General features: G+C 63.6%; 48 protein-coding genes and 4 pseudogenes (1 of these 52 running past the window's edge). 18 read left to right on the top strand and 34 right to left on the bottom strand.

What is annotated here, in order from left to right; all coding sequences use genetic code 11:
• Positions 1-821: the 3' portion of a type I pantothenate kinase gene (coaA, locus tag AC5J09_RS12285; protein ID WP_018098649.1), read on the top strand. 175 nt of this gene lie to the left of the window's left edge; 821 of the gene's 996 nt are visible here — the last part of the coding sequence; the start codon falls outside the window, past its left edge; it ends in the stop codon at positions 819-821.
• 51 nt (positions 822-872) lie between these two features.
• On the opposite strand, the gene AC5J09_RS12280 is transcribed toward coaA, so the two are convergent.
• The 4 genes from AC5J09_RS12280 to AC5J09_RS12265 form a co-directional block, all read right to left on the bottom strand.
• Positions 873-1,484 (bottom strand): alpha-ketoglutarate-dependent dioxygenase AlkB, encoded by a 612-nt coding sequence (locus AC5J09_RS12280; protein ID WP_100672598.1) that lies wholly within the window; start codon positions 1,482-1,484, stop codon positions 873-875.
• Positions 1,485-1,597: 113 nt separating this feature from the next.
• A complete protein-coding gene (gene lysM / locus AC5J09_RS12275) occupies positions 1,598-2,071 on the bottom strand; it encodes a peptidoglycan-binding protein LysM (protein ID WP_018098651.1) in 474 nt (157 codons plus the stop codon).
• A 143-nt stretch (positions 2,072-2,214) separates the two neighbouring features.
• Positions 2,215-2,649 carry an alternative ribosome rescue aminoacyl-tRNA hydrolase ArfB gene (gene arfB / locus AC5J09_RS12270; RefSeq protein ID WP_100672599.1) on the bottom strand — a complete coding sequence of 145 codons (435 nt, stop codon included), beginning with the start codon at positions 2,647-2,649 and terminating at the stop codon, positions 2,215-2,217.
• A 104-nt stretch (positions 2,650-2,753) separates the two neighbouring features.
• Positions 2,754-4,364 (bottom strand): phosphoenolpyruvate carboxykinase, encoded by a 1,611-nt coding sequence (locus AC5J09_RS12265; RefSeq protein ID WP_494297703.1) that lies wholly within the window; start codon positions 4,362-4,364, stop codon positions 2,754-2,756.
• A 341-nt stretch (positions 4,365-4,705) separates the two neighbouring features.
• Here AC5J09_RS12265 and chvI point away from each other — a divergent pair, with 341 nt between their 5' ends.
• The 12 genes from chvI to trxA all read left to right on the top strand — a co-directional run bounded on the left by chvI (position 4,706) and on the right by trxA (position 22,437).
• A complete protein-coding gene (chvI, locus tag AC5J09_RS12260; protein ID WP_018098654.1) occupies positions 4,706-5,428 on the top strand; it encodes a two-component system response regulator ChvI in 723 nt (240 codons plus the stop codon).
• 223 nt (positions 5,429-5,651) lie between these two features.
• Positions 5,652-7,385 carry a two-component system sensor histidine kinase ChvG gene (gene chvG / locus AC5J09_RS12255; RefSeq protein WP_275598149.1) on the top strand — a complete coding sequence of 578 codons (1,734 nt, stop codon included), beginning with the start codon at positions 5,652-5,654 and terminating at the stop codon, positions 7,383-7,385.
• Positions 7,382-7,840: an HPr kinase/phosphorylase gene (locus AC5J09_RS12250; protein WP_494297702.1), complete on the top strand. Its 459-nt coding sequence runs from the start codon at positions 7,382-7,384 to the stop codon at positions 7,838-7,840. The genes chvG and AC5J09_RS12250 overlap by 4 nt, the downstream gene beginning before the upstream one ends.
• 156 nt (positions 7,841-7,996) lie before the next feature.
• Positions 7,997-8,398, top strand: a complete 402-nt coding sequence (locus tag AC5J09_RS12245) for a PTS sugar transporter subunit IIA (RefSeq protein WP_018098657.1) — start codon at positions 7,997-7,999, stop codon at positions 8,396-8,398.
• Positions 8,395-8,688: an HPr family phosphocarrier protein gene (locus AC5J09_RS12240; RefSeq protein ID WP_018098658.1), complete on the top strand. Its 294-nt coding sequence runs from the start codon at positions 8,395-8,397 to the stop codon at positions 8,686-8,688. The genes AC5J09_RS12245 and AC5J09_RS12240 overlap by 4 nt, the downstream gene beginning before the upstream one ends.
• Before the next feature lie 156 nt (positions 8,689-8,844).
• A complete protein-coding gene (gene ahcY, locus AC5J09_RS12235) occupies positions 8,845-10,245 on the top strand; it encodes an adenosylhomocysteinase (protein ID WP_100672601.1) in 1,401 nt (466 codons plus the stop codon).
• Positions 10,246-10,549: 304 nt separating this feature from the next.
• Positions 10,550-13,030 carry a sensor histidine kinase gene (locus AC5J09_RS12230; RefSeq protein WP_494297701.1) on the top strand — a complete coding sequence of 827 codons (2,481 nt, stop codon included), beginning with the start codon at positions 10,550-10,552 and terminating at the stop codon, positions 13,028-13,030.
• Between the two features lie 9 nt (positions 13,031-13,039).
• Entirely contained in the window at positions 13,040-14,554 is a 1,515-nt protein-coding gene (tsaE, locus tag AC5J09_RS12225) for a tRNA (adenosine(37)-N6)-threonylcarbamoyltransferase complex ATPase subunit type 1 TsaE (protein ID WP_494297700.1), read from the top strand.
• 6 nt (positions 14,555-14,560) lie between these two features.
• Positions 14,561-15,292 (top strand): nucleotidyltransferase family protein, encoded by a 732-nt coding sequence (locus AC5J09_RS12220; RefSeq protein WP_494297699.1) that lies wholly within the window; start codon positions 14,561-14,563, stop codon positions 15,290-15,292.
• A gap of 1 nt (position 15,293) precedes the next feature.
• Positions 15,294-18,473, top strand: coding sequence for a double-strand break repair protein AddB (gene addB / locus AC5J09_RS12215; RefSeq protein ID WP_494297698.1), 3,180 nt, complete (start codon positions 15,294-15,296; stop codon positions 18,471-18,473).
• Entirely contained in the window at positions 18,463-22,032 is a 3,570-nt protein-coding gene (gene addA / locus AC5J09_RS12210) for a double-strand break repair helicase AddA (RefSeq protein WP_494297697.1), read from the top strand. The genes addB and addA overlap by 11 nt, the downstream gene beginning before the upstream one ends.
• Before the next feature lie 81 nt (positions 22,033-22,113).
• Entirely contained in the window at positions 22,114-22,437 is a 324-nt protein-coding gene (trxA, locus tag AC5J09_RS12205; protein ID WP_018098665.1) for a thioredoxin, read from the top strand.
• Positions 22,438-22,510: 73 nt separating this feature from the next.
• Here the strand turns inward: trxA and AC5J09_RS12200 are convergent, their stop codons facing one another.
• The 14 genes from AC5J09_RS12200 to AC5J09_RS12135 form a co-directional block, all read right to left on the bottom strand.
• Positions 22,511-23,854, bottom strand: coding sequence for a bifunctional folylpolyglutamate synthase/dihydrofolate synthase (locus tag AC5J09_RS12200; RefSeq protein ID WP_494297696.1), 1,344 nt, complete (start codon positions 23,852-23,854; stop codon positions 22,511-22,513).
• 15 nt (positions 23,855-23,869) lie between these two features.
• Positions 23,870-24,784, bottom strand: coding sequence for an acetyl-CoA carboxylase, carboxyltransferase subunit beta (gene accD, locus AC5J09_RS12195; RefSeq protein ID WP_018098667.1), 915 nt, complete (start codon positions 24,782-24,784; stop codon positions 23,870-23,872).
• Positions 24,785-24,837: 53 nt separating this feature from the next.
• Positions 24,838-25,677, bottom strand: coding sequence for a tryptophan synthase subunit alpha (gene trpA, locus AC5J09_RS12190; protein WP_018098668.1), 840 nt, complete (start codon positions 25,675-25,677; stop codon positions 24,838-24,840).
• A gap of 5 nt (positions 25,678-25,682) precedes the next feature.
• On the bottom strand, positions 25,683-26,903 hold the full coding sequence (gene trpB / locus AC5J09_RS12185; RefSeq protein WP_003536446.1) for a tryptophan synthase subunit beta: 1,221 nt from the start codon (positions 26,901-26,903) through the stop codon (positions 25,683-25,685).
• A 24-nt stretch (positions 26,904-26,927) separates the two neighbouring features.
• Positions 26,928-27,575: a phosphoribosylanthranilate isomerase gene (locus tag AC5J09_RS12180; RefSeq protein ID WP_275597085.1), complete on the bottom strand. Its 648-nt coding sequence runs from the start codon at positions 27,573-27,575 to the stop codon at positions 26,928-26,930.
• Positions 27,576-27,812: 237 nt separating this feature from the next.
• Positions 27,813-28,568 (bottom strand): M48 family metallopeptidase, encoded by a 756-nt coding sequence (locus AC5J09_RS12175; RefSeq protein ID WP_275597086.1) that lies wholly within the window; start codon positions 28,566-28,568, stop codon positions 27,813-27,815.
• 88 nt (positions 28,569-28,656) lie between these two features.
• Entirely contained in the window at positions 28,657-29,082 is a 426-nt protein-coding gene (locus tag AC5J09_RS12170; RefSeq protein WP_026169010.1) for a DUF2852 domain-containing protein, read from the bottom strand.
• 149 nt (positions 29,083-29,231) lie between these two features.
• Positions 29,232-30,506, bottom strand: coding sequence for a polyhydroxyalkanoate depolymerase (gene phaZ, locus AC5J09_RS12165; protein ID WP_494297695.1), 1,275 nt, complete (start codon positions 30,504-30,506; stop codon positions 29,232-29,234).
• A 264-nt stretch (positions 30,507-30,770) separates the two neighbouring features.
• Positions 30,771-31,787, bottom strand: a complete 1,017-nt coding sequence (locus AC5J09_RS12160) for a zinc-binding alcohol dehydrogenase family protein (RefSeq protein WP_494297694.1) — start codon at positions 31,785-31,787, stop codon at positions 30,771-30,773.
• A gap of 46 nt (positions 31,788-31,833) precedes the next feature.
• Positions 31,834-32,808: an ABC transporter permease gene (locus AC5J09_RS12155; RefSeq protein ID WP_029958994.1), complete on the bottom strand. Its 975-nt coding sequence runs from the start codon at positions 32,806-32,808 to the stop codon at positions 31,834-31,836.
• 33 nt (positions 32,809-32,841) lie between these two features.
• A complete protein-coding gene (locus AC5J09_RS12150; RefSeq protein ID WP_494297693.1) occupies positions 32,842-34,395 on the bottom strand; it encodes a sugar ABC transporter ATP-binding protein in 1,554 nt (517 codons plus the stop codon).
• 112 nt (positions 34,396-34,507) lie between these two features.
• Positions 34,508-35,497 carry an ABC transporter substrate-binding protein gene (locus AC5J09_RS12145; protein WP_018098677.1) on the bottom strand — a complete coding sequence of 330 codons (990 nt, stop codon included), beginning with the start codon at positions 35,495-35,497 and terminating at the stop codon, positions 34,508-34,510.
• Between the two features lie 106 nt (positions 35,498-35,603).
• Positions 35,604-36,623: an aldo/keto reductase gene (locus AC5J09_RS12140; RefSeq protein ID WP_494297692.1), complete on the bottom strand. Its 1,020-nt coding sequence runs from the start codon at positions 36,621-36,623 to the stop codon at positions 35,604-35,606.
• Between the two features lie 60 nt (positions 36,624-36,683).
• On the bottom strand, positions 36,684-38,219 hold the full coding sequence (locus AC5J09_RS12135; RefSeq protein WP_275597090.1) for a UxaA family hydrolase: 1,536 nt from the start codon (positions 38,217-38,219) through the stop codon (positions 36,684-36,686).
• Positions 38,220-38,356: 137 nt separating this feature from the next.
• Between AC5J09_RS12135 and AC5J09_RS12130 the strand changes: the two genes are divergently transcribed.
• A complete protein-coding gene (locus AC5J09_RS12130; protein ID WP_494297691.1) occupies positions 38,357-39,235 on the top strand; it encodes a GntR family transcriptional regulator in 879 nt (292 codons plus the stop codon).
• Between the two features lie 88 nt (positions 39,236-39,323).
• On the opposite strand, the gene AC5J09_RS12125 is transcribed toward AC5J09_RS12130, so the two are convergent.
• The 3 genes from AC5J09_RS12125 to gabD all read right to left on the bottom strand — a co-directional run bounded on the left by AC5J09_RS12125 (position 39,324) and on the right by gabD (position 43,167).
• Positions 39,324-40,496: an IS481 family transposase gene (locus AC5J09_RS12125; protein ID WP_494297690.1), complete on the bottom strand. Its 1,173-nt coding sequence runs from the start codon at positions 40,494-40,496 to the stop codon at positions 39,324-39,326.
• Between the two features lie 282 nt (positions 40,497-40,778).
• On the bottom strand, positions 40,779-41,579 hold the full coding sequence (gene hpaI / locus AC5J09_RS12120) for a 4-hydroxy-2-oxoheptanedioate aldolase (RefSeq protein WP_324762571.1): 801 nt from the start codon (positions 41,577-41,579) through the stop codon (positions 40,779-40,781).
• Between the two features lie 133 nt (positions 41,580-41,712).
• A complete protein-coding gene (gene gabD, locus AC5J09_RS12115; RefSeq protein WP_494297689.1) occupies positions 41,713-43,167 on the bottom strand; it encodes an NADP-dependent succinate-semialdehyde dehydrogenase in 1,455 nt (484 codons plus the stop codon).
• Positions 43,168-43,332: 165 nt separating this feature from the next.
• Here gabD and AC5J09_RS12110 point away from each other — a divergent pair, with 165 nt between their 5' ends.
• Complete coding sequence (locus tag AC5J09_RS12110) at positions 43,333-43,929, top strand: nitroreductase family protein (protein WP_494297688.1); 597 nt, start codon at positions 43,333-43,335, stop codon at positions 43,927-43,929.
• Between the two features lie 97 nt (positions 43,930-44,026).
• Here AC5J09_RS12110 and gyrB read toward each other — a convergent pair whose 3' ends face one another.
• The 5 genes from gyrB to AC5J09_RS12085 all read right to left on the bottom strand — a co-directional run bounded on the left by gyrB (position 44,027) and on the right by AC5J09_RS12085 (position 49,367).
• Positions 44,027-46,462: a DNA topoisomerase (ATP-hydrolyzing) subunit B gene (gene gyrB, locus AC5J09_RS12105; RefSeq protein ID WP_324762569.1), complete on the bottom strand. Its 2,436-nt coding sequence runs from the start codon at positions 46,460-46,462 to the stop codon at positions 44,027-44,029.
• Positions 46,463-46,596: 134 nt separating this feature from the next.
• Positions 46,597-46,974: a helix-turn-helix domain-containing protein gene (locus tag AC5J09_RS12100; protein WP_003531717.1), complete on the bottom strand. Its 378-nt coding sequence runs from the start codon at positions 46,972-46,974 to the stop codon at positions 46,597-46,599.
• A complete protein-coding gene (locus tag AC5J09_RS12095) occupies positions 46,971-47,537 on the bottom strand; it encodes a Smr/MutS family protein (RefSeq protein WP_494297687.1) in 567 nt (188 codons plus the stop codon). Before AC5J09_RS12095 ends, AC5J09_RS12100 begins: the two co-directional genes overlap by 4 nt.
• Positions 47,530-48,648 (bottom strand): murein transglycosylase A, encoded by a 1,119-nt coding sequence (mltA, locus tag AC5J09_RS12090; RefSeq protein ID WP_494297686.1) that lies wholly within the window; start codon positions 48,646-48,648, stop codon positions 47,530-47,532. The genes AC5J09_RS12095 and mltA overlap by 8 nt, the downstream gene beginning before the upstream one ends.
• A 17-nt stretch (positions 48,649-48,665) precedes the next feature.
• Positions 48,666-49,367 carry a Tim44/TimA family putative adaptor protein gene (locus AC5J09_RS12085; RefSeq protein WP_018098687.1) on the bottom strand — a complete coding sequence of 234 codons (702 nt, stop codon included), beginning with the start codon at positions 49,365-49,367 and terminating at the stop codon, positions 48,666-48,668.
• 134 nt (positions 49,368-49,501) lie between these two features.
• On the opposite strand from AC5J09_RS12085, the gene AC5J09_RS12080 reads away from it, so the two are divergent.
• Together AC5J09_RS12080 and secB are read left to right on the top strand one after the other, a co-directional pair.
• Positions 49,502-50,068 (top strand): FxsA family protein, encoded by a 567-nt coding sequence (locus AC5J09_RS12080; RefSeq protein WP_494297685.1) that lies wholly within the window; start codon positions 49,502-49,504, stop codon positions 50,066-50,068.
• Positions 50,069-50,234: 166 nt separating this feature from the next.
• Positions 50,235-50,744, top strand: coding sequence for a protein-export chaperone SecB (gene secB / locus AC5J09_RS12075; protein ID WP_026169012.1), 510 nt, complete (start codon positions 50,235-50,237; stop codon positions 50,742-50,744).
• A gap of 169 nt (positions 50,745-50,913) precedes the next feature.
• Here the strand turns inward: secB and dnaQ are convergent, their stop codons facing one another.
• The 5 genes and pseudogenes from dnaQ to AC5J09_RS12050 form a co-directional block, all read right to left on the bottom strand.
• Positions 50,914-51,642 carry a DNA polymerase III subunit epsilon gene (gene dnaQ, locus AC5J09_RS12070; RefSeq protein ID WP_440853269.1) on the bottom strand — a complete coding sequence of 243 codons (729 nt, stop codon included), beginning with the start codon at positions 51,640-51,642 and terminating at the stop codon, positions 50,914-50,916.
• A gap of 216 nt (positions 51,643-51,858) precedes the next feature.
• Entirely contained in the window at positions 51,859-52,443 is a 585-nt protein-coding gene (gene coaE, locus AC5J09_RS12065; protein WP_100672626.1) for a dephospho-CoA kinase, read from the bottom strand.
• Positions 52,440-53,300, bottom strand: a complete 861-nt coding sequence (locus AC5J09_RS12060) for a shikimate dehydrogenase (RefSeq protein WP_494297684.1) — start codon at positions 53,298-53,300, stop codon at positions 52,440-52,442. The genes coaE and AC5J09_RS12060 overlap by 4 nt, the downstream gene beginning before the upstream one ends.
• Positions 53,293-53,892: a Maf-like protein gene (locus tag AC5J09_RS12055; RefSeq protein WP_127710497.1), complete on the bottom strand. Its 600-nt coding sequence runs from the start codon at positions 53,890-53,892 to the stop codon at positions 53,293-53,295. Before AC5J09_RS12055 ends, AC5J09_RS12060 begins: the two co-directional genes overlap by 8 nt.
• A 48-nt stretch (positions 53,893-53,940) precedes the next feature.
• Positions 53,941-54,258: pseudogene (locus tag AC5J09_RS12050) on the bottom strand (kinase/pyrophosphorylase); the annotation flags it as partial.
• A gap of 540 nt (positions 54,259-54,798) precedes the next feature.
• Between AC5J09_RS12050 and AC5J09_RS12045 the strand changes: the two are divergent.
• Positions 54,799-55,188: pseudogene (locus AC5J09_RS12045) on the top strand (carboxypeptidase-like regulatory domain-containing protein); the annotation flags it as partial.
• Between the two features lie 72 nt (positions 55,189-55,260).
• On the opposite strand, the pseudogene AC5J09_RS12040 reads toward AC5J09_RS12045, so the two are convergent.
• The 3 genes and pseudogenes from AC5J09_RS12040 to AC5J09_RS12030 form a co-directional block, all read right to left on the bottom strand.
• Positions 55,261-55,536: pseudogene (locus AC5J09_RS12040) on the bottom strand (DEAD/DEAH box helicase); the annotation flags it as partial.
• A 188-nt stretch (positions 55,537-55,724) separates the two neighbouring features.
• The gene (locus tag AC5J09_RS12035) at positions 55,725-56,183 is read right to left on the bottom strand and encodes a hypothetical protein (protein WP_494297683.1); all 459 of its coding nucleotides are present in this window, start codon (positions 56,181-56,183) and stop codon (positions 55,725-55,727) included.
• A 326-nt stretch (positions 56,184-56,509) separates the two neighbouring features.
• Positions 56,510-57,665: pseudogene (locus tag AC5J09_RS12030) on the bottom strand (IS481 family transposase).
• Positions 57,666-57,671: the final 6 nt, after the last annotated feature.

Below are 57,671 nucleotides of genomic sequence, written 5' to 3'. Positions count from 1 at the left end.
TCGATCTCGACGAGGTGCGACGGATCTATCTCTCGCTCTCACGGCTCCTCTCCGCCCATGTGGAGGCGTCGCAGATCCTCTTCCGGCAGCGCACCCGCTTCCTGAGCATGTCGAACGAGACGAAGACGCCCTTCGTCATCGGTGTCGCCGGCTCGGTCGCCGTCGGCAAGTCGACGACGGCACGCATCCTTGCGGAGCTTCTCGCGCGCTGGCCCTCGAGCCCGAAGGTCGACCTCGTCACCACCGACGGCTTCCTTTATCCGAATGCGGTTCTCCAGCGGGAAAACCTGATGGATCGCAAGGGATTTCCCGAGAGCTACGATATCGGCGCGCTGCTCAGATTCCTCTCGGCGATCAAGGCGGGTCGGCCGAACGTCAAGGCTCCTACCTATTCGCACCTGACCTATGACGTGATCCCCGACCAGTTCCAGGTGATCGACCGGCCGGACATCCTCATTTTCGAGGGGATAAACGTGCTGCAGTCGCGCGATCTGCCGGCCGACGGCAAGATCGTGCCGATGGTCTCGGATTTCTTCGACTTTTCGATCTATATCGATGCCGAGGAGAGCCTGATCCACAGCTGGTACGTGAACCGCTTCATGCGACTGCGCGAAACCGCGTTCCAGAACCCGCAATCCTTCTTCCATCGCTATGCGACGATCAGCGAGGATGCGGCGCGTGCAATCGCCGAGGGCCTCTGGCACAATATCAATCTGAAGAACCTGCATCAGAACATTCTGCCGACGCGGCCGCGCGCCGATCTCATCCTGCAGAAGGGCCCCAACCACCTGACGCAGACGGTGGCGCTCAGGAAGCTTTGAGGGGAACCGCGCCGCCTGCGGGAAAGGAACCGCTTCGGACGGGGCGAAGCTTCAAGGATTGACCCTTCGCAGCGTCAGATTGAGCCGGCCGCCGCTCCTCAGGAGCGTCGACGTGTTCGGATAGATGCGGTCGACGCCGTGGAAGGCGAGCCGTCCTTCGCCGCCGAGCACGACGACGTCGCCGCTTTCGAGCCTGAACGACACGGTCTGTCCGCCGCGTGTGCGGCCGCCGACGCGGAAAAGGCAGTCGTCGCCGAGCGAGATCGAAACGACGGCAGTCTCGAGATCGCGCTCGTCCCGGTCCTGGTGGAGCCCCATGCGCGCCTCTGCCGAGTAGAAATTCACCAGACAGGCCTCGGGGGACTTGTCGCTTCCGGCCACGGCATTCCAGATGTCCTGCAGCATGTGTGGAATCGGCGGCCATGGCTTGCCGGTGACCGGATGCGTCGCCTGGTAGCGGTAGCCGCGCTCGCGGTCGGTGACCCAGCCGAGCGCGCCGCAATTGGTCATGCGCACGGACAGGGGTTTGCCGGTCTTCGGCATCGCGGGCGCGAAGAGCGGAGCCTCCGCGACGACGGCGCGGACGGCCTCGACCAGTTCCTGCTGGCGCGAACGGTCGAGAAAACCGGGAATGTGTCTCACCCCTTTCGGCAGCACAAGCATTGGCGGCATCCTGTCATACGGCATCGATCGAATCCTCCCGTCAGCAGATCCGGCGGGAGATGACAGGTACATAGCGCTCACCGGGGTCGGGATCGACCCGAAACAGCCTTCGTTCAGCCGGCATCCAGATCGGGGATGCGCAGCACCTGGCCCGGATAGATCTTGTCGGGATGGGTGAGCATGGGCTTGTTCGCTTCGAAGATCGCCGTGTGCTTGGCGCCCTTGCCTTTGCCGTAATGGGCCTCGGCGATCTTCCAGAGATTGTCGCCCTTCTTCACGGTGTAGAAGACCGGGGCCTTCGCCTCGGCCGGCGCGGCGGCGCCGTCGGCGACCTTGAGCTCGGATGCCTCGACCTTGGATATGCCGAGCGTATTGCCGACCGCCACGACCGCCTTCTCGAAGGTGGACTGGTCCTTGACGACACCCTTCAGCACGACCTTGTCGTCCACGACGTCGACCTTGACGTCCTTGGTGCCGAGATCATGGGACGCGAGCTCCTTTTCGACGCTTGCCGCATCGGGCGGCGTGTCGTCGCCGCCGATTCCGAGCTTCTTTCCCGCATTCTTGATAAAATCGAACAAACCCATGCTTGTCTCCTCTCTCGCGCGGCTGGAGCCTGCACATGTCGTCTTCCCCACGACCGCCGTACGGCTTGGCGACATGCGTCAGCGGATAAGAGAGTGCGGTTGCGGGCAAAAGACAAGGGCGCGGGCGCAACTTTCGGGCGCGGTCAGTCGCCGCCGGGGCGGCCGCGCAGCTTCTTGATTTCGGAACGGCCGGATTTCTCCTTCAGCCGGCGTTCGATCGATCCGCGCGTCGGCTTCGTCTTCCTGCGCGGCGGGGGCGGTGGTTCCGCCGCCTTCAGGATCAGCTCCTTCAGCCGCTCGCGGGCGTCCTCGCGGTTGCGTTCCTGACTGCGGAAGCGATTGGCTTCGATCATAAGGACGCCCTCCTTCGAGGCGCGCCGTCCGGCGAGCTTCAAGGCGTTGGCCTTGACGCGCTCCGGCAGGGACGGCGAAGCCTGCACGTCGAAGAAGAGCTGGACGGCCGTCGAGACCTTGTTGACGTTCTGTCCGCCCGGTCCGCCGGCCAGCACGAATTGCTCCGTGAGCTCCCATCCGGCGATCACGATGTTTTCGTTGATGTAAAGCGGTTCGCTTGCCATGGATCTTCCTCGGCCGTTTCTATCGCATGCTTGAAAACCGGCCGCAAATGCAAAACCCGGCCGTAGGCAGCCGGGTTTCACGTGAATCATGGCAAAAGACCGGATTATTCGGCGGCCACCCTCGCGCCCGGGGCTGCGTCGCGCACGCTGCCGTCGACGTGGCGCTCGAACTTGGCGAAGTTGGCGATGAACATGTCGACGAGTCGCCGTGCCTGGGCGTCATAAGCCACACCATCCGCCCAGGTCGAGCGCGGGTCGAGAATGCCGGCCTCGACCCCCGGTACCGACACCGGCACCGCGAACCCGAAATTCGCATCCGTGCGGAACGAGGCGCTGTTCAGCGAGCCGTCGAGAGCCGCCGAAAGAAGCGCGCGCGTCACCTTGATCGGCATGCGGCTTCCCGTGCCGAAGGCGCCGCCGGTCCAGCCGGTGTTGACGAGCCAGCAGGTGACGCCGTTCCTGGCGATGAGGTCCTTGAGAAGATTGCCGTATTCGGACGGATGGCGCGGCATGAAGGGAGCGCCGAAGCAGGTCGAGAAAGTCGCCTCCGGCTCCGTCACGCCCTTTTCGGTACCGGCGACCTTGGCGGTGTAGCCGGAGAGGAAGTGATACATGGCCTGTTCCGGCGTCAGCTTGGCGATCGGCGGCAAAACCCCGAAGGCGTCCGCCGTCAGCATGATGATCGTGCGCGGCTGCGGCGCCGTGCCGGTCTTGCTGGCGTTCGGAATGAAGTGCAGCGGATAGGCGCAGCGGGTGTTCTCCGTCAGCGAACCGTCGTCGAAGTCAGGAAGGCGCCGCTCGTCGAGGACGACGTTCTCCATCACCGTACCGAAGCGGCGCGTCGTCGCAAAGATCTCGGGCTCTGCCGCTTCCGACAGGCGGATCGCCTTGGCATAGCAGCCGCCCTCGAAATTGAAGACGCCCTTTTCGCTCCAGCCGTGCTCGTCGTCACCGATCAGCGTGCGGTTCGGATCGGCGGAGAGCGTCGTCTTGCCGGTACCCGAGAGGCCGAAGAAGATCGCCGTGTCACCGGCGGGCCCGACATTGGCCGAGCAGTGCATCGGCATCACCGACTTCTTGGGCAGCAGGTAATTGAGGACGGTGAAAACCGACTTCTTCATCTCGCCCGCATAGGACGTGCCGCCGATCAGCACCAGGCCGGCGGTCAGGTCGCAGGCGATGACCGTCTCGCTGCGGCAGCCGTGGCGTGCGGGATCGGCCTTGAAGCTCGGCAGGTCGATAATCGTCAGCTTCGGCTGAAAAGACGGAAGCGCCTCGCGCTCCGGGCGGATCAGCAGATTGCGGATGAACAGCGAGTGCCAGGCGAACTCGGTGACGACGCGCGTCGGCAGCGCGTTCTCCGGGTCGGCACCGCCGACGAGGTCCTGGACGTAGAGCGACATGCCTTTGGCATGCGCGAGCATGTCCTGACGAAGGAGCTCGAAATGCTCCGGCGAAATCGCGCTGTTGTTGTCCCACCAGATCTGGTCGGCGGTGTTGGCGTCGCGCACGACATACTTGTCTTTGGGCGAGCGGCCCGTGTGCTGGCCGGTGCGGGCGCAAAGCGCTCCATGGACCGTCAGTTCGGCTTCACCGCGGGCCAGGGCTTCTTCGTAAAGCTGCGGCGCCTCGAAGTTGTAGCGGACGACCGAGAGGTCGGAAAATCCGATCGTTTCCAGTCCGATAGAGGGATTGCGGCTCCCGAGCTCATCCATGGTCAAGCTTCCTTCGTGGTTGGCCATTGGCGTTGAATTTCGTCGGAACATACCGGCAAGGCCGATCCAAGACAAGATAGTCAATTCTAAAACAATAATGAATTCAGTATATTAATCGATTTAAAGAAAAATATGCATTTTTTAATCGGTTGAATTGCAGCTTCCGGAAACCCAACAGCAAGGCCGGTTGCGGGGGAGCCGGATCAGGTGCTTTTGCACTTCGCCACAATTTGTTCCACCTTTATACTCAATTAACGCGGCCGTGACTCGCGGTTGCCGCGATTCTTGCAACGCATCTCGAAGCGTCTCGGCAACCGGGCCTCGAAACGGAGTAGAATAAGATGCAGACCATCGCGCTTGTCGATGACGACCGCAACATCCTGACGTCCGTGTCCATCGCGCTGGAAGCCGAGGGCTACAAGGTCGAAACCTATACGGACGGCGCATCGGCGCTGGAGGGTCTGCTGGCGCGTCCGCCGCAGCTCGCTATCTTCGACATCAAGATGCCCCGCATGGACGGCATGGAGCTGTTGCGGCGGCTGAGACAGAAGTCCGACCTGCCCGTCATCTTCCTCACGTCGAAGGACGAGGAGATCGACGAGCTCTTCGGTCTGAAGATGGGCGCCGACGACTTCATCACCAAGCCCTTCTCACAGCGCCTCCTGGTGGAGCGCGTCAAGGCGATCCTGCGTCGCGCGGCCAACCGGGAGGCTGCGGCCGGAGGCGCCGGTCCGGTGAAGAATGCCGACACGCCTTCCCGTTCGCTCGAACGGGGCCAGCTCGTCATGGACCAGGAGCGGCATACCTGCACCTGGAAGAACGAATCCGTCACGCTGACGGTCACGGAGTTCCTGATCCTGCACGCACTGGCGCAGCGACCCGGCGTGGTGAAGAGCCGCGACGCGCTGATGGATGCCGCCTATGACGAACAGGTCTATGTCGACGATCGCACGATCGACAGCCACATCAAGCGGCTTCGCAAGAAGTTCAAGATGGTCGACAACGACTTCGACATGATCGAGACGCTCTACGGCGTCGGCTATCGTTTCCGCGAAACGGCCTGAGGGAGCGAGCCGGCGGATTGCGGATCACTCGTGGCCGGAGCGCTGCCGCCCGTACCTCCCTTGCTAGCGCTTGCGCAGCAGCGCCGGCTGGCGTAGGGCATCGCGGGAACGGGCGAATGCGACAGGCGACGCGGGCAGAAGCGAAGGTCGCGTCGCGGGAGCGGGAGACTTGGTAGAAGTCTTGCAGGGCGATATCGAAGAAGCGGAAGGACGGGCATCGACGCTGCGCGGGCAGCGGCGATGGGCGCATCCCTTTACGCTGATCCGGCGCCTGTTCGGCAATGCGGTCTTCTCGAGCCTCACGCGGCGCATCGTCTTCTTCAACCTGGTCGCGCTCGTGGTCCTCGTCGGCGGGATCATGTATCTCAACCAGTTCCGGGAAGGTCTGATCGACGCCCGGGTGGAGAGCCTTCTGACGCAGGGCGAGATCATCGCCGGCGCCATCTCGGCCTCCGCCTCGGTGGACACCAATTCGATCACCATCGATCCGGAAAAGCTGCTCGAATTGCAGGCCGGCGAAAGCATCACGCCGCTGCCGAGCGACGAAGACCTCGAATTCCCGATCATTCAGGAACGCGTGGCGCCGGTCTTGAGAAGACTGATCTCGCCGACGCGCACGCGCGCTCGCCTCTTCGATGCCGATGCCGACCTGCTGCTCGATTCGCGCCACCTCTATAGCGGCGGACAGGTGCTTCGTTTCGACCTGCCGCCGGTCGATCCGGAAAGTCCGAGCCTCGCCGACGAGTTCGGCACCTGGTTCAACCGGCTGCTGCAGCCGGGCGACCTGCCGCTCTACAAGGAGCCGCCCGGCGGCAACGGCTCGATCTATCCGGAGGTGATGAACGCCCTGACCGGCGTGCGCGGCGCCGTGGTGCGCGTGACCGAGAAGGGCGAGCTGATCGTTTCGGTTGCCGTTCCGGTACAGCGCTTCCGCGCGGTCCTCGGCGTGCTCCTCCTCTCCACCCAGGCCGGCGACATCGACAAGATCGTCCATGCAGAACGGCTGGCGATCATCCGCGTTTTCGGCGTGGCGGCGCTGGTCAACGTCATCCTCTCGCTGCTTCTCTCGTCGACGATCGCCAACCCGCTGCGGCGGCTTTCGGCCGCGGCCATCCGCGTGCGCCGCGGCGGCGCCAAGGAACGGGAGGAGATCCCCGACTTCTCATCCCGCCAGGACGAGATCGGCAATCTTTCCGTGGCGCTCCGGGAAATGACGACGGCGCTCTACGACCGCATCGCGGCGATCGAGAACTTCGCCGCCGATGTGAGCCATGAACTCAAGAATCCGCTGACGTCGCTCCGCAGCGCGGTCGAAACCTTGCCGCTCGCGCGCAACGAGGAATCGAAGAAGCGGCTGATGGACGTCATCCAGCACGACGTGCGACGGCTCGACCGGCTGATCAGCGATATCTCCGACGCCTCGCGCCTGGATGCGGAGCTTGCACGCGCCGACGCGAAGAAGGTCGACCTCGAAAAGCTGCTCGGCGACCTCGTCGAAATTTCACGCCAGATCCGGGGCAGCAAGAAACCGGTGCTGCTCGACTTCGTCGTCGACCGTAAGGACAACCCGCGCGCAAGCTTCATCGTCAGCGGCTACGAACTGCGCATCGGTCAGATCATCACGAACCTGATCGAAAACGCCCGCTCCTTCGTCTCCGAGCAGAACGGCCGCATCGTCGTCCGGCTGACCCGGTCGCGATCGCGCTGCATCGTCTATGTCGAAGACAACGGCCCGGGCATCCAGGCGGAGGACATCGACCGTATCTTCGAGCGCTTCTACACCGACCGGCCGGAGGGCGAGGACTTCGGCCAGAACTCGGGGCTCGGCCTTTCGATTTCGCGCCAGATCGCCGAGGCGCATGGCGGAACGCTCAGAGCCGAGAACATCACCGGCAAGGACGGCCACATCGGCGGCGCCCGCTTCGTTCTCTCGCTGCCCGCCGAGCCGCACCCGTGAATGCGCCCTTCATCAATATCCACGGAACCGCGATCGTTCTCGACACGACCGGGCTGCTGATCACAGGGCCGTCCGGCTCGGGCAAGTCGGCGCTCGCGCTTTCCTGCCTCTCGCAAGTGAGACGCCGGGGCCGCTTCGCCGCGCTCGTCGCGGACGACCGCGTGGATCTGACGCTCGAGAACGGGCGCATCGTCGCGCGCTGCCCTGCCGCCATTCGCGGGCTCCTCGAAATCCGCGGATCCGGAATTGCGGAAGTCGGTACCGTCTCCGCCTGTGTTCTCGATTGGGCGATCACGCCGGTCAGGGCACCCTTCCAGCCGCGTCTGCCGCCGGAGGAGGAGGAGCTGGAGCTCGGGATGGGGCGAAATCTGCCGCTGTTGCGCCTCCCCGTCGAGGGGCCGCTGTCGCCGGTCGATGCGCTCGCCGCCCTTCTGCCCGAAAATGTAGGACTTTAGCCTTATCGAAAGGCAGTGCGGCTGCTTTTTCGGCATTTTTGGCTTGCACTTCGCCTTTTCCTTGCCAAGATGGCGCCCCCAACAGGTGGACGAAATTGCTGCATTGCGATATCTGGCCATCAACGAGTTGCATATGCAGTTGGAGCAAAGATACCCATGATCGGACTTGTGCTTGTCACTCATGGCAAGCTGGCGGATGAGTTTCGGCATGCTTTGGAGCATGTCGTCGGTCCGCAAAAAGCTATCGAGACCGTCTGCATAGGCCCCGAGGACGACATGGATCAGCGGCGTCAGGATATCCTCGACGCCGTCGAAAAGGCCAATCAAGGCGACGGCGTCATCATTCTGACGGATATGTTCGGCGGCACCCCTTCGAATCTCGCCATTTCGGTGATGCGCGGCGGCAGCGTCGAGGTCATCGCCGGCGTCAACCTGCCGATGCTCATCAAGCTCGCTGGCGTGCGCGGCGAAAGCGACATGGACAAGGCGCTGGTGGAAGCCTCCGAGGCGGGGCGCAAATACATCAACGTCGCCAGTCGGGTTCTGAGTGGAAAATGATGGATCACCGCCCCGACACGGCTCTGACGCGCGAACTGCTCATCGTCAACAAACGCGGCCTGCATGCGCGTGCCTCCGCGAAATTCGTGCAGACCGTCGAGACCTTCGACGCGGAGATCACCGTCTCCAAGGACGGCATGACCGTCGGCGGGACCTCGATCATGGGGCTGATGATGCTGGCGGCCAGCACCGGCTGCTCGGTCTTCGTCACCGCCAGCGGCGCTCAGGCCGAAGAAGCGCTCAACGCGCTGGATACGCTGGTTCGCGACAAGTTCGGCGAAGAGATGTGACCGATATAAACATATAAAGACCTCTTTATATGTCGGTTGCCCTCCACGGGGTTTCCTGATAGACCGAAGGCACGCTGCCCGCGATCGCGGGAGGCACTGTCATGCCGCCAAACGGCCATGTGGCCGCGCGGCCCTAGGATCAGCCTGGAGAACTTCATGAGCGCAACTCAGGACTATATCGTCGCCGACATCGGGCTTGCCGATTTCGGCCGCAAGGAAATCGCCATCGCCGAAACGGAAATGCCGGGCCTGATGGCCTGCCGCGAGGAGTTCGGCGCATCGAAGCCGCTGAAGGGCGCCCGCATCACCGGCTCGCTCCACATGACGATCCAGACCGCCGTGCTGATCGAGACGCTGGTTGCGCTCGGTGCCGAAGTGCGCTGGGCCTCGTGCAACATCTTCTCGACCCAGGACCACGCTGCCGCCGCCATCGCTGCAAGCGGCGTACCCGTCTTCGCCGTCAAGGGCGAGACGCTCGAGGAATACTGGACCTACACCGACAAGATCTTCCAATGGGCCGACGGCGGCGTCTCGAACATGATTCTCGACGACGGCGGCGACGCGACCATGTACATCCTGCTCGGCGCCCGCGCCGAGGCCGGCGAGAACATTCTGACGAATCCGGGCTCCGAAGAGGAAGAGATCCTTTTCGCGCAGATCAAGAAGCGCCTCGCCGCGACACCGGGCTGGTTCACCAAGCAGCGTGACGCGATCAAGGGCGTGACGGAAGAAACGACCACGGGCGTCAACCGCCTGTACCAGCTCCAGGCCAAGGGCCTGCTGCCCTTCCCGGCGATCAACGTCAACGACAGCGTCACGAAGTCGAAGTTCGACAACAAGTACGGTTGCAAGGAATCGCTCGTCGACGGCATCCGCCGCGGCACCGACGTGATGATGGCCGGCAAGGTCGCGGTGGTCTGCGGCTACGGCGACGTCGGCAAGGGCTCGGCGGCTTCGCTCAGCGGCGCCGGCGCACGCGTCAAGGTCACGGAAGTCGACCCGATCTGCGCCCTCCAGGCGGCGATGGACGGCTTTGAGGTCGTCCAACTCGAAGACGTCGTATCGTCCGCCGACATCTTCATCACCACCACCGGCAACAAGGACGTCATCCGCATCGAGCACATGCGCGCGATGAAGGACATGGCGATCGTCGGCAATATCGGCCATTTCGACAACGAGATTCAGGTCTCGGCGCTTCGGAACCTGAAGTGGACGAACGTCAAGCCGCAGGTCGATCTGATCGAGTTCCCGAAGGGCAACCGCATCATCCTGCTTTCGGAAGGCCGCCTGCTCAATCTCGGCAACGCCACCGGACATCCGTCCTTCGTCATGTCGGCATCCTTCTCCAACCAGGTTCTGGCGCAGATCGAGCTCTTCACCAAGGGCGATCAGTACAAGAACGAGGTCTACGTGCTGCCGAAGCAGCTCGACGAGAAGGTGGCGCGCCTGCATCTCACCAAGCTCGGCGCCAAGCTGACCGAGCTCTCGGAGGAACAGGCCTCCTATATCGGCGTCAAGCAGCAGGGTCCGTTCAAGGCCGAACACTACCGGTACTGATCCTTACCCGAGCAATCCACAACATCTTGTGGCCGCGATCTTGACAAGAGATCGCGGCCGCTTTTTTGGGGCTCGCACTTTCAGCCGAATCGTCAAAGAAGTATGTTTAGCTTATCGATTCGTTATGCCGGTGTGGATTTTTCGGGCCGGCGGCGCGGTCGAAATGGGATGTCTTGTCGGACAGGCGGCAAACAGACGGAGACAGACCGGAGATGCAATCGGAACTGACAGGAGCCTTTGAACGGGCTCCGGCGCGCGGGGGCGCAAGGTCGCCGGCACTTTCCGGACGAACGGGGACGGCGCCGTGAAAACACATGAATCCATGTCTTCTGCAGGACGGCAGGGGGTGCCGAGACTGCTCAAGCGGCTCCTTGCGGGAACGGTATTGCTTGCGGCAAGCGATGCCGCAGCTCAGGCCACTGATCCCGGCAGAAGCATATTCGGCACGACGGAGGTCGTGACCTTCTCCGTTTTGATCGGCGTCATTTCCGCCGCCATGATTTCGGCGATCTGGCTCATCCGCCAGCGCGGCAATATCGAGGCCGAGAACCGCGAGCTTCGTTCCAATCTATCCGACGCGAACCAGCGCATTTCCCGCTTCCAGGCTCTCATTGCGGACAAGAACAGGCGCATTGTGATCTGGGACGGGCTCGCAGAGCGCCCGGAATTCCTCGGTCAGCTTCCGGTCGAAACCGGCGCGCCGCAGGACGACCGGGACTTTCTCGCCTTCGGCCGCTGGATCAAGCCGCAATCGGCAGGCCTGCTCGAAAAGGCGATCGAATCCTTGCGTGCCCAGGCGCAGAGCTTCGATCTCGTGCTCGAAACCCAGCGTAACGAGGTCCTCGAGGCCCAGGGCCGCGTATCGGGGGGGCGGGCCTTCGTGCGCTTCATCGCGCTCAACAATCTCAGGGCCGAACTCGCCGAGTTGAAGCTCGAACGCGACCAGCTGCATGCTTCGCTTTCGACGGTTCGGACGCTGCTCGACGCGGTCGATCTTCCCGCGTGGCAGCGCGCAGGAGACGGCAGGCTCGAATGGGTCAATGCGGCCTATGCCAATGCGGTCGAAACCCAGAGCGCGAGCACGGCCGTCGCCGAAGAGCGCGAGCTGCTTGCGACCACGGCCCGCGAGCGGATCCGGGCGGTCTCGACGCTCCAGACGCCGTTCCGCGACAAGGTTTCGACAGTGGTCAGGGGCAACCGGACGTTTTTCAACGTCGTGGACGCCCGCACGCCTGCCGGCTCTGCCGGAATCGCGATCGACGTTTCCGGCATCGAAGCGGTGCGCGAGGAGCTGGCGCGGACGCTCAAGAGCCATGCCGAGACGCTCGAACACCTGGCGACGCCGGTGGCGATCTTCGACGGCAATCAGCGGCTGCAGTTCTACAATCAGGCTTTCCAGCGGCTTTGGGATCTCGACATGGGATTCCTCGAGCGCAAGCCCGATAACGGCGAGGTGCTCGATCGGCTGCGTGCCGGCGGCAAGCTGCCGGAGCAGCTCAACTGGAAGCAATGGAAGACGAGTGCGCTTTCCGTTTATCAGGCGATCGATACGCAGTCCGATCTCTGGCACCTGCCGAACGGGCAGACGCTCCGCGTTTTCGCCACCGCGCGGCCGCAGGGCGGCGCCACCTGGGTGTTCGAAAACCTGACCGAAAGGGTCGATCTGGAAACGCGCTACAACACGCTGGTCCAGGTCCAGGGCGAAACGATCGACCATCTCGCCGAGGGCGTGGCCGTTTTCGGGCCCGACGGCCGCATCCGGCTCTCGAACCCGGCCTTCCGGGCGATCTGGGGCATCAATGAGACCGAGGCGCAACCGGGCACCCATATCCGCGCGATCGAGCAGGCTTGTCTCGCCTCCTACGACCAGCCGGACGGCTGGAAGCGCTTCGCCCATATCATCACAAGCTTCGACGACGAGCGGCCGTCGAGCCGCGGCATTCTGGAGCTGCGCACCGGCCTCATCCTCGACTACGCGGTCATTCCGCTGCCCAACGCCCAGACGATGCTGACCTTCGTCAACATCACCGACAGCGTCCGCGTCGAACGCGCGCTCACCGAGAAGAACGAAGCGCTGCGCAAGGCGGATGCGCTGAAGAACGATTTCGTGCACCACGTCTCCTACGAGCTGCGCTCGCCTCTGACGAACATCATCGGTTTTGCCGACCTTCTGAAAACGCCGGTCTTCGGCGAGCTCAACGAGCGCCAGGCCGAATATGTCGACCACATTGCCACCTCCTCCTCGCTGCTTCTGACGATCGTCAACGACATCCTCGATCTTGCAACCGTCGATGCCGGCATCGTCGAGCTCGAACTCGCGGAAGTGAATCTCATCGACCTGATCGACGACGTGACGCAGCAGATGGGCGACCGGCTGATCGAGAGCGGCGTGTCGCTTCGAACCGAAGCGCCCGACAATCTCGGCCGCATCACCGCGGACCAGCAACGGCTGAAGCAGATCTTCATAAAGCTTCTCACCAATGCGGCAAATTTCGCCCCGGACGGAAGTACGATCGACCTCAAATGCTGGCGCGAGGGGAGCGACTTTGCCTTCTCAGTCACCGACACGGGGCCAGGGATCCCGCAGGACGTTCTCAACACTGTGTTCAACCGCTTCGAAAGCTATGGCCAGCGCGGCGGCGCGGGCCTGGGCCTGTCCATCGTGGAGAGCTTCGTCAGCCTTCACCACGGCAATGTTTCGATCCGCAGCAAGGAGGGCGAAGGCACGGCAGTAACCTGCCGCATTCCCTCCGCCGAAGCGCCGAAGGTCATCGCGGCGGAATAGATGAACTAAATGAAATCTCTCGAACGTCTGCTGAAGGACGAGGCCGCCACCATCGAATTCGGCGAAGATCTCGCATTGGCGCTGAAGGGCGGCGAATGCGTCGCTCTCTCGGGCGACCTCGGCGCGGGAAAATCGACCCTGGCAAGGGCCTTCATCCGGGCCATGGCCGACGACGAGACGCTCGACGTGCCCAGTCCCACCTTCACGCTGGTTCAAAGCTACGACCTCAGGATCCCGGTCGCTCATTTCGATCTCTACCGGCTCGCGGACGCATCCGAGCTTGACGAGCTCGGTTTCGACGAGGCGCTCGCCCACGGCATCTGTCTCGTGGAATGGCCGGAGAAGGCCGAGGAGGCGCTTCCGGCCGACCGAATCACCCTGACCTTCTCGCATGAAGACGAGGGGCGGCGCATTCACCTGACCGCACCGGACGCGGCCTTCGAACGGATCACCCGCTCGCTTGCCATTCGCAAGTTCCTGCTCGATGCAGCCTATCCCGACGTCCGTCGGCGCCACCTGAGCGGCGACGCTTCGATCCGGGCCTATGAACGCATCGACACCGGGGATGGTGCGCCGGCGAAGATCTTGATGGATGCGCCGAGACACAAGCCGGGACCTATCCTTGAGGACGGCAAGTACTACCAGCAGCTCGCCCATATCGCCGAGGACGTCGTCCCCTTCGTCGCGATCTCGCAACTCCTGCGCAAACGTGGTTTCGCGGCACCGGCGATCTACGCGCGCGACCTCGACCAGGGTCTGCTTCTCATCGAAAATCTTGGATCCGAAGGCATACTCGACGCCGATGGCCGCCCCGTGGCGGAACGCTACATCGAAGGCGCCCGCCTTCTGGCCCGGCTGCATGCTCAGCCCGCGGAGCGCGACATCGCAGTGGCTGAAGGGGTCGTTCACCACATCCCCGCTTTCGACCGGACAGCGATCAAGATCGAAACCAGTCTGCTCGTCGACTGGTATCTCCCGTGGAAACGGGGGCGGCCTGCCTCGGACGATGAGCGGCGGGAATACTTCGCCGTATGGGACGGACTGATCGGCGTTCTCGCTTCCGCGGAGAACAACCTGCTTCTGCGCGATTTCCACTCGCCGAACATTCTCTGGCGTCAGGACCGCACCGGCTTCGACCGAATCGGCATCATCGACTTCCAGGACGCGATGATCGGGCCGACGGCCTATGACGTGGCCTCGCTGGTGCAGGATGCGCGAGTGACGATCGAGCCCGATCTCGCCCAGCGGATGATGACTGCCTACATCTCCGAGCGCCGTGGTCTGGGTCCCTTCGACGAGGCCGCCTTCCGGCGCGACTGGCATCTGATGGCCGCTCAGCGCAACTGCAAGCTCGCCGGAATTTGGGTGCGGCTCAAGGAGCGCGACGGCAAACCCGGCTACATGAAGCACATGCCGCGCACCTTCGCCTATCTCGAGCATGCGCTCTCCCATCAGGTGCTGACACCCTTGCGCGAATGGTGCATTAAGGCTGGAATCCTCGCTCCCGAATCAGCGAACCGTTAGGACACGATGCCCATCACCAATGCCATGGTGCTTGCGGCCGGACTGGGCACCCGCCTGCGGCCGGTCACCGACACGCTGCCGAAGCCGCTTGTCAGGATAGCCGGCAAGCCGATGATCGACTATGTGCTGGATCTGCTCGCCGCCGCGGGCGTGACCAGGGCCGTTGTGAACGTCCATCATTTCGCCGGCCAGATGGAGGAGCACCTCGGCCGGCGAGAGGCGCCGCATATCCTGATTTCGGACGAGCGGGATGCGCTGATGAATTCCGGCGGCGGGCTGGCGAAGGGCCTGAAACTGCTCGATGGCGGGCCGGTGCTCGTCATGAATGCCGACCTTTTCTGGATCGGCGAGAAGCCGCGGCAACCGTGCAACCTGAAAAAGCTTGCCGAGTTCTTCGATCCGGAGCGCATGGACATGGCGCTGCTCTGCGTGCGTCTCGAGAACACGACCGGGCACAACGGCAAACGCGATTTCTCGCTATCGGAAGACGGCCGACTCACGCGTTATCAAGAAGGCATGGAGAATCCCGTCGTCTATGCCGGCGCGATCGCCATGGACGCAGCGCTGCTTGCAGACGCGCCGAACGAGGCGTTCAACCTCAACATCTATTTCGACCGGGCGATCGCCAGGGGACGCCTTTTCGGTCTGATGCTCGAAGGGCACTGGATTACCGTCGGCTCGCCGGAAGCCATAGCGGAGGCCGAGGCTGCGATCCGCCGCTTCCGGCCGGAGGGATGAGGTGCCCGCACATCCGAACGTCTTCACGATTCCCGCCGGCCTGCCTTTTCTGAGGACGGTCGCGGAAAGGCTCTGCAGTGGCGAGCTGACCCCGGGCTTCCGCTACGATCCGGCGCAGCCGCTGGCACTGGCCGGTGTTACGATCTTCGTGCCGACCCGGCGCTCCGCCCGCGTGCTGCGCTCGGAGTTCGTCGATCTGCTCGGCGGCCGATCGGCCATCCTGCCGATGATCCGGGCGCTCGGCGAGACCGACGACGACAGCGGCTTCTTCGACGCCGAGGTGCCGGCGATCCTCGACCTCGCGCCGCCGCTTTCCGGAACGGCAAGGCTCATCGAACTCGGCCGCCTCATTCTCGCCTGGCGAAACCGCCTGCCCCAGGTGGTCCTCGACATCCACGCGGAAAGCCCGCTGATCGCGCCGGCAAGCCCTGCCGACGCCATCTGGCTCGCGCGCAACCTCGCCGAACTCATCGACGCGATCGAGACCGAGGAACTCGACTGGGAGGCCCTCGACGGGCTCGACGGCGGCGAACATGCGCTCTGGTGGCAACTGACGCTCGCCTTCCTCAAGATCGCCCGCACCTATTGGCCGGAGCGGCTGGTCGAACTCAAGCACTCCTCGCCCGCACGCCACCGCAATGCGGTGCTGAAGGCCGAGACCCAGCGTATCGCCGCCGGAAAAGTGAGCGGACCGATCATCATCGCCGGTTCGACCGGTTCGATCCCGGCGACGGCCGCCCTGATCGCCGCGGTCAAGGCGCTGCCGAACGGTACGATCGTGCTCCCGGGCCTCGACGGATCGATGAGCGATGCGGAGTGGCGGCTGATCGCCGGAGAGACGCCCGGCTCCGGCGATTCTTCAAGGAGCCCGGCAAGCCGCACCCACCCGCAATATGGATTTCACCGTCTGCTCAAGCGCATGGGCATCGAACGCGGCGACGTGCCCGCCCTCGCGAGCGCTGCCGATGATCTCGATTATCGCAGCGCGGTCCTGTCGCGGGCGCTGTTGCCCGCCGACGCGACGAATGTCTGGATGGAGGCCCGCCAGAGCTTCGATGCGGAAAGACTCCTGTCCGCCTTTGCGGATGTGGCGCTGATCGAAGCGGCAAACGAACGCGAAGAGGCAACCGCCATCGCCATCGCGCTTCGGCTCGCGCTCGAAGCCGACGAGGAGAGCCAGGCGGCACTCATCACCCCCGATCGAGGGCTTGCGCGTCGCGTCGGCACCGAGCTTGCCCGCTTCGGTATAGAGGCGGACGATTCCGCAGGCATTCCGCTCTCGGCGACGCCGGCGGGCGCACTTGCCCGGCTGCTCTTGGAAGCGACGCTCAGGCCGGACGATCCGGTTGCCCTGGTCGCACTTCTCAAGCATCCGCTGGCGCGCTTCGGCCAGACGGCAGAGGATGCGCGCCGAGCCGCGGACGTGCTGGAGCTCGCGGCCCTGCGCGGCGGCACCGATGCGGCCGACATATCGGCCTTGGAGGGGGTCATCGACAAGGCGCTGGACAGGCAGAAGACCGACCGGCACCCGCCGCCCTGGAGGGCGGGTATCGGCCCCGACGACATCGCCATCGCGCGCGCACTCGCACGCCGGATAGCCTCGGCGGTCGCTCCCCTGGCCAGCACTCTCTCTGCCGATCCGCAAACCGGCCGTCACCGCTCGGCCGTGCTGCCCCTTTCGGATTGGGCGGAGCGTACAGGGCGCGCTCTCGAGGCGGCCGCCATCGACGAGCAAGGCAACCTTGGCGCGCTCTGGGCTTCGGAAGCCGGCGAAATATTAGCGACGCTCCTCAGGGGCATCATCGAAACCGATGGCCAGATGGAGGCCGACGGACCGCAATGGTGCGACATTCTCGAGGCGCTTGCCGCAAGCGAAGCCGTCAAGCCGCGATCGATGCGCCATCCCCGCGTCTTCATTTTCGGAGCGCTTGAATCGCGCCTGCAAAGCGTGGACCTGGTGGTGCTCGGCGGCATGAACGAGGGCACCTGGCCGGGGCAGACCTCGAACGATCCGTTCCTTTCGCGAACGATGAAGGCGGGTATCGGACTGGAGCCGCCGGAGCGGCGAATCGGCCAGCTCGCGCATGATTTCCAGATGGCCTGCGGCACCCGCCGGCTGATCCTTTCGCGCTCCATGCGTCAGGGATCGGCGCCGACAGTGGCTTCCCGATGGCTGCAGCGCCTTCAGGCGCTCGGCGGCAAGAGGCTGACGGAACTGCTCAAGGCCAATGGCGCCGACTATCTCCACTGGATGCGCATTCTCGACCAAGGCGAGCGTCAGCCGTTGTCGGACCGGCCGGAGCCGAAGCCTCCTGCGGAGCTGCAGCCGCGAAAATATTCCTTCAGCGAGGTGACGCGCCTGCGCCGCGATCCCTATGCCGTCTACGCGAGGCGCATTCTCCGGCTGGAACCGATCCAACCGTTCAACCGGTATCCGGGGGCGGCGGAACGCGGCCTGCTTTATCACCGGATCGTCGATCGCTTCGTCAAGGGCGGCTTCGACCCGGCGACGCGTGAGGGCGAGGAAGCGATGATCCGGCTCACCGACGAGGCTTTCGACGAGGAGAAACTGCCTGCGCATATCGACACCATCTGGCGGCCACGCTTCCAGGCGGTCGGAAGGGCGTTCCTCGAGTGGGAACGGGAGCGCCGGCACGGCATTGTGAACTCGTTCACCGAGGTTCCGGCGGCGATGGATCTCGGCATCGGAGATATCCGGCTGACCGGCATCGCCGACCGGCTGGACCGCCTGGCGGACGGAACGATCGACATCATCGACTACAAGACCGGATCGAGCCCCTCGCCCAAAGAGGCACGAGCACTTCTCGACCCGCAGCTGGCCCTCGAGGCGGCAGCGCTCAGGGCCGGGGCATTCCGTATGATCGGGCCGGCTCGGCCGCACTCGCTGCGCTACGTCCGGCTGAAGCCGGGCAGTCGGTTTGCCGTCGACACGGTCAATAACGAGGGCGCCCGTTCGAAGGAGACGAAATCCACCGAACAACTGGCGGACGAGTCGCTCGTCGAGCTCCGGAAGCTGCTTTCCGCGCTTATGAGCGGCAGGTTCGGCTTCGCCTCGCGCCTGATCGTTCAGAAACAGCGCGACTACGGCGGCGAATACGATCATCTGGCGCGCGTCGCCGAATGGGCGACCGCGGATGGCGAGGACGACGATGAGGAGTGATGCGACAGGCCCGGAGGAGAGAACCCCCGAGGGGTGGCTCGACTGGACGACGCAGCGGCAGGCGCTCGCCTCCGATCCCGCGCGTTCCGCCTGGGTTTCCGCCAATGCCGGCTCCGGCAAGACGCATGTGCTCACGCAACGCGTCATCCGGCTTCTGCTTGCGGGCTGCCGGCCGTCCGCCATCCTCTGCCTGACCTACACGAAGGCGGCCGCTTCCGAGATGTCGAACCGCGTGTTCGAGAAACTCGCCGAATGGGCGACGCTCGACGATAGCACCCTCGAAAAGCGCATAGAGGCGATCGAAGGCAAGCAGCCGCCAACGGCCAAGATCCAGGAGGCCCGCCGGCTGTTCGCGCGCGCCCTGGAAACCCCGGGCGGACTGAAAATCCAGACGATTCATGCCTTCTGCGAGGCGCTTCTGCACCAGTTCCCGCTCGAGGCCAATGTCGCAGGGCATTTCTCCGTTCTCGACGACCGGGCAGCGGCGGTGCTGCTCGCCGACGCCCGCAGGGCTCTCTTGACCGCCACGGCAGCGGCAACCGACCCGGAACTGGCGGAGGCCTTCGCCACGGTCCTCGATCTTGCCGACGATACCGGGCTTGAAAAGCTGCTTGCGGCGATCGTCGCCAACCGGGCGCCGATCCAGGCCTTTCTCGATCACGTCTCCGGACGCGGCGGGATGGACGCCCATCTGCGGACGGCGCTCGGCCTCGAGCCCGAAGAGACCGCCGAGACGGTCATGGCCGCGGTCTGGCCGCTGGCGGGACTCAATGGCCCGGCACTCGATGACTATATCGACCTTGGATTGCGCCTCGGCGGCGCCAAGCCCTCTGCGATCGCAGAAGGCTTGCGGTCCGTCCGCGCGATCGAGGATGCCACCGCCCGCTATGCCAAACTCGTGGAACTCTTCTTCAACGGCGGCGGCAAGCCGAAGGCGGAATCGGCCTTTCTGAACGCCGCCATGCGCCGTGCAGCGCCGCAGCTCGAACTCAGGGTGGAAGAGGCGCGCAGCCACATGCTCGCCTGCGTGGACCGCCTGAGCATCGTCCAGATGTACGGGGCGACCCGCGCCGCCCTCATTCTCGCCGAGAGGCTCAACCGCGACTACGAGGCGCTCAAGAAGGCACGCAGCCAGCTCGATTTCGAGGATCTCATCAACCGCACGGCGGCACTGCTTGCCCGAAGCGACGTGGGCGCCTGGGTGCACTACAAGCTGGATCAGGGGATCGACCATATCCTCGTCGACGAGGCGCAGGATACGAGTCCTGCGCAATGGGCGATCATCCAGTCGCTCGCGGCGGATTTCTTTGCCGGCGAAACGGCGCGCGCGGATGGCCGAACGATTTTCGCCGTCGGCGACGAGAAGCAGTCGATCTACTCCTTCCAGGGCGCCCGGCCAGAGCGCTTCTCGCGCGAAAGCACGTTGACGGAGCGGCGGGTGCGCGCGGGCAACAGGCACTTCAGCCCCATCCGCCTGCAGCTTTCTTTCCGCTCGACGGTGGACGTGCTCTCCGCCGTCGATACGGTCTTTGCAAATTCCGGGAATGCGAGAGGTCTGAGCGCGCGGAGCGAGGCGATCGTGCATGCGTCGAACCGGATCGGCCAGCCCGGCGCCGTCGACCTCTGGGATGTGATCGCGCCCGAGCCGGCGGCTTCGGAAGAGGATTGGACCGCTCCTTTCGACGCGACGCCCGAGCGCGCGCCGGTCAACATCCTCGCCCGGCGCATTGCAGCGGTCCTCGAGGATTGGATCGGCCAGGAGACGGTGATCGAAAAAGGCGTGCGCCGAGCCATGCGGCCCGGCGACGTCATCGTGCTGGTGCGCAAACGCGACGCCTTCGTCAATGCCCTGACGCGCGCCCTCAAGCGGCGGGGCAATATCCCCGTCGCCGGCGCGGACCGACTGGTTCTGACCAGCCATATCGCCGTGCAGGACCTGATCGCGCTCGGCCGGTTCGTGCTTCTGCCCGAGGACGATCTGTCGCTCGCGGCACTGCTGAAGAGCCCGCTCCTCGATTTTGCCGAGGAGGATGTCTTCGAACTCGCCGCACGGCGGACCGAGGGCGAAAGCCTCTGGCGACGGCTGCGGCAGGCGGGCGCGGAGGAGACCAGCCGTTATCACGGAGCGGTCCGCACGCTTTCGCGTTATGCCGGCCTGGCACGGGAACTGCTGCCGCACGATTTCTATGCCCGCGTCCTCGGCGCCGATGGCGGACGGCGTGCCTTCCTGGCGCGGCTCGGCAGCGAGGTCAGCGATATTCTCGACGAATTCCTCACCTTCGCTCTCGATCATGAAAGGAGCGGTCTGCCGGGCCTGCAGGCTTTCATCTCGACGCTGGAGATCGAAGCGCCCACGGTCAAGCGCGAACAGGACAAGGAACGCGACGAGGTCCGCGTTATGACCGTACATGCCGCCAAGGGCCTCGAGGCGCCGGTCGTCTTCCTGGTCGACGGCGGCGGCGAGGCCTTCGTCCGCCAGCAGGTCTCGGACCTTCGCTTCGTGGAGAAAACGCAGGCCGATCATTCCGGGCTCACGGTCCCGGTCTGGCGCGCGCCGGGTTCTGCGCCGAACTCGCTCATCACCGCCGACAACGAGCGCCTGAAGAAGCTCGCCGAGGAGGAATACCGCCGGCTCCTCTATGTCGGCATGACGCGCGCAGCCGACCGCCTGATCGTCTGCGGCTATCGCGGACAGCGGCAGAACACCGACACCTGGCATTCGATGGTGCAGGGAACGCTGGCACAGGACCTGAAGGGCCGCGGAACGCCGAGGCTTTTCCGCGCCGGAAGCGAGGAGTGGCAGGGCATTGCCTGGCGCGAAGCGCATGTGCCGCGCGACCTCCCGACGTCCGGAGGCGGATCCGAAGAATCGCAACGGCCGACAGCCGGCTTGCCGACGGCGCTTTTCACGCCTCCGGCCGCGCCGCGGCGGCTGCCCCGGCCTCTTGCCCCGTCCGGCACGACCATCGCAATCGACGACCCCGACGGCGAAGCGATCGTCGGCTCGGCCCTTTTCGCCGGGAAGAGCGCGCCGAAACTCTCGATGCTCCGCGGCGCGATCCTGCACCGGTTGCTGCAGGTTCTTCCGTCGGTCGACGGCCGCGAGCGCCTGGCCGCGGCGGAGCGCTATCTCGCCCGTTCCGTGCCGCGCTGGCCCGAAGCCGAACGGCGCGCACTTGCCGGGAACGTCATGGACGTGCTCGACCATGCGGATCTGCAACCGCTTTTCGGCGAGCACAGCCGGGCGGAAGTCTCCGTCATGGGGACGCTGAAGCTCGGGACACGCGAATTCGCCGTATCGGGCCGTATCGACCGTCTGGCCGTCACCGGCGACATGGTGACGATCGCCGATTACAAGACCAACCGCGAAATCCCGGAATCGCCCGAAGAGATCGCGCCGGTCTACAGAAACCAGCTCGCGATCTATCGCGAAATCCTGAAACCTCTTTACCCCGGCAAGCGTTTCCGATGCGTGCTGATCTTCACCGAAGGCCCGGCGATCCGGGTGCTTCCCGAGCCGATGCTAGACAGGAGTCTTGAAGAGCTCGCGACAAAGTGAGATACACGATATTGAAAATCCGGTGGCGATGCCTCACATGAGACACAACATCTGGACACTGCCATTCCGAAGGAGCACCCGATGGCTACTGTGAAAGTCGATACTTCCAATTTTCAGAAAGAAGTTCTGAACTCGGCCGAACCGGTCGTCGTCGACTTCTGGGCGGAATGGTGCGGCCCGTGCAAGATGATTGCGCCGAGCCTCGAAGAAATCGCAACCGAGCTTGCCGGCAAGGTCAAGGTCGTCAAGCTCAACATCGACGAAAACCCCGAACTCGCGGCGCAATACGGCGTCCGTTCGATCCCCACGCTCGCCATGTTCAAGGGCGGCGAAGTCGCCGACATCAAGGTCGGCGCCGCACCGAAGACGGCGCTCAGCTCCTGGATTTCGAACGCGGTGGCTTGATCCGCCAGGACTTCAATCCGACAATGCGAAGCCCGGCCTGGCCGGGCTTTTTTTCGCCTGAAATCGTCGTGATCTAGCGCGGCGGCGTGCCGTTTTCCGCCAGCACGTCGCCGACCAGATAGAGGGAGCCGCCGATCAGCACGCGCGGCGGCACGGGGTCCTCGTCGGTGAGTTCCGCGATCTGCCCGAGCGCTTCGGCGACCGAGGAGGTTGCATTGGCCTCGAGCCCGGCTGCGGCCGCATCGGCGGCCAGCGCCAGCGGGTCCAGTCCCGCGTCGGACCCGTGCACCGGCACGGTGAAGACCTGTTCCGTCAGATCGAGGAAAGCCTTGAAATAGCCGATCGGTTCCTTGGTATTGATCATGCCGATGATCAGGAAGAGCGGTCGCGGGTCGCGCTCCTCGAAGGTGGCCATCGCCTCGGCAATGACGTGGCCGGCGCCCGGATTGTGTCCGCCGTCGATCCATATCTCGGCGCCCGGCGGGCAGAAATGCGAGAGCCTGCCGCCGGGGAGGCGCTGCAAGCGCCCGGGCCACTCGACGCCGGCCAGCCCTTTCTCGATGGCCGCCTCGGAAACATCGAAACCGGCTGCCCGGACGGCACGGATCGCCGCCGCGGCATTGGCATATTGATGCCGGCCCGGCAGGCGCGGCAGCGGCAGGTCCGCAAGGCCGTTCTCATCCTGGAAGATCAGCCTGCCGAACTCCTCATGCGCCATGAAATCCTGTCCGTAGACGGATATTGGGCAGCCGAGACGTTCGGCGGTCGCGATCAGCACATTGCGCGCGCCCTCTTCCTCCTGGTGGCCGATCACCACGGGGCAGCCCCGCTTCATGATCCCCGCCTTTTCCGCAGCGATCAGTTCGACCCGGTCGCCGAGATAAGCCTGATGATCGAGCGAGATCGGCATGATCACGGAGACGGCCGGCCGGGCAATGACATTGGTCGCGTCATACCGTCCGCCGAGGCCGACTTCTATGATCGCGACATCGGCCGGATGCTCCGCGAAGAGCAGGAAAGTGACCGCGGTCAGGATTTCGAAGACGGTGATCTTCTCACCGCCATTCGCTTCGGCAACGCGCCGTACGGCATCGGCAAGCACGGGGTCGCTGACCAGGGCGCCCTTGCCGCCCTTTACACCCAGGCGATAGCGCTCGTGCCAGTTCACCAGATGCGGCGACGTGTGGACATGGACGCTGAGGCCCGCGGCCTCCAGGATCGCCCGGCAGAAGGCCGTGACTGAGCCCTTGCCGTTGGTGCCGGCCACGTGGATGACCGGCGGCAGGCGCTCGTGAGGATTGCCGAGGGCGGCAAGAAGCCGCGTGATCCGGTCGAGCGAAAGGTCGAACCCTTTGGGATGCAGGGCGAGAAGCTTCTCGATCTCCTGCGCCGCCTCGCTGACCTGTGTCGCCGTCATGATGGTAGCCCTAATCTAGGCGCTCGCGGCCACCGGCAGCGGGGCCAACTCCGTCGCGGTATCGCGCTTGACCGCCTTGGCCGGCTTCTTCATCAGAATGTTGAGAACGCGCGCGAGCGTCTCCGGGATGTCGTGGCGCTTGACGACCATGTCGACCATGCCATGCTCCAGCAGATATTCCGAAGTCTGGAAGCCATCGGGAAGCTTTTCCCGCAGCGTCTGCTCGATCACCCGCTTGCCGGCAAAGCCGATTTCCGCGCCTGGTTCGGCCATGTGGATATCGCCCAGCATCGCATAGGATGCGGTGACGCCGCCGGTCGTCGGGTTCGTCAGGACGACGATATAGGGAAGCCCCGCTTCCTTGAGCATGTTCAGGGCTACGGTCGTGCGCGGCAGCTGCATCAGCGACAGGATGCCTTCCTGCATGCGAGCGCCGCCCGAGGCCGGGAACATCACCAGCGGGCACTTCTCCGCGATCGCGCGCTCGAAGGCCTTCACGATCGCTTCGCCCGCGGCAATGCCCAGCGACCCGCCGATGAAGTTGAACTCATGCGCGACGGCGACGAGCTTGATGCCCTGGACCTGGCCGAGGCCGGCAACGATCGTGTCATCCAGTTCGGTCTTGGCGCGGCTGTCGCGCAGGCGATCGGAGTATTTCTTCGAGTCGCGGAACTTGAGCGGGTCCTGCGCCACCTTGGGCTGCGGGAAGGCCTCGTAGATTCCGCCGTCGAAGAGATCCTTCAAACGGGCCTTCGCCGGCATCTTCATGTGGAAGCCGGATTGCGGGATGACCCATTTGTTCTCTTCCAGATCGCGATGGAACACCATCTCGCCCGTTTCAGGGCACTTGATCCAGAGGTTCTCCGGAACTTCCCTGCGGCCGAGCATCGAGTTGATCTTCGGCCGAACGTAGTTTGTGATCCAGTTCAATTAAGCAGTCTCCTGAAGATTTTCCTTCGGCTTGTGCGCGTCAATATGGGCAATTATTCGGCTGCAGCAAGCCGTGCCGCCCGTACGCCGGCCGCAAGCCCCCTGACGAGCGCTTCGACGCCCGGGACCGTCGCTTCCGTTGCCTGGCCTTCTTCGGTCAAGCTCGACGCGATCTGATTGACGATCGCCGTGCCGACGACGACGCCGTCTGCGGATGCGCCGATGGCGCGCGCATGGTCGGCGGTCTTCACCCCGAAGCCGACGCAGACAGGCAAGGGCGTATGCGCCTTGATGCGTGCGACCGCTCCGGCGATCAACGACGGATCGGGCAGCGCCGAGCCGGTGATCCCGGTCATCGACACGTAATACACGAAACCCGACGTGTTTTCGAGAACCTTGGGCAGGCGGCGATCGTCCGTCGTGGGCGTTGCCAGGCGGATGAAGCTGATGCCCTTCTCAAGCGCAGGAATGCACAGTTCGTCGTCCATTTCCGGCGGCAGGTCCACGACGATCAGGCCGTCGACGCCGGCCTCGAGCGCGTCCTCCAGGAACCGCTCGACGCCATAGATATAGATCGGGTTGTAATAGCCCATCAGCACGATGGGGGTGCGCTGGTCCTCCGCCCGGAAGAGCCGGGCGAGCTCCAGCGTCTTGGCGAGCGACTGCCCGGCCTTCAGCGCGCGCTGGCCGGCGAGCTGGATCGCCGGTCCATCGGCCATCGGGTCGGAAAAAGGCACGCCGAGTTCGATGATGTCGGCACCCGCCTGCCGCAGCGCCTTCATGATCGCCAGCGACGTTTCGAAATCCGGGTCGCCGCCCATGAAATAGGTCACGAGAACCGGGCGCCCCTCGGCCGCCACGTCGGCGAACCGTTGCTCCATGCGTGCGGTCATGATCTTTACTGCCCCATACCGAGAATTTTGCCGACGGTGAAAATGTCCTTGTCGCCGCGACCGGAGAGATTCATCAGGATGATCTCGTCCTTGCCCATCTTCGGCGCGCGCTTGATGACTTCGGCAAGCGCATGGGACGGTTCGAGCGCCGGGATGATGCCTTCGAGCCGCGTCAGCGTCTGAAAGGCCTCGAGCGCCTCATGATCCATGATCGGCACATATTCGACGCGGCCGATGTCGTTCAGCCAGGCATGTTCCGGTCCGATGCCCGGATAATCGAGCCCGGCCGAGATCGAATGGCCTTCCTTGATCTGGCCGTCACCGTCCTGAAGAAGATAGGTGCGGTTGCCGTGGAGCACGCCGGGCGAACCGGCGGTGAGCGAAGCGCAGTGCTCGTCGCCGTCGAGCCCCTTGCCACCCGCTTCCACGCCGACGATCCTGACGCCCTCGTCGTCGAGGAACGAATGGAAGATGCCGATCGCATTGGAGCCGCCGCCCACGGCAGCGACCACGAGATCGGGAAGCCGGCCTTCGGCCTCGAGGATCTGCTGCTTGGCTTCCTCACCGATGACTGCCTGGAAGTCGCGCACCATCTCCGGATAGGGATGCGGGCCGGCAGCCGTGCCGATCAGGTAATAGGTGCTGTCGACATTGGTCACCCAGTCGCGCAACGCCTCGTTCATGGCGTCCTTGAGGGTGCCGTTGCCGGCCGTCACCGGCTTCACCTCGGCGCCGAGAAGCTTCATGCGAAAGACGTTCGGCGCCTGCCGCTCCACGTCGGTCGCACCCATATAGACCACGCAGGGCAGGCCGAAGCGCGCCGCGACCGTCGCCGATGCCACTCCGTGCTGGCCGGCGCCGGTTTCCGCGATGATGCGGGTCTTGCCCATGCGCTTGGCGAGCAGGATCTGACCGATGCAATTGTTGATCTTGTGGGAGCCCGTGTGATTGAGCTCCTCGCGCTTGAAATAGATCTTGGCGCCGCCGAGTTCGGCCGTCAGGCGCTCGGCGAAATAGAGCGGGCTCGGCCGGCCGATATAGTGGGTGCCGAGATTTTCGAGCTCTGCCTTGAAGGCCGGATCGTTCTTCGCCCTCGCCCACTCATCCTGGAGATCGAGGATCAGCGGCATCAGCGTCTCGGCGACGAAGCGCCCGCCGAATATGCCGAAACGGCCCTCTTCATCGGGTCCGGACCTGAAGGAGTTCGGTTTAGGCGGTTGATTCACGTCTTGCTCCCTGATCGCGGCCGCTCAAGCTTCCGCCCGGCGGACCGCTTCGAAAAACGCTTCCATGAGCGTCAGATCCTTTATCCCCGGCGCGCTTTCGACTCCGGATGATGTATCGATGGCGCGGGCGCCGGTCAGCGCAAGTGCGTCTCCGATGTTGCTCGCGTTCAATCCACCGGAAAGCATGTAATCGACGCTTCCGTCAAGCGCGTCGAGAAGCCGCCAGTCGAAAGAAATCCCGTTACCGCCCGGCAGATCGGAACCAGCCGGAGGCTTCGCATCCAGGAGAAAACGGTCGACGATGCCCATATAGGGATCGATCCGCTCCAGGTCGGAGGCCTCACGGACGGCAAGCGCCTTCATCACCGGAAGACCGTAAAGCGCCTTGATGGCAAGGACCCGCTCCGGGGTCTCCGAGCCGTGAAGCTGGAGGACGTCGGGGGCGAGCGCCGAGACGATCTCGTCGAGACCGTCATTGTCCGCATCGACCGTGACCGCGACGATCTTCGCGCGCCCGCGGGCGCGCGCGGCAAGGCGGCCGGCATCGTCCGGTTCGATGTTGCGGGGGCTCTTGGGAAAGAAGATGAAGCCCACGTGGGAAGCGCCGAGCGCGACGGCACGTTCTACGGCTTCGGCCGTCTTCAAACCACAGATCTTCACTTCCGTTTTCATGGAAAGCGACCTTGCATGAAATGCCGCCCGAGTCGAGCAAAACCGTTGCGCGCCAGCGGCCAATCTTAGGAAGAGGGGGGCGGCGGGCATCCGGTGTTTTTCGGGCGAACCAAGCCGGCACCCTCCTCCGCCCTTCCTGCACCTTTTCGCCGCAAGCGGAGCGACGGGATAAGCCGCATGCCTCCCAATTTCCCTCTCCCCGCCTGCGGGGTGAGGGGCCCTTCGGCCACGCTCGATCTACCCGAAATCGATCGCGTGCAGCATCGTACCGTTGCGCTTGAGCCAGTGCCTGGCGTCCTTCGTTTCCGGGCACAGGCTCTCGCATAGCGCCCAGAAACGCGGTCCATGGTTCATTTCCTGCAGATGGGCGACCTCGTGTGCCGCGAGATAGGCGATCACCTTCGGCGGCGCCATGGCAATCCGCCAGGAAAAGCTCAAATCGCCCTCGGCGGAGCAGGATCCCCAGCGGCTGCGGGTGTCCTTCAGGCTGAGGGAGCGTGCCCTGCTTCCCGTCCTGCCGGCATAGACGGCGACCAGGCGTTCGAGTTCGCTGCGGGCTTCCTTCTTGAGATAGTCGGCGATGCGCCGGCGCAGATGCTCCTCGGCACCGCCCACTCTGAGAACCGCCTCCTCGTCGATCACGAGCGCTTCGGTCAAGCCGCGCAGGCGGCCCGTTCTCTCGATGCGGTGAGCGACGCCGCGAACAAGGATGGTGCCGCCGTCCTCGAGCTCGCTTTCACCGGAAAAGCGGGCAAGCTTGGTCATCAGCCAGCCCTGGTGCCGGGTGAGAAAGGCGCTGACCTCGCGCTCCGGCAGGCCTTCCGGTACGGTGAGCTTCAACGCTCGCCCTCCGGGCTCGATGCGAAGCGTCATCCGCGTCGCGCGCGCATTTTGCCGAATGGTCAGGGGAAGGACCTTGCCGGCAACCTCGATGTCACGGACGACATCAAGGGGCGGTCCACTGCCACGGTGCCGCTTGAGAGATGAAAACATGAGGCCGTTCTAGACGATTCGCAGGGGACTTGGCAGATGGACGAGCGACATCCGGCGTTTCACATGAAACACCGGATGCCTTGCGGGATCAGCTCGATTCGAAGCCGGCTTCCGGACCGGTGCGGCCGTTCTTGCGTTCGCGCATGAAGCGGTCGAATTCCTCCTGGTCCTTGGCACGACGGAGTTCGCGTACATAGCCGTCGAATTCCTCGCGCATCTCGTCAAGCTTGCGGCGCTCCTCGTCGAGACGGGCAAGTTCCGCTGTCCGCCAGTCGTCGAAGGCGACATTGCCGGTACGATGATGTGCCCAATGTCCCCGGTGGTTCCGTTTGAAGCCGGCACACATGCGATCCACTCCTTCATTGGCGTCCTTCTTGAACGCCCTCAGCTTGTCGCCGAAGAGGATGTAGGCGAGCATTGCCAGGCCGAGCGGCCAGAACACAATGAAACCCAGCACCATCAATGCAATGGTCGCGGGCGTCCAGTCCGGACGGATCAGTGCAGATTGGTTCATCTTCAGGATTCCTCGCAGTCGGCGGGCCGCCCTTCGCGGCCCGATGAAAACGATGTGGGAAAGCCACGGCCCCGGCGCAAGACATTGCATCAAGGAATCGGACAACCCCCTGACTTTCCTCCGGCAAATCGAGCGCTACGACGACTCGCTCAGGCCGATTTGCCACCCTTGATGAGCTGTTTGACCGGCTCCGCATGGCGTGAATGCCGGCGCTGGAAGGCGACGATGCGCGGTGCGATCTCGCGGCGGAAGCGCGAACCGTTGAAGACGCCGTAATGGCCCACATCGGGCTGCATGTAGTGCTGCCGCATCGAATCGGGAATGCCGGTGCAGATCGTCTGCGCCGCCCTGGTTTGGCCGAGGCCGGAAATATCGTCGTTCTCGCCCTCGACGGTCAGCAGCGCCACGCGCCGGATCGCCGTCGGGTCGACACGCTTGCCGCGGTGCATCATCTCGCCCTTGGGCAGCGCATGTTGCATGAACACCACTTGCACGGTCTGCAGGTAGAACTCCGCGGTCAGATCCATCACCGCGAGATATTCGTCGTAGAAGTCACGGTGCTTTTCGGCCGCGTCGCCATCGTTCTTGACCAGATGGGCGAAGAATTCCTTGTGGGCGATCAGGTGCCGGTCGAGGTTCATCGACATGAAGCCGGAGAGCTGGAGGAAGCCCGGATAGACCATGCGCATGAAGCCGGGCTGCGGCCACGGAACCGGCATGACGACATTGTCGCGGAACCACTCGATCGGCCGTTCCTTCGCAAGCTCGTTGACCGCGGTCGGGTTGATGCGCGTGTCGATCGGCCCGCCCATCAGCGTCATCGTCGACGGTGCGAGGGGATCCTCCGCCGCCTCCATCAGCGCGACGGCCGCCAGAACCGGAACGGCCGGTTGACAGACCCCGATCACATGCGCATCCGGCCCGAGGAAATGCAGCATCTGGATGACGTAGTCGATATAGTCGTCGAGATCGAAGGTTCCCTCGCTCAAGGGAACCATGCGGGCGTCGATCCAGTCGGTGATGTAGACGTCGGAATGGGGCAGCAGTGCTTCCACGGTTCCGCGCAACAGCGTGGCGTAGTGGCCGGACATGGGCGCAACGATCAGGACCTTCGGATCCGGAGCGCGGTCCCTTGGCAGGCTGCGTTCGAAATGGATGAGATTGCAGAACGGCTCCCGCCAGACGATCCTTTCGCGGACCGGCACGGGCTGCCCTTCGATCTCGGTTTCGGCAAGGCCGAATTCCGGCTTGCCATAGCGGCGGGTGGCACGCTCGAAAACTTCCAGTCCTGCGGCCGCGGCGCGGCCGAAATAGGTATGTGAAACCGGATTCATCGGATTGCTGAAGGCCAGCCGCATGGCGTCCGCCGCCGTGCGCCACGGAGCCATCATCGCATGGTTCATCTCATAAAGCTGGTAGAACATGGGCGCGTATCCCTTGTCTCAAATCAACGAAAACGCCGCTCCCAGTCCGACGCCGGAGCGCCTCCTCAGGAAACGGTTGCATCGGTTTCCGTCGGAAGCGTAGTCATGAAGAGTAAGATCATTTCACCGGGACGGCGAACGATCTGCTTGCGGTTGTTGGTCTCTGGTGTCCGCAATCGCTGCTACACTAGCATTTTTCTTGTGCAGCGCAACAAACGCGCCCCTCACTTTTTGAGGAAGGACGTCCGCACGGAACGAGGCCTCTCACCCGTCGCTCACAGCCACAACTGCCTTGACGAGCCCTGACTTGTCGTGAGCCCAGCGGGGAAGATCGCGGACGAGGTCCTCGAGCGTCGTGCGGTGGGTGACGAGCGCCTCGATCGGAACCAGCCCCGCCGCAAGCGACCGAATCACGTGATCGAAATCCTCGCGGGTAGCGTTGCGGCTGGCAACGAGGGACATTTCCCGCTTGTGGAATTCGGGATCCGAGAAACGGATCTCCTCCTTGACCACGCTGACGAAGACGAGCGTGCCGCCATGGGCGACATGGCCAAACGCCCCTTCCATCGACCGGGCGTTGCCGGTGGCGTCGAAGACGACGTCGAAACCCTCCCCGCCCGTCGCCTGCGCGAGCGCCGCATCGTCGCCCGCCAGGATGCCGGGCGAAAAGCCGAGCTTGTCCGTGGCGAAGGCCAGGCGCTCCTCGCTCGTGTCGAGCAGCCGTACGTCGTGGCCGGCAATGCGGGAGAAGACGGCCGTCCCCAGGCCGATCGGTCCGGCACCTATCACCAGCGAACGGTCGCCTCGGCCAGCCGCCGAGCGCCGGACGGCATGGGCGCCGATCGCAAGGAACTCGACCGCCGCGGCGGCTTCCGGCGAAAGACCTTCGGCCGAATAGAGGTTCTGCTCGGGCATGACGATTTCTTCGCAGAAGGCGCCGTCGGTGTGAACGCCGAGGACGCGGATCGCCGTGCAGCAGTTCGGCTTGCCTTTACGGCAGGCGATGCACTCCCCGCAGGAGATATAGGGGTTAACGACGACGAGCGTCCCCGGCGCGAGCCGGGTGCCGGGGCCCCCTTCGATCACCCTCGCAGAGATCTCGTGGCCCATCACGCGCGGATATTCGAGAAAAGGATGCTTGCCCTCGAAGATATGATAATCGGTGCCGCAGATCCCGACGCGGCTGACGGCAAGGCGGACCGAGCCGGTTGCCGGTGCCTCGGGCCCGCTGCGGGCGATGAGCGCGAGGCGGCCGGGCTCTGAACAGACGACGGCTTTCATGCGGCGCTCCGAAGCTTGCTGGGGACCGGTTGCGGGCAGGCGGCCATCACCGCGCCCCCCGCCGCCGCAACTGGTCGAAATAGACGATCACGATGATCAGCAGCCCGGTGATGATGCGCTGCCAGAAGGAATTGACGTTCAGGAGATTGGCACCGTTGTTGATCGTGGCAAGGATGAAGGCGCCGAGCAGCGGACCGTGAACCGAGCCGACCGCGCCGAAAAGGCTCGTGCCGCCGATGACCGACGAAGCGATCGCCTGCAGCTCCCAGCCTTCGGCCTGCGTGGCGTTGCCGATGCCGATGCGCGAGGCGAGCAGAAGCCCGACAAAGGCGGCGCAGGTCGATGACAGGATATAGGCCAGATAGATCGTTCGGTTGACGTTGACGCCGGAAAGACGCGCCGCCTCGCGGTTGGAGCCGACGGCGAAGAGATAGCGGCCGAAGCGGCTCAGATGCAGGAAGACGTAAGCCGGAATTGCAACGACGATCACCATCCAGAAAAGACTGGGAACTCCGAGGAAGTCGGCGCGTGAGAAAGTGGTGAAGGCGTCGTTGGTGATCGAGATGGTCGAACCGTTTGTTATCAGGAGACCGATGCCGCGAAGCGAGGTCAGCGTCGCAAGCGTGATGATGAAGGGCGGCAGCCCCATGCGGACGATGCCGAAGGCATGGAAGGCGCCGATCAGCACGCCGATCGCCAGCGTCGCGATGATCGCGAGCCAGAGCGGAACCCCCGCCGCGAGCAGCCAGGCGACGATGACGCTGGTGAAACCGACGACGGCTCCGACCGAAAGGTCGATGCCTGCCGTGATGATGACGAAGGTCTGGCCGACGGCGAGAATCGCGGTCATCGCCCCCTGACGCAGGAGGTTGCTGATGTTGTTGGGCGTCCAGAAGGCATTGGTCGCCAGGCCCAGGAGCAGCCAGAGGACGACCAGCAATCCCACGAGCGTAAGACCGAACAGGATGCTGACGCCTTTCTTCGGCGTCGGTCCCGCGCTTTCAACCGTTTCCACACTCATCGCTTCCTCCCTGCGTCCTTCCTCATCCGGCTCTCAGGCATTGATCGCCTGCGCCAGCACTTCCTCATGGCTTGCGGCCCGGTAGTCGTGGCTTGCCACAAGCCGCCCCTGCCGGAACACATGCAGGCGATCGGCCAGCTCATAGACCTCCGGCAGGTAGGAGGAGATCAGGATGATCCCTGCCCCCTTCTCCAGAAGCCGCGCAAACAGCCGGTAGATTTCCGCCTTGGTGCCGACATCGACGCCCACGGTCGGCTCGTCGAAGATGAAGAGCTTCGCGCCGTGGCTCAGCCATCTGCCAATCACGATCTTCTGCTGGTTGCCGCCGGACATGGCGGAGGCAAGCACGCGCCGCGACGGCGTCTTGATCTTCAGATCCCGGATCTGACGTTCGGCATTGGAGGCCTCCTGCGCGCGGTTGATCGTCAAGCCGCGCGTCAGCCTTTTGAAAACAGGCAGGTTGATGTTGACGCCGATCGGCAGGTTGAGGCACAAGCCCTGATCGCGGCGGCTCTCCGGCGCGAGCGCGATCCCCAGGTCCATGGCCTTGCGCTCATTGGCTATCTCGACCTTTCGGCCCTGCCAGAAGATCTCTCCTTCGCTCACCGTGTTGCGCCCGTAAAGTCCGAGCGCGAATTCGCTGCGGCCGGCACCGATCAGTCCGTAGAGCCCGACGATCTCACCCGCCCTGACCGAGAGCGATATGTCGCGGAAACCGGGACCGGAGAGCCCGCGCGTCTCGACGATCATCTCGCCCGGCTGGAAACGTTCCTTGTGGTAGATCTGTTCGATCGTGCGGTTGATCATCAAAGTGATGAGCTCGGCCTCGTTCGTCTCGGAAATCGCGCGCGTGCCGACATGCGTGCCGTCGCGAAGCACCGAGACGCGGTCCGCGAGCTCGAACACTTCTTCCAGCCTGTGGCTGATATAGACGATCGTGACGCCATCGCCCTGCAGCCGACGGATCAGGCGGAAAAGCTGCGCCGATTCCTGTCGCGTGAGATAGGCCGTGGGCTCGTCGAAGATGAGGAACTGCGTGCCACGCATGGCCGCCCGTGCGGTGGCGACCAGCTGCTGCTGGCCGATCGTCAGGCTGCCGAGTTCGGCATTGGCGGGCAGGTTGAAGCCGAGATCGTCAAGCACGCCCTGAGCCGCGCCGGTCATCGCGCGCTTGCGCATCAGCCCGCGCCGGTTCATCTCGTCGCCCAGGAACATGTTCGCCGCGACGCTCAGATGCGGGCAAAGCACCACCTCCTGGTGAACCGCGTTGATGCCGCGCGCGATCGCTTCGTTGGGCGTGGCCAGGTCGACTGTCTCGCCGCACCAGCGGATTTCTCCGGCACTGCGGGCAATGACCCCGGTCAGGAGCTTGATCAGCGTCGATTTGCCGGCACCGTTCTCGCCGACGATCGCGTGGATTTCGCCGGATAGAAAGGTCATGCTCGCGGGCTTCAAAGCCTCGACCGCGCCGTAGTTTTTCTGCAGGCCGCGGAGTTCCAGGATGGGCTCGCCCTTCGGAACCGGATGGGCGCCCGCCGCCCTCACCTGTTCGTCATGGCGATGGCTGACCTCTTGAAGCCCTATCATGGCATTGTCCTCCACTTCCGGGATCGCAGCGGCCGATTCCCTTCGGCCGTTGCACTGTTCTCCTGAAGGCGATGCGCAGCGCCGGTCCTACGGCGCCGCGCAATCGCGCTCTTCAGTTGACCTTCGGATTCAAAAGCGCGTCGATCTTCGGCTCGCTCATATTGGCCTTGGTGACCAGATTCGCGCCGGTATCGACATTGGCTTCGACCTTCTCGCCCTTGGAGACCGCAAGAGCCGTCTTCACGCCGTCATAGCCCATGCGGTAGGGGTCCTGGACGACGAGGCCCGCCAGCACGCCTTCCTTGAGGAAGCCCACGGTCTTGTCGTCGCTGTCGAAGCCGATCACCTTGATCTTGTCGCCGAGCTTGTTCTCGGCGATCGCCTGGCCGACGCCCTGCGCCATGATCAGGTTCGAGGCGAAAACGCCGACGAGGTTGGGATTGGCGGTGATCAGATCGGTCATGATGTTGAGACCGGTCGTCGCCTGACCGTCGGCATATTTGTCGGCAACCACTTTCAGGCCCGGATATTTCGTCTTGACCTGATCGAGAAAGCCTTCGCGGCGCTGGTCGAGCGAGCCGACACCCGGCAGGCTGGTGATGATCGCGATCTCGCCCTCTTCCTTGCCGGTCGCCTCCTTGATGGCGGCGGCAAGACCGTCGGCGGCTATGCGTCCGCCCTGGACGTTGTCCGTGGTCAGGAACGAGGTGAAGGCCTTCGAATCCGCCCCGGAATCGATGCCGATCACCGGCACCGATTTGGCGGCCTCGTCGACGGGCTTGCCGAGCGCCTTGAACTCCGTCGGCGCGATCACGACCGCGGCCGGCGCGCCCGCAACGGCGTTTTCCAGGATGGTGATCTGGCCGTTGATGTCGGATTCCGACTGGGCGCCGAGCTCCGGCACGTTGACACCGAGATCCTTGCCGGCGGCGCGCGCCCCCGCAAGCACGATCTGCCAGTAGAAGGAGGTGGTGTCCTTGACAATGATGGGAATGGTGACGTCCTGCGCGAAAGAGGTCGCGGGGACCATTGCGGCGACGAAAGCGGCGCCGGCCAGGGCATTGAAGGCACGGCGTGAAAGAATGCGCTTGGCTATGCTCATCGGGTTCTCCTCAGTTACACCTTGTTCCGTTATCGACCGGGTCGCCAGGTGCATGCGGCCCGGTTGCTTATGGAGAGTGGCGGCCGCCCTCGAGGGCGGCGAAGCATCAGGCCCTTACCGCCTCCGGCCCCAGCTCGGGCGCGACAAGCGTATGGGGTTCGAAGGCCGCGTAATCTTCCGGCGCGATCCCGTAGCGGGTCAGTTCCATGTTCCGTTTCAGGCTCGACGGTTTGGCGGTTCCGAGCAGCACCGAGGCGACGTTGGGATTGGCCAGCGGGAACTGCAGGGCCGGGGCGGCCAGCGGCATGGCGCGCTGCCCGGCGATGGCTTCCATCGCCGCGACCTTGGCGCGCACCTCGTCGGTCGCCGGCATGTAATCGAAATGCGCTCCCTCGACAGGTCCGGTCGCGAGAATGCCGGAATTGAACACGCCGCCGACGACCAGCGAGGTGTGCTTCTTCGCGCAGAGCGGCAGGAGCTCGGCAACCGCGGAGCGGTCCAGGAGCGTATAGCGGCCGGCAAGCAGGATGCAGTCGATGTCGGCCTGGCGCATGGCGTCGAGGCAGACCGGCACCTCGTTAACGCCGAGACCGTGGGCCGAAATGACGCCGCTCGATTTCAGCTCCTCGAGTGCTTTCAGGCCGGAATCCAGAAGCTGCCGCAGGTAAACGGCGTTTTTCGCCGCGCCATGCGTGTAGCCGCCAATGTCGTGGACATAAAGAATATCGATTCGGTTGAGACCGAGACGGGCATAACTCATCTCGACCGACCGCATGATCGCGTCGTAGCCGTAGTCATAGGTGACGTCGAAGTTCAGCGGCTTGACGTAGGAAAAGTCAGGGACCTGGTTCTCGGGCACCGGATGAAGCAGGCGACCGACCTTCGTCGACAGCACGAAGCTCTCGCGCGGCTTGTCGCGCAGGAAATCGCCGACCCGCCGCTCGGCAAGGCCAAGCCCATAGAACGGCGCCGTATCGAAATAGCGGATACCCGCTTCCCAGGCGGCGTCGAGCGTCGCCATCGCCGCTTCGCGGGTACATTCGCGATAGAGACCGCCCAGTCCCGCTGTGCCGAAACTGTATTCCGTCACCGCAAGCGCGGTCCGGCCTATCCTTCTCGTCTGCATTCCTTGTTTTCCTCCCCCAAGGATTGCGCCCTTACATGCGTCTCGCTTCGCCCCTCAGCCTTAAAGCGTCGCCCCCAGATGCCAGGGCACGAATTCGTTGTCGCCGTAGCCGAAAAGCTCGCTCTTGGTCTTGCGGCCCGAGGCGGTCTCTATGATGAGCTCGAAAATCCCCCGGCCGAGATCGGCGATCGTCGCTTCACCCGAGGCGATGACGCCGCAGTCGATGTCCATGTCCTCTTCCATGGCCCGATAGAGCGCCGTGTTGCTGGTGAGCTTGATCGACGGCGCCGGCCGACAGCCGAAACAGCTGCCGCGGCCGGTGGTGAACGCGATCACGTTGGCGCCGCCGGCGACCTGGCCGGTGGCCGAAACCGGATCGTAGCCGGGCGTGTCCATGAAGACCAGTCCGGGCTCCGTCACGCGCTCGGCGTAATTGTAGACGGCCGTCAACGGCGAGCGGCCGCCCTTGGCGACGGCGCCCAGCGATTTCTCGAGAATCGTCGTCAGGCCGCCCCGCTTGTTACCCGGCGAAGGATTATTGTCGAGCGACGCGCCATGCATCGCCACATAGTCCTCCCACCAGGCGATCAGGCCGTCGAGCTTGACCGCGACCGTCTCGTTTACCGCACGGCTGCGCAGGAGATGCTCGGCTCCATAGATCTCGGAGGTCTCGGAAAGGATCGCAGTGCCGCCGGCGGCGGCGAGTATGTCGACCGCCGCGCCGAGCGCCGGATTGGCGGTGATGCCGGAAAGACCGTCCGAACCGCCGCATTGCAGCCCCACGATGATCTCGCTGACCGGGATCGGCACGCGCCTGGCGGCCGCGACTTCCTTGGCGATCTCGTCGAGAATGCCGAGCGCGCGCTCGACGGAACGGCGCGAGCCGCCGGCCTCCTGGATGTTGAAATGCCGCTTCTCGGCCCCGGCCCCGCTCTGGCCGTAGAGCGTCAGCTGATTGACCTCACAGCCGAGCCCGACCATCAGCACGCCGCCGAAATTCGCGTGACGCGCATAGCCGGCGAGGGTCCGGTGCAGGTTCTTCATGCCGTCGCCCGTTGACGACATGCCGCATCCCTGGTCGTGGACGATCGGCACGAAACCGTCGATGCCTTCATATTTCGGCAGAATGCGCCTGTTCGCCTCGTCCGCGATCGCACGACAGACCGTGGTGGAACAGTTCACGCTGGCGACGATGCCGATATAGTTGCGCGTTGCGGCCCGGCCGTCCGCCCGTCGATAGCCGAGGAACGTGCGCGCTTTGTCCGCCTCGCTGGCAGCCTCCGGCGGAACGGCGGCACCAATGGCGAGCCGACCCTGATCGAAGGCAAGGTTATGCGAATGAACGTGCTCGCCGGGCGCGATGGGGGACGTGGCGCGGCCGATCGCCTGGCCGTATTTGACCACCGGCTCACCGACGTCGATCCTGCGGATCGCGGCCTTGTGGCCCGGCTCGATGCGCGCGACCGCCGACACGCCGCCGGCCAGCCGGTCGCCCGGCGCAATCGCAGCGGTGGCGACGACGACGTTATCGTCCGGCGAAAGAAGGATCGAAGACGGTGCGGGCAAATCAAGCTCCTCCCGAACGGTTCCCCACATGTGAAAACACTGGTTCTGTCTTTTATCTACAATAGACAGATGTTCGTCAATGGCTATTATGGGCCCATTGCGGCAGTCGCGGAACGGGAGCCTCGACGTGCCGACACGAGAAACCCGAAGCGGGCCGGATCCTCGCCATGGCGAAGCAGAACACCGTTTTCAAGGATGCCTTCAACCGCTGCCTGGAGCTGTTCGCGGAGACTTCCACGCTTCCCTCCGAACCGGAGCTCGGGCAGGCGCTCGGCGTCAGCCGCACGACGGTGCGCGCCATCCTGACGCGCTGCGAGGAACTGAGCCTCATCGCCTGGGACAAGCGCAGCAAGACGGTGCTGAGACGACCTGAGCCCTCGGACTACTTCCCGACCGCCGAGACCGATTCGCTTGCCGAAAGGATCGAGCGGAGCTTCATGCGCCGGATTCTGGCTGGCGGCGCTGAGCCCGGCATGCAGATCAACGAGCTCGAGCTTGCCCGCGAGATCGGCGCCGGAACGACCAGCGTGCGCGAATTCCTGATCCGCTTCAGCCGTTTCGGGCTGATCGAAAAACGGCCGAACAGCCATTGGGTCCTCAAGGGGTTCACGCGCGAATTCGCGCTCGAACTGACGGAAGTGAGGGAAATGTTCGAGCTGCGCTCGGCCGCTCGCTTCGTCTCCCTTCCCGACCAGGACCCGGCTTGGGAGGAGCTGAAGAAGATCGAGGCGGTGCATCGGGAAATTCTCGCCGACATCGACAAGCGCTACAGCGAATTTTCCGAACTCGACGAGCGCCTCCACCTGTTGGTGCACAAATCGTCCAGCAACCGCTTCATCATCGACTTCTACGATGTCATCGCCATCGTCTTTCACTATCACTACCAGTGGAACAAGGCGAATGCGCGGGAGCGGAACGCCCGGGCGCTGGAGGAGCATCTCGACTATATCGCCGCGCTGCAATCGCGCAACCCCACGCTCGCCGAACAGGCCTGCCGGCGACACTTGAAATCGGCGCGGGAGACGCTGCTCCAGTCGATTCCGTAGGTCACGATGACTGGAGCGTTTCCAGGAAATGTGTGTGACGGTTTTCCGTTCGCCGCTTGTTTGATCGCCTCATCCCTGTGCTCGTTGTTTAGCCCGGGGAGATAGCTGACACCTGTTCGGATAGATCACTGACGGATTGCTTGGTTGTCAAGTCGATGGCTGCGATGCGGAGGGCAGCGAAGAAGATGCCGTATCGCCCGTCCGTGTCGAGCGGGCGAATGGCGATGCGTTCGCCGCAGAAGGCCTTTGGGACTTTCCACTTGCGGCCTTTGAAGCTGACATAGGCCTTGGTGCTGGGGACGGTGCGGACGACCTCGCCTTCATCGTAGATCACCTCTGGGAGGTGCTCGGGCATGGGGCGCGAACTGGGACGATAGCGACGGGCCGGCACGTCGAGATCGAGCGCGGCATGGGGCCGCTCGAAATTATAGAGTTCGCGCCAGGCATCGAAGGCGCGCTGGACGGCAGCCAGATCGGAAAATCGGGCGAAATCGAATATTTCGGCCTTGAGCGTGCGATGGAAGCGCTCATTCTTGCCGCGGCTCTGCGGATGATAGGGCCGGCTATGCAGGAGGCCGACGCCGAGCTTCAACAGCCACACGCCAAGTCTTGTCCAACGCTCGCCCGAGGCCTCGCCCCAGGGCGCGCCATTATCGACGAAAAGGGCGTCCGGCAGGCCGTAGCGCCGGAATGTCCGCTCCAGATGGCCGCGCACGGTCACTCCCTGCTGGTTGGCGCAGGCCGCCAGGCAAGGCACGAAGCGGGAATGGTCGTCCACCATCGTCAGCGGATGGCAGGGCGTGCCATCGCCGAGCCGAACCCAGCCCTTGAAATCCATCTGCCAGAGCTGGTTCGGCGCCTCCTTCTCGAAACGCTGGGTCGCCGGCGCGCCACCGACCGGCGGCATGATCCGCTCATGGCGCTTCAGGATAGCATGAACCGTCGAAGGCGCCGGCGCATGCTGCCCCCGGTCTTTCAGAACGCGCGCGATCTTGCGTGCGCCCCACGCCGGATGCGCATCGCGCACCGCAAGCACCTCTGTCTCCACCGCCGCGCTCGACTGCAACGGGCTCACATGCGGGCGGCGCGAGCGATCAGCCAGCTCCCGGTCACCTGCCTGCCACCGCGCCAGCCATTTATAGCCCACATCGGCACTGATCCCGAACCGCCGGCACAGCTCCCGGCGGTTCGCACCCTCCGCAAGCGCCAGCCGCACAAATTCCTGCCTCTCTCCCATAACCGACACCTCTTTCCACGGCATGGACAACCTCCTCGCGAAGCCGATCCATGCCAGTATGAACGTGTCAGCCATCTCCCCGAACACCTGTCAGTCATGTGTCCGGGCTATACACTCGTCACAGGGATCCAGCCAGACCAAGTCCTTGGGCTGAAAGAACTCTTCCCGCGCCGCAGACGCGGCGCTGCTGGATCCCTGTGACGAGCACAGGGGATGAGGACGGAGGAGAGATTGCCGTCCTCCGAAAAGTTTCCTACAGCCCGCGCGTCTTATGAGACGCCCTTCCCAGTCCTTGTGAGGAATCGATCAATAGCCGGATTCCGTCCGTACCGGTCCGCCCTCTCCAAGAAATTCCCGGCGCAGCCGCTCCGTTGCGCTGACGAGCAAGGTGACATCGGTGCCGATCGCCATGAAATCGGCACCGAGCTCGCGATAGTCGCGCGCCTGGGCCGGGTCGAGGGTCATGATCCCGCGTGCCTTGCCGGCACGCTCGATCCGCGCGAAGGCCTCGATTATGGCTGTCCGTACCTCCGGATGACCCGGATTGCCGAGGTGCCCCATGTCCGCGGCAAGATCCGCCGGACCGACGAACAGGCCGTCGACGCCGTCCAGCGCAGCGATGGCGTCGATCGCCTCGAGCCCTGCCCGGCTCTCGATTTGCAGCAGCAGACAGATCTCGTCGTTGGCGTTTTCGAGGTAGTCGCCGATGCGGCTGAAGTTCGTTGCCCGGCCGAGAGCGGCACCGACACCGCGAACGCCATGCGGCGGGTAACGCACGGCGCGCACGAGCTGCCGCGCCTGCTCGACATTGTCGACCATCGGGATCAACAGCGTCTGCACGCCGGCATCGAGGATCTGCTTGATCATGACCGCGTCGCCGACCGGCAGGCGGACGATCGGATGACTGCCTCCGCCGGCGACGGCGCGATACTGCGCCGCCAGCATGGGAATATCGTTCGGCGCATGCTCGCCATCGATCAGCAGCCAGTCATAACCGCTGCCGGCCACCACTTCCGCCGCATAGGGACTGGCGAGCGCCACCCAGAGACCGAGCTGAAAGCGGTTTTCGCGGATCGCCGCTTTGAAAGTGTTTTTCGGGGCGGGCATCGATTGCTCTCCTTCTGCGTCCGAGTGTGTCTGCCGCAATCTGCCGGCGGCGACCGAGTGCTTCCCAGCCTCTTACCGGCAAAAGAAAAAACCGGCCAGAACTTTCCGGCCGGTTCTTCGAGAGAGCGCCGCCTCAGGCGATGCCGCCGAGGCAGACATATTTGATCTCCATGAATTCCTCGATGCCGTATTTCGAGCCCTCGCGGCCGAGGCCCGAGAGTTTGACGCCACCAAAGGGTGCCTCCGCCGTGGAGATCAGGCCGGTATTGACACCGACCATGCCATATTCCAGCGCTTCCGCCACGCGGAAGACGCGGGCGAGGTCCTTGGCATAGAAATAGGAGGCGAGGCCGAATTCGGTGTCGTTCGCCTGTGCGATCACATCCGACTCGTCCTTGAAGCGGAAGAGCGGCGCCACCGGGCCGAATGTCTCTTCCCGCGCGACCGCCATCGCCTGGGTCACGTCGGCCAGCACCGTCGCTTCGTAGAAGGTGCCGCCGAGCGAATGGCGACGGCCGCCCTGCACCACGCGCGCGCCTTTCGCAAGCGCATCCGCCACGTGCTCCTCGACCTTCTTCAGCGCCGGCTGGTCGATCAGCGGTCCGAGGATGACGCCGTCCTCCATCCCGTTGCCGGTTTTGAGCTTGCCGACGGCCTGGGCGAGTTTCTCCGAAAACGCCTCGTAGACGCCGTCCTGCACATAGATGCGGTTGGCGCAGACGCAGGTCTGGCCATTGTTGCGGAACTTGGCGATCAGCGCGCCTTCGACCGCCGCATCGAGATCGGCATCATCGAAAACGATGAACGGGGCGTTGCCGCCGAGTTCCAGGCCAAGCTTCTTGATCGTGGCCGCGCTCTGGCGATAGAGCTCTGCGCCGACCTCGGTCGAGCCGGTAAAGGTAAGCTTGCGGACGGTCGGGTTCGAAGTCATCTCGGCGCCGATCTCGCGCGCCGAGCCGGTGATGACGCTGAAGAGGCCTTTCGGCATGCCCGCGCGCTCGGCGAGCACGGCGATTGCGATCGCCGAAAACGGCGTCTGCGCGGCCGGCTTCAAGACCATGGCGCAACCGGCGGCAAAGGCCGGCCCGGCCTTGCGGGTGATCATCGCGTTGGGGAAGTTCCACGGCGTGATCGCGGCGACGACGCCGATCGGCTGCTTCATCACCAGAATGCGCTTATCCTTCTGATGACCGGGAACCAGGTCGCCATAGACACGCCGCGCCTCTTCCGCGAACCATTCGATGAAGCTCGCCCCGTAGACGATCTCGCCGGTCGCCTCCGCGAGCGGCTTGCCCTGCTCCATCGTCAGAATCCGGCCGAGATCGTCCTTGTTTTCGATCATCAGCTCGAACCAGCGGCGCAGCACCGCCGAGCGCTCCTTGGCGGTCCGAGCCGCCCATTCCCTCTGCACCCGCGCCGCGGCCTCGATCGCCGTTCTGGTCTCGGCGGCGCCGAGCTTCGGAACGCGGCCGATGATTTCGCCGGTCGCCGGATTGTTCACCTCGATCGCATTCTTCGGGTCGGCTTCGATCCAGGTATCGCCTACGAGAGCAGCCTGGCGAAACAGCGACGGGTCTTTCAGATTCATGTCGAGTCCTTCCTCAAAAAATCTACAGAACTTATACAACTTTTTTCGCAGGTTCGACAATCACATGATTGCGGTTTACGGATCCTTCGCGCCTGCTGAGCTGACGCGCAGGAATGGCGATGCGTCGGACAGGCGCGTATCTGCAAGAAATAAGGATGTTCGTTCGTGACAGAAATCAACCATAGAAGAGCCGATCACCCCATCCACTCGATCTTTCTGGAGCGCTGGTCGCCGCGCGCCTTCACAGGCGAGGAGATCGGAGAAAAGGATCTGCTCGCGCTCTTCGAAGCCGCGCGCTGGGCGCCGTCGGCCAGCAATCTTCAGCCCTGGCGCTTCGTCTACGCCCGCCACGGCACCGAGCATTTCGCTCGCCTGCTGTCGACGCTCGACGAGGGCAATCAGCGCTGGGCGAAAAATGCCTCTGCCCTGGTCATCATCCTTTCGAAGACCCACAGGGTCACATCGACCGGCGAGCTGAGGCCGGCCTATACGCACGCATTCGACACGGGAGCGTCCTGGTTCGCGCTCGCGCTGCAGACGCAGCTCGCCGGATGGCATGCCCATGCGATGGCGGGGGTCGACAGAGAGAAGGCCGTGCAGGTGCTCGGTGTTCCGGAGCACTACCGGGTCGAGGCAGCCGTCGCAATCGGCAGGATTGCGGATCCTTCCACCCTGCCGGACGATCTGCGGGAACGCGAAAAACCAAGCCAGCGCAAGCCCGTCAGCGAATTCGTCTTCGAAGGACGTTTCACGGGCGAATGATCCGCGAGCGATCGAGCTTCCGAAAGACGAGAGCAGGGCGTGGATCGCCTTGCTCTCGTCGGAACCATGATCAAAGTGCCGCGCCTATACGTGCGCGTCAGATATCGAGATTGGCGACGCTCAGTGCGTTTTCCTGGATGAAGTCGCGCCGCGGCTCCACTTCGTCGCCCATCAGGCGCGAGAACAGACCATCCGCATCCGTCGCATCGGTAACCTTGACCTGCAGCAGCGAACGGACGTTCGGATCGAGGGTCGTCTCCCACAATTGCTCGGCGTTCATTTCGCCCAGGCCCTTGTAGCGCTGCATGGTGAGCCCCTTGCGGCCGGCGGCGAAGATCGCGTCGAGGAGGGCGCGCGGACCGCTGATCTCCTGCGTGCCGTCGCGGCGGCGCAGCACCGGCGGAGCGCCATAGACCTCCTTAAGCCGTGCCTTGAGCTGATCGATATGGCGTGCATCCGAAGAACCGATCAGCGCCATGTCGAGCACGGCCGCTTCCTTGACGCCGCGCACCATGCGCTCGAGCTTCAGCCCGCCTTCCGCCGTCACCGTTGCCTCCCATCCGCGTTCGGTCTCTTCGGCGATGACATCCAGCCGGCGGGCCACTTCGGCGGCGATCAACTGATATTCGTCGCGCTCGCCGTTGAGTTCCACGTTGAGCGCTCCGGCGATGGCAGCCTGCTCCACGACCGAGCGATTGTAGCGGGAGTGGAGCCCATCCATCAGCGAGCGCAGTCGCAGCGCATCGTTGATGACCTCGCGGAGATCCTGGCCGACGCGCACTTCGCCCGAAGCGAGTTCGAGCGACGCCTCCTCGAGGCCCATGTTGATCAGATAATCTTCAAGCGCCTTCTCGTCCTTGAGATACTGGACGGACTTGCCGCGGGCCACCTTGTAGAGCGGCGGCTGGGCGATATAGAGGTGGCCCCGCTCGATCAGCACCGGCATCTGCCGGAAGAAGAAGGTGAGCAGCAGCGTGCGGATGTGGGCGCCGTCGACGTCGGCGTCCGTCATGATGATGATCTTGTGATAGCGCAGCTTGTCGGCGTTGAACTCGTCACTGCCGATCGATGTGCCGAGCGCGGTGATCAGCGTGCCGATTTCCTGGCTCGACAGCATCTTGTCGAAACGCGCGCGCTCGACGTTGAGGATCTTGCCGCGCAGTGGCAGGATCGCCTGGTTTTCACGCGAGCGGCCCTGCTTGGCCGAGCCGCCTGCCGAGTCGCCCTCCACCAGGAAGAGTTCGGATTTGGCCGGGTCGCGCTCGGAGCAATCGGCGAGCTTGCCGGGCAGCGACGAGATGTCGAGCGCACCTTTTCGGCGCGTCAACTCGCGTGCCTTGCGCGCGGCTTCGCGCGCGGCGGCCGCTTCCACGACCTTGCCCACGAGAATCTTGGCATCGGAAGGATGTTCTTCGAGCCAGACGCTCAGGGCCTCGTTGACCAGGCTTTCGACGACGGGGCGGACTTCCGAGGACACCAGCTTGTCCTTGGTCTGCGAGGAGAATTTGGGATCGGGAACCTTCACCGACAGCACAGCCGTCAGCCCCTCGCGGCAATCGTCGCCCGTGAGCGATACCTTTTCCTTCTTGGTGATGCCGGACGTGTCGGCATAGGAGGTGATCTGACGCGTGAGCGCACCGCGGAAGCCGGCCATATGCGTGCCGCCGTCGCGCTGCGGAATGTTGTTGGTGAAGCACAGCACGTTCTCGTGATAGCTGTCGTTCCACCACATTGCCACTTCGACGGTGATGCCGTCCTTCTCGCCGCGGATCGACACCGGCTTCTGCACGAGCGGCTTCTTCGCCCGGTCCAGATAGGCGACGAAGGCCTCGAGACCGCCGTCATACATCATTTCTTCCCGACGAATGTCGGAATGGCGCTTGTCGGTCAGCACGATGCGGACGCCCGAATTCAGGAAGGCGAGCTCGCGCAGGCGATGCTCGAGCGTACCGAACTCGAACTCGATGTTCGAGAAGGTCTGTTCGCTCGGCGTGAAGGTGACCTCGGTTCCGGTCTCGCTGCCGGCGTCGCCCGTTACCTTGAGCGGCCCGTCGGCAACGCCGTGGGTGAAGCTCATTTCGTGGATCTTGCCCGACCGGCGGATCTTGAGCTTCAGCGACACGGAGAGGGCGTTAACGACCGAAACGCCGACGCCGTGCAGGCCACCGGAGACCTTGTAGGAATTCTGGTCGAATTTTCCGCCGGCATGAAGCTGCGTCATGATGACTTCCGCCGCCGAGACGCCTTCTTCCCGGTGGATGTCCGTCGGTATGCCGCGACCGTTGTCCGTCACCGTGACGGAACCGTCGGGATTGAGCGTGACCGTTACGATGTCCGCATGGCCGGCAAGCGCCTCGTCGATCGCGTTATCCACGACCTCGTAGACCATGTGGTGCAGACCTGAGCCATCGTCGGTGTCACCGATATACATGCCCGGGCGCTTGCGCACTGCATCGAGGCCTTTCAGCACCTTGATGGAATCGGCACCATATTCGGCGATTGCGCCGGCTTCGGTCTCAGAAATATCGGTCATTCGGGCTCAGATCTTTCCAGGTTTTCGGACGTCGCGATTCATTGCGAATCACAGCGCGAGATGCCTCGCGGACTATAGAAAATTTGTCCAATTGTTCCAAATCCCGACGCGAAGATCGCGGCCGGAATGGGCTTTCATCCCCTGTCCTTATCAGGAAATGTGGCTTTTTCCAAAACATCTTCCAGTGCCCGAATCGTCTCCGCCGACAGGCCGCGAATCTCCATGCTCAAACGGTTGGCGAAGGCAGTGTGACCGGGCGGAAGGCCGGACGTGTCGAGCACGACTTTCGGATCTGAAAGATGCGCTATCCGGAAGAGTTCGTCGGCCTCATCCCAGATCACGTTGAAATAGCCGGCAACGCGCTGGAGGAAGTCGAAGCTCGGCGCTCCCCGCTTGCCGTGTTCGAGAGCCGAGAGATAGGCGGGCGAAACCCCTATTGCAGCCGCCATCTCTTTCTGAGACACGCCCTTGCGCCGGCGAAGTTCGCGCACGGCCTCGCCGAAGGGAGTCATGAGGCGCCTCCCTTCGCCCGCGCCAGCCGCACATAAAGCGCGCCCTCGCCGCCGTGATTGCGGGCGGCCGGTTCGTAGGACGATATCAAGGGCCGGAACTCGGGAAGCGAGAACCAGAGCGGCACGGCTCGCTTCAGGGCGCCGTCGCTGCCGAGCGACGTCCCCTTGCCGGTGATGACGAGGACATGCCTCAAGCCGCGGTCGCGCGCCCTCAGGAGGAACTGCAGCAGCAGTCCGTGCGCCTCGCTCTGAATCATGCCGTGCAGGTCGATCCTCGCCTCGAGCGTCAGCCGGCCCTTCGCCAGTTTGCGTTTGACCGGCCGCTCCAGCGGATGATGAGGGGGGTCTTCTGCCTTGTCGCGGCTGAGTGAAAAGCCCCTGCCGGCCCTTTCGGGCGTGCTCGAGGGAGGCGTCGCCTCCGGGCCAGGTACAGCCTTGATTTCCGCGGTCCCGCCCAGCAGCTCCTCGAGAGCGTCCAACCGCCCGGGCATGGGCCGCGCCGAACGCGCGACCTTCCCCCAGAGAATGCGGTCCTCGGTGGAAAGCTTCTTGTCCTTAGCCATGGCTGGACTGCGCGCGATATCGGGCCGCGGTCGCGCGGGGCACGAAAATGAAGAAGTCTGCGTCGTTGCGCACGGAACCCGCGAGTTTCCCCGCCCGGTCGCCGGAGCCCGTGAAGATATCGCCGCGCGCCGGGCCGACGATGGCCGAGCCGGTGTCCAGCGCGAGCATCAGGCGCCCGAAGGGATGTCCGCCGTCGAGATGGAGCAGGGTTTCGCTCGCGACGTAGAAAGGAACGCCGAATGTGTGGATGAGGCGGTCGACAGCAAGCGAGCGTCCCGGCTCCAGCGGTACCTTGGCAGCCGCCACGGGGCCGAGCCCCTCTTCCTCGACCGGCGCCTCGCGGAAAAAGATGAAGGACCGGTTATGCCACAGAACCTCGTCCGCCTTGTCGGCATGGGCCGCCAGCCAGTCGCGAATGCTCGCCATCGACACGGTGGCGGTGTCGATCTCGCCGCGATCGATCAACAGCTTCCCGACGGCGGAAAAGCGATGCCCGGTTTTGGCGGCATAGGTGATGCGGCGGCGCGATCCGTCCGGATAGATCAGCCGCGCGGCGCCCTGCACATGGACGAAGAACACGTCGACTTTGGAGCGGGCATAGGCGATTTCCAGACCGCGGCCGGCGAGAAATCCTTTTTCGATCGCGCGTCGGTCCGGATATTCCTCGATCCTGCCGTCGCAACAGCGGCCGAAGGCGAAATATGGGTCCATTCCTGCCGGCCGGTTTATGTCGTCGATATCGATGAGGTCCGAGGGACGCCGGTAGAAGGGAAAGCGGAACTCCGCATCCGGCTCAGCCCGTACCTCGACCTCGGGTTCGTAGAAAGCGGTGACGAAGCCGGTCCTTTTCCCTTCAGGGCGGATTCGGAACGGAACGAACTGGGCCTCGAAAAATCCGCGTGCGGCGGCCGCATCGGAGAAATCGCTGCCTGCCGCGTCGAAGGCGGGCAGGAGGTCGGCGACCGAAATACCGAGCGAGCCGGTCTTGTACGGCTTCACCTCCGTTACATGCCGGTGACAGCGCCGAAGCGAAGCGATCACCGGTGCCGGGTCGTCCGCAGACCATCCGGGCAGCTCCGAATAGGAGACCGGCTCGAGATGAAAAGTCATGGCCGCCCGCTTCCCGGTCAGTTTTCCGATTCGGTGGCGATCAGCTTCCAGTTCGGGTCGCGTGAACGGATATCGCGCGCAAACGTCCACAGGTCGTTCACTTCGGCAACCGAATCGGCGTCTCCGTCGACCAGTTTGCCCTGCTTGTCGTAGGTCGCGGAAATAAGCTGGCTGATGATCCTGACCGTTATGTTTTCCTCGGCGTCCTTGATCTCCGCGTGCACGATATCGGCCTTGTCGATGCCGACGAAGGTCGACTTGACAACTTCGCCCTTGGCCTCGCGTTCCGCAATCGCGGCCTCGAAGCCCTCATAGACTTCGCGGGACAGCAAACCCTTGAGAGTTTTACGATCGCCATCGGCAAAGGCCATGACGATCATCTCGTAGGCCATCTTCGCACCGTTGAGGAATTCGGTGGGATTGAAGTTGGGATCCGCGTCGGTCATCGCCCGGAGTTGGGCATTCAGCGGAGTCCCGGCCTTGGCGACGGTCTCGATCGCGGCATAGCGCGACTCGTCTTCCGCCGTCTCGCGACGGGGAAGCTGAACGACCTTGCCGTTATCCTTGGCTTCCGGCCCTTGGGCGATATCCCGTGGAGAGTAGGGATCGAAAGGAGGCCGCTCGCTGCCGGTCCTGCGACCTAGGACGCTACGCAATTGCAGGAAGATGACCACGGCAGCGATCAGGAAAAAAAATGTGATGAAATCAAAAGAGCCCATTTCCACCCGGAACCGCTGTTAGAATTTCTCGTACTGTTCCATATAGTCCGGAAGGATAGACCATTCAAACGACGATGTCGCACCCATAAACCGGAGACCGGACAATTGCACTCACCTTCTTGCGAGCACGGGCGATGCGTTTCCTGATCCCGCTTGTCATTCTCGGGCTGCCGCTTGCGGAAATCGCTGGCTTCGTCGCCGTCGGGCGCGAGATCGGCGTGGCGATGACGCTTCTTCTCGTTTTCGCAAGTGCCGTCGCCGGCATCATGCTCCTGCGCATCCAGGGTTTCGGCGTGCTCCGGCGCGTGCAGGAGGCGGCACGGACGGGCAACGATCCGGGGCTGGACGTTCTCGGCGGTGTGCTGATCTTCATCGCCGCTATCCTCTTGATCGTGCCCGGTTTCATCAGCGACCTCGTCGGCCTTCTGATCTTTCTGCCCCCGGTCCGACGCGCCATCGCCGGCTTCCTGCGCAGCCGGATGACCATTTTGAGCAGCGCAACCGGCTTCTATCGTGCCTCCGGGCCCCAATCCTCCGGTTCCCGGTCCTCTGGCCCACAATCCGCTGGGCCCCGGTCCGCTGGCACCCCTCGCGAGGAGCGCCGCGGGCCGCTGACGATCGATCTCGACGAGGACGAATTTTCGCGCAAGACAAAGGACGAAGACGACCCGCCGCCGCCACCGGATCGTCTGCCTCATTGATCCGAGCTTCACTTTTTCTGATCCCGGCTCCAATCGGGTCTATAATCCGCTTTCCAAAGAAGGGCCGGATGTGCTCTTGCGTCGGGCCGGGCCGGGCCACGAGGGTTGTAAGCCCAAGCCCTAAATGTTAGATGGCCTCACCATTTCGAAGTCCGAGGAAACTCTTATGACGACTGATACCGCATCCAACGGCAACGGCAGTGCCCAGCAGCAGCAGAGCCCGTCGCTCAATATCCTGGCCCAGTACGTCAAGGACCTCTCCTTCGAGAACCCCGGCGCACCGCGTTCGCTGCAGGCTCGCGACCGCTCCCCGTCGATCAACATCAATGTCAATGTCAATGCCAATCCGCTGGCGGAGAATGATTTCGACGTTGTCCTGTCGTTGAGCGCCCAGGCCAAGGACGGCGACAAGATGCTCTTCAACGTCGAACTCGCCTATGGCGGCGTCTTCCGCGTCGCCGGCTTCCCGCAGGAGCACATGCTGCCGCTGCTCTTCATCGAGTGCCCGCGCCTCTTGTTCCCCTTCGCGCGACAGATCGTGGCCGACGCCACCCGCAACGGCGGCTTCCCGCCGCTGATGATCGATCCCATCGATTTCGCGCAGATGTTTGCCCAGCGCATGGCTGAGGAAAAGGTCCGCGCGCAGGTGGCCAATACCAACGACACGGCCAACTGATCGGTCCGAATGACTGGAAGACCCGGCTCACCGAGCCGGGTTTTTTGTGTCCGGCCTGCGCGATTCGGCTTGAGGAACCCCGCGGGCGCCGCGATACGGACAGGCCTGGAGCATTTGACCCCACGCACTTGCGGACGGAAAACCGTTGCACACTTGCCCTGGAAGGGCTCTAGACCGCTTCCGATCTGAGGGCATAGTCGGCTTCGCTGTATTTCTCCCAGATCGCATTCGCGCCGATCTTCGCGACGAGCGCCGCATGGGCAGCGATTTCTGCCTCCGTCAATCGTGGCCTCAAAGGCCGCTCCCTTTTGATGACGACGACCGGTCCGTCGTCGGCCTCCATCGACCGGCCACCCGTCTCCGTCATCACGAGACCAAGCGCGGCCTGGCGCCCGCCGATCATCTCGATATAGACCTCGGCCAGCAGCTCGGAGTCGAGCAGGGCCCCGTGCCTGGTTCGATGGGAGTTGTCTATACCGTAGCGACGGCAGAGCGCATCGAGCGAATTCGGTCCCATCGGGTGCTTGCGGCGGGCAAGAGCCAGAGTGTCGATAACCCGGTCGCTGCCGATCGGCGGCAGGCCGAGCCGCTCGAACTCCGCATTGATGAAGCCGATATCGAAGGTGGCGTTGTGGGCGACCCAACGGGCATCGCCGAAGAAATCGACGATCTCCCGGGCGACATCGGCAAAGGGCGGCTTGTCCTTCAGAAACTCGTCGGTGATGCCGTGGACGGCCAGGGCTTCCGGGTGAACCTTGCGCTCCCCCGGATTGATATAGATATGGATCGTGCGCCCCGTCGGAAACTGGTTCTCGAGCTCGATTCCGCCGATCTCGATTACCCGGTCCTCGCGATTGTCGAGGCCGGTCGTTTCCGTATCGAAGATGATTTCACGCATGCGGGAGCCCTGTGGAGGATGTTTCGGGACGAATCACCCGAAGCTGACCTTCATTCTTAATGTTATTTGCTGCGCAATTGAAGGCCATCGCCGCCCCTCATCCGGCCTGCCGGCCACCTTCTCCCACAAGCGGGGCGAAGGAAACTCGCGGCAGCGTCGTACTCGTTCCCTCTCCCCGCATGCGGGAGACGGCTAGGGTCAGGGGGTTTGCGAAGGCTAAGCCGCCCGCAAATCATCGACGATCGCACGGATCTGCTGCCGTGTGACGTCGAAGCTGTCGCTGGTGTCGACGATATAGTCGGCGCGGGCGCGCTTCTCGCTGTCGGGCACCTGCCGCTCGAGGATCATCGCAAACTTCTCGGCGGTCATTCCCGGGCGCTTCATGACGCGTTCCCTCTGCATCTCCGGATCGCAGGTCACGACGACGATGCGGTCGAGGCGCGCTTCCGCCTTGGTCTCGAAGAGGAGCGGAATATCGAGCAGCACGAAAGGCGCACCGTCCGCTCTGTGCCGCGCAATGAACTCCTGCTCCTTGGCGCGCACCAGCGGATGGACGATCCGTTCCAACTCGGCCAGCCGTTCGGGCGCCGCAACAAGCCGAAGCGAAAGCTCGGCCCGGTCGATGACGCCGCCCTTGGCGACGCCCGGAAAGGCCGCTTCGACCGGCGCCACCGCTTCGCCGCTATAGAGCATATGCACCACTTCGTCGGCATCGTTCACCGGCACGCCGAGTTCCCGGAACATGCCCGCAGCGGTCGATTTTCCCATTCCGATGGAGCCGGTAAGCCCGACGATGATCATGCGTGCCTGTCCATATCGCTGATGATGATCTGTCTTAGCGTTTCGTCGACGACCGGCCTCAGACCGAACCATTTCACGAATCCGGGCACTGCCTGATGGAGAAGCATGCCAAGTCCGTCGACGGTGCGGAAGCCCTGCTCTTCCGCCTGCCGCAACAGCGGCGTTTTCAATGGCACGTAGACGTTGTCGGTGACGACGGCGTCTGGCGCCAGGCCCGAAAAGTCGATCGCCGGCGCCGGCTCGCCGTTCATGCCGAGCGAGGTCGTGTTGACGAAGAGGCCGGCGCCTGAAACGACCTCGGGAAGCGCCGCCATCGAATGTGCGTGCACCGCCGTGCCGAAGCGATCGGCCAGTTCCCTCGCCCTCTCGGGGGTGCGGTTCACCACATGGATCGTCTTGACGCCTCGGTCCCGGATCGACTGGATCACCGCCCGGCTGGCGCCGCCGGCACCGAGAATCACCGCGGCCGAGATGCGGTCCCATCCTTTGGCGTTCTCGTCCAGATTGGCGACGAAGCCACGCCCGTCGGTGTTCGTCGCGCGGATTTCTCCATTTTCGAGCCAGAGGGTATTGGCCGCTCCGAGTTCGGCGCTGAGCTCGTCCGGCCGATCAGCCAGCCGGAAGGCGGCCTCCTTATGCGGAATCGTGACATTTCCGCCGCAGAAGTCGGTTCTTCCTTCCTTGATTTGCCGCATGAAATCGGGAAAGGCCTCGGGCGTGACCTCGTGGGCCCGGTAGCTTCCCCGAATTCCGAACTGCTTCAGCCAATGGCCATGAATGAGCGGCGATCGCGAATGCTTCACCGGATAGCCGGTTACAAAGGCATGGTTAACAAATGTTTCACGTGAATCATGCATCGATCGCACCCAGTTCGCGGAGTTTGGAGAGAAGCGGCAGCATCGGCAGGCCGAGTATGGTGAAATAGTCGCCCTCGATGGTCTCAAAGAGCTGGATGCCCTCGCCTTCGAGCTGATAGGCGCCGACGCTTGTCAGCGCCTTCTCGCCCACCCTTGCAAGATGTCGATCTATGAAGCCGTCGCTCAATGGCCGCACGGTCATCTTCGCAGTCGAGACGTGCCGCCAAACGACCTCGTCGTCGCGCACGAGAACGATCGCGCTGTTGAGACTGTGCGTCCTGCCCGAGAGCGACCGGAGATGCTCGGCGGCTTCCGTCATGTCGCGGGGCTTGTGATAGACGCGGGTTCCAAGCGACATCGTCTGATCCGAACCGATGACAAGGGCGTTCGGAAAATACCGTGCGACATCCTTCCCCTTGGCTTCGGCAAGCGCCAGGGCGACATCGGCCGGCGAAGCACCAGACGCTTCCAGCGGCTGCTCGAGCGCACGCTCGTCGATCGCGGCGGCCCGGGCCTCGAAGGCCAATCCTGCATTGGCAAGCAGAGTGCGGCGAAAAGGACTGGCCGAGGCCAATACGAGCAAGGATTTCATTTTTCCGGTTCCGTGTTCGCGGTCTGCAAGCTGTTCTTGCGGCTCGCTCTATCTAAGCCGCGGCCGCAGGGCAACAATTGCGGCGGCAGTCTCCTCTATCGAGCGCCGCGTCACGTCGATCAGCGGCCAGTTGTTGCGCGCGCAAAGCGAGCGGGCATATTTCAGCTCCTCGGCGATCGCCGCCCGGTCGGTATAATCTTCCCCGTGGAAGTTCTGCGTCGTTCCGAGCACGCGATGCTGGCGCACCTGGGAGAGGCGCTCGGCCGAAGCGATGAGCCCGACGATGAGCGGTTTCGTCGCCTTCAGGAGCGCATCGGGCAGGGACACGCCCGGCACGATCGGAATGTTCGCCGTCTTTATACCGCGAAACCGATCTCGTCCTGCCCGCCCGCATAAATACGCTTGTCTTTCCCGATCGCTATAGAACGCACAATCGTCTTATTGGGCAGCGGGTAAACGCGCCAATGCGTGCCATCGAAACGCAGCATACCCTCATTATTAGCAAAATACATAATACCATGAACATCCTGCTGAATGTCCCAGTTTTGAGTACCGCCCCCAGACACGTGCTTGGAATAATCTGATGATCTCGGGCAAACCAATCGTGTTCTGCCCAAAGCAGGATATCTCCGCAAAGAGAAACAGCAGTAGCAATCGTTTAAACCTCTTCATAAGCAAGCGGATATCGAAAGGTGGGTCGCCCTTCCGGGGCGCTCTGCCTTGATCTGTTGTTCATCACAAACCTCAACTTCGTCCCCCTGTTCAAGGTCAGTGCATCCGGCAACACCGGAGACTATTGTGAAAGTAAGATTTTTTTGATGATGTAGTATTGTTGTACCCGAAAAGCCTGTTTTTATTGACTTGCAGCAGCGTGATGTAGTGGTGATGTAGTAGAAAAGCACGCATATGCAGTACCGGGCTCTAACTTTAGAACTGGCAAAAAACAGAACAGAGCCAGACCGGTTTCACCCTGCTCAATGCCTTGCTTCAGAACCTGTCCGATTGCTGCCCAACTGTACGATTGCCAATCACGAAAAACGAAATTGTTTGCTTATGAAAATGAAAGCTGTACTGCTAAGTCTTGCAGTACTACTCAGAACATCTGGCCGATTAACCAGGCCTACTGGACGATCCATCCCCGTTACCGGCACGGTAACCAGTAAGGCCGCCGGCACACCGGTTCCCAACGCCACCGTTGTTGTAAAAGGAACCACCACCGCCACTACCACCAACACCGAAGGCAATTTTGCCATCACAGTGCCTCGCGCTGGTACCGTACTCGTCATCTCCCACATTGGCATGGCAACCCGGGAATTTACCGTCCGCGATGCCACCGCCGTCACCATCACGCTCGAAGAAAGCTCCGGCGCGGCGGACCTGCATGGCGAGCTCGCGCGTCGGCGCAATGACGAGGCCGAGAGGCGTGCCGGCGTCGCCGAAGCGCTCCGCCTCGCCGAGCAGTTCCGCCGCCATGGCGATGCCGAAGGCGACCGTCTTGCCCGATCCGGTCTGGGCGGACACCAGCAGGTCGCGGCCTCTGGCGCGGGGCTCAAGCATCGCGGCCTGGACCGGGGTGAGGGTGTCATAGCCGCGCGCCGAAAGGGCGGCGCCCAGCGCCGGAGCGATGTCGAGGGAGGCAGTCATGTCGAGGCTTTCGATTGGCGCCGCTAAAGGCGCACGGGTCGGGGGCGTATAAAGGGGCAAGCGCGAGAGGTCAAATCGCATGGGCGCGGCCGTGCGGGATTGTCGACCGCGGCGCGTTTTTTGCGGACGAAAGCAGGATCGGTCTGAGGCATTCACTTTTCCCCACAAAGGGGAAGGATCGGCGCTTCTTAGGACGTGTCTCGCAGTTCGACCGGGATGGAGGCGGCTATTGCAAGCCTCTGGATCAATGCGGCTAGGACGCGGGGCGCACCGCCCTCATTGCCGGCCTCGTCGCAGCCCTGTCCCCTGTGCAGGAATGCCAGGCGGCGCAGCTGCGCGGCCATGGCCTGCATGAAGAGCCCATATGCCCTGAGGGAGGCGGCGAGATCCTGTGCATCGGCGGGATCATTGCCGAAGCCGGCCGGCATCGGGACGGTCGTCCAGCGACTGCCGGCCGGGCTCCGTACGGAGCCCTCGAAATAGTCCCTGAGAAACGCGTTCGCCTGCCAGGCGGCCCACAGCACGCACCAGCGGACCCAGAACGGGCGGCCGGCGGCCTGTTCGGCCATGTCGGCGAGGTCGAGCAAGCGCCAGATGGAGATCGCCATCCGCTTCTCTTCCCTCCCTGCCTTCGCCCTCCAGCCCATCGCCGGCTCCTTTCATCGCAGGCAGTGTCGTGCATTCCCGGAAGGCGGGGATGAAGAAAGTTGTGGCACTAACAGGAACAAGGGGTTAGCGGAGAGCAGGCGGAAATCGATCCACCGGATGATGTGCCAGAACTGATCGCTCTGGCTCCTCTCGCGACAGCGCACACCATCCGCGATCGTCATCCCGGCGACCGGAGGTCAGCCGGGATCGATTGACCTTGGCGGGTTGGCGCCGACCCTTTTCTGCGACCGTGGGGTGTTTTCGGTGTGTAACCGGAGAGAGGAATGGATCCCGGGTCGCCTCCTGTAAAGACCGGAGACATGCCTTACAGGTGTTCGGAGACATGCCTGACACTCATTCTGAGTTTTCGGGTTGATTGAGATCGATGCTTGCGACCCTGTGAGCTCCGAGACAGATGTCGTATTTGCCGTCGCGTCCACGCGGTCGGATGGCGACGGTCTCGCCGGCCAGGGCGTCTGACCACGGCCCATGTGCGGCCCTTGAATTGAACGCGCCCTCTCGACGGGTCGACTTTGCGGACGATCTCGCCCTCATCGTATTGCGGAATGGGGAGTGTCTCGGGATAAGGCCGCCTCGATGGGCGATAGCGTTCGGCCGGCGTTGCCTGGTCAAGGGCCTGATGGGGCCGTTCGCGATTGTAGATATGCGCGCCAGCGATCGAAGACGGCTTGGGCATGGGCCTGATCGCGCAGGTTCACCAGGTTGAAGACCTCGGCGCCCAGAGTGCGATGGAAGCGCTCGTTCTTGCCGCGCCCCTGGGGATGATAGGGCCTGCTGTAGATGGACCTGATGCCCAGCTTGAGGAGCCAGACCCGCAGGATCGTCCACTTTCCCCCGCCCCAGGGTGGGCCGTTGTCGACATAGATCGCTTCGGGCAGACCGTGGTGGCGAAGGGCTCTTTCGAGGCGATTTTGCACGGTCTGGAGCTGCTGATTGAGGCAGGCTCCGAGTTCCACCGCAAAACGGGAGTGATCGTCGATGATGGTGAGGGCATGCATCCACTCGCGATTGGCCAGTCGGGTGCGCCCCTTGAAGTCCATCTGCCACAAGTCGTTGGGCGCGGTCTTCTCGAAGCGTTCAAAGTCACGGCCGGGCCGATCGGGGGCGATGCGGCCATGACGTTGCAGAACTGCATGGATGCTCGACACCGCCGGCGGCTCGATCCCGCAGCGGTTCAGAATGGCGGCGATCTTGCGGGCGCCCCAGGCGGGATGGGCATCGCGCACCTCAAGGATCTTCTCTTCCAGCACTCTGGCCATGCGACGAGGGCTATCGAGCGGCCGGCGTGAACGATCGGCGAAACTCTCCTCGCCCGCAGCATGCCGACGCAGCCACAGATGGCCCGTCTGACGACTGATGCAAAAGCGCTCGCATATCGCCGACACATTCGCCCCTTCGAGCGAAGCCAGCATCACAAACTCCCGGCGCTGATCCTCCACCGACACCTCCAGCCATCCCATCTCCAC

It is taken from the genome of Sinorhizobium sp. (genome assembly GCF_059070375.1).
Note: the sequence above shows the minus strand (reverse complement) of the source record. Positions and strands in the feature narration are given on the sequence as shown.

What these genes read in the sequence shown, in the direction of transcription:
- AC5J09_RS12280 (WP_100672598.1), bottom strand. Translation starts at nt 1,484, where the DNA reads ATGCTTGTGCTGCCGAAAGGGGTGAGACACATTCCCGGTTTTCTCGAC.
- lysM (WP_018098651.1), bottom strand. Translation starts at nt 2,071, where the DNA reads ATGGGTTTGTTCGATTTTATCAAGAATGCGGGAAAGAAGCTCGGAATC.
- arfB (WP_100672599.1), bottom strand. Translation starts at nt 2,649, where the DNA reads ATGGCAAGCGAACCGCTTTACATCAACGAAAACATCGTGATCGCCGGA.
- AC5J09_RS12265 (WP_494297703.1), bottom strand. Translation starts at nt 4,364, where the DNA reads ATGGATGAGCTCGGGAGCCGCAATCCCTCTATCGGACTGGAAACGATC.
- chvI (WP_018098654.1), top strand. Translation starts at nt 4,706, where the DNA reads ATGCAGACCATCGCGCTTGTCGATGACGACCGCAACATCCTGACGTCC.
- AC5J09_RS12245 (WP_018098657.1), top strand. Translation starts at nt 7,997, where the DNA reads ATGATCGGACTTGTGCTTGTCACTCATGGCAAGCTGGCGGATGAGTTT.
- AC5J09_RS12240 (WP_018098658.1), top strand. Translation starts at nt 8,395, where the DNA reads ATGATGGATCACCGCCCCGACACGGCTCTGACGCGCGAACTGCTCATC.
- ahcY (WP_100672601.1), top strand. Translation starts at nt 8,845, where the DNA reads ATGAGCGCAACTCAGGACTATATCGTCGCCGACATCGGGCTTGCCGAT.
- tsaE (WP_494297700.1), top strand. Translation starts at nt 13,040, where the DNA reads ATGAAATCTCTCGAACGTCTGCTGAAGGACGAGGCCGCCACCATCGAA.
- AC5J09_RS12220 (WP_494297699.1), top strand. Translation starts at nt 14,561, where the DNA reads ATGCCCATCACCAATGCCATGGTGCTTGCGGCCGGACTGGGCACCCGC.
- addA (WP_494297697.1), top strand. Translation starts at nt 18,463, where the DNA reads ATGAGGAGTGATGCGACAGGCCCGGAGGAGAGAACCCCCGAGGGGTGG.
- trxA (WP_018098665.1), top strand. Translation starts at nt 22,114, where the DNA reads ATGGCTACTGTGAAAGTCGATACTTCCAATTTTCAGAAAGAAGTTCTG.
- AC5J09_RS12200 (WP_494297696.1), bottom strand. Translation starts at nt 23,854, where the DNA reads ATGACGGCGACACAGGTCAGCGAGGCGGCGCAGGAGATCGAGAAGCTT.
- trpA (WP_018098668.1), bottom strand. Translation starts at nt 25,677, where the DNA reads ATGACCGCACGCATGGAGCAACGGTTCGCCGACGTGGCGGCCGAGGGG.
- AC5J09_RS12180 (WP_275597085.1), bottom strand. Translation starts at nt 27,575, where the DNA reads ATGAAAACGGAAGTGAAGATCTGTGGTTTGAAGACGGCCGAAGCCGTA.
- AC5J09_RS12175 (WP_275597086.1), bottom strand. Translation starts at nt 28,568, where the DNA reads ATGTTTTCATCTCTCAAGCGGCACCGTGGCAGTGGACCGCCCCTTGAT.
- AC5J09_RS12170 (WP_026169010.1), bottom strand. Translation starts at nt 29,082, where the DNA reads ATGAACCAATCTGCACTGATCCGTCCGGACTGGACGCCCGCGACCATT.
- phaZ (WP_494297695.1), bottom strand. Translation starts at nt 30,506, where the DNA reads ATGTTCTACCAGCTTTATGAGATGAACCATGCGATGATGGCTCCGTGG.
- AC5J09_RS12160 (WP_494297694.1), bottom strand. Translation starts at nt 31,787, where the DNA reads ATGAAAGCCGTCGTCTGTTCAGAGCCCGGCCGCCTCGCGCTCATCGCC.
- AC5J09_RS12155 (WP_029958994.1), bottom strand. Translation starts at nt 32,808, where the DNA reads ATGAGTGTGGAAACGGTTGAAAGCGCGGGACCGACGCCGAAGAAAGGC.
- AC5J09_RS12150 (WP_494297693.1), bottom strand. Translation starts at nt 34,395, where the DNA reads ATGATAGGGCTTCAAGAGGTCAGCCATCGCCATGACGAACAGGTGAGG.
- AC5J09_RS12145 (WP_018098677.1), bottom strand. Translation starts at nt 35,497, where the DNA reads ATGAGCATAGCCAAGCGCATTCTTTCACGCCGTGCCTTCAATGCCCTG.
- AC5J09_RS12140 (WP_494297692.1), bottom strand. Translation starts at nt 36,623, where the DNA reads ATGCAGACGAGAAGGATAGGCCGGACCGCGCTTGCGGTGACGGAATAC.
- AC5J09_RS12135 (WP_275597090.1), bottom strand. Translation starts at nt 38,219, where the DNA reads ATGTGGGGAACCGTTCGGGAGGAGCTTGATTTGCCCGCACCGTCTTCG.
- AC5J09_RS12130 (WP_494297691.1), top strand. Translation starts at nt 38,357, where the DNA reads ATGGCGAAGCAGAACACCGTTTTCAAGGATGCCTTCAACCGCTGCCTG.
- AC5J09_RS12125 (WP_494297690.1), bottom strand. Translation starts at nt 40,496, where the DNA reads ATGCCGTGGAAAGAGGTGTCGGTTATGGGAGAGAGGCAGGAATTTGTG.
- hpaI (WP_324762571.1), bottom strand. Translation starts at nt 41,579, where the DNA reads ATGCCCGCCCCGAAAAACACTTTCAAAGCGGCGATCCGCGAAAACCGC.
- gabD (WP_494297689.1), bottom strand. Translation starts at nt 43,167, where the DNA reads ATGAATCTGAAAGACCCGTCGCTGTTTCGCCAGGCTGCTCTCGTAGGC.
- gyrB (WP_324762569.1), bottom strand. Translation starts at nt 46,462, where the DNA reads ATGACCGATATTTCTGAGACCGAAGCCGGCGCAATCGCCGAATATGGT.
- AC5J09_RS12100 (WP_003531717.1), bottom strand. Translation starts at nt 46,974, where the DNA reads ATGACTCCCTTCGGCGAGGCCGTGCGCGAACTTCGCCGGCGCAAGGGC.
- AC5J09_RS12095 (WP_494297687.1), bottom strand. Translation starts at nt 47,537, where the DNA reads ATGGCTAAGGACAAGAAGCTTTCCACCGAGGACCGCATTCTCTGGGGG.
- mltA (WP_494297686.1), bottom strand. Translation starts at nt 48,648, where the DNA reads ATGACTTTTCATCTCGAGCCGGTCTCCTATTCGGAGCTGCCCGGATGG.
- AC5J09_RS12085 (WP_018098687.1), bottom strand. Translation starts at nt 49,367, where the DNA reads ATGGGCTCTTTTGATTTCATCACATTTTTTTTCCTGATCGCTGCCGTG.
- AC5J09_RS12080 (WP_494297685.1), top strand. Translation starts at nt 49,502, where the DNA reads ATGCGTTTCCTGATCCCGCTTGTCATTCTCGGGCTGCCGCTTGCGGAA.
- secB (WP_026169012.1), top strand. Translation starts at nt 50,235, where the DNA reads ATGACGACTGATACCGCATCCAACGGCAACGGCAGTGCCCAGCAGCAG.
- dnaQ (WP_440853269.1), bottom strand. Translation starts at nt 51,642, where the DNA reads ATGCGTGAAATCATCTTCGATACGGAAACGACCGGCCTCGACAATCGC.
- coaE (WP_100672626.1), bottom strand. Translation starts at nt 52,443, where the DNA reads ATGATCATCGTCGGGCTTACCGGCTCCATCGGAATGGGAAAATCGACC.
- AC5J09_RS12060 (WP_494297684.1), bottom strand. Translation starts at nt 53,300, where the DNA reads ATGCATGATTCACGTGAAACATTTGTTAACCATGCCTTTGTAACCGGC.
- AC5J09_RS12055 (WP_127710497.1), bottom strand. Translation starts at nt 53,892, where the DNA reads ATGAAATCCTTGCTCGTATTGGCCTCGGCCAGTCCTTTTCGCCGCACT.
- AC5J09_RS12035 (WP_494297683.1), bottom strand. Translation starts at nt 56,183, where the DNA reads ATGGGCTGGAGGGCGAAGGCAGGGAGGGAAGAGAAGCGGATGGCGATC.